At 31.6% G+C, this 57,671-nt stretch carries 49 protein-coding genes, 2 pseudogenes and 1 riboswitch (1 of these 52 cut by a window edge); of the genes and pseudogenes, 30 read left to right on the forward strand and 21 right to left on the reverse strand.

What is annotated here, in order from left to right; translation table 11 throughout:
• Together KA856_RS01150 and KA856_RS01155 are read left to right on the forward strand one after the other, a co-directional pair.
• The coding region (locus KA856_RS01150; RefSeq protein ID WP_210138394.1) for an LPXTG cell wall anchor domain-containing protein at window positions 1–237 on the forward strand (237 nt) is incomplete at its 5' end.
• A gap of 161 nt (window positions 238–398) precedes the next feature.
• Window positions 399–2,021, forward strand: coding sequence for a poly(glycerol-phosphate) alpha-glucosyltransferase (locus KA856_RS01155; RefSeq protein ID WP_210138395.1), 1,623 nt, complete (start codon window positions 399–401; stop codon window positions 2,019–2,021).
• Between the two features lie 90 nt (window positions 2,022–2,111).
• On the opposite strand, the gene panC is transcribed toward KA856_RS01155, so the two are convergent.
• Window positions 2,112–2,960 (reverse strand): pantoate--beta-alanine ligase, encoded by an 849-nt coding sequence (gene panC, locus KA856_RS01160; protein ID WP_210138396.1) that lies wholly within the window; start codon window positions 2,958–2,960, stop codon window positions 2,112–2,114.
• Window positions 2,957–3,763, reverse strand: coding sequence for a 3-methyl-2-oxobutanoate hydroxymethyltransferase (panB, locus tag KA856_RS01165; RefSeq protein WP_210138397.1), 807 nt, complete (start codon window positions 3,761–3,763; stop codon window positions 2,957–2,959). Before panB ends, panC begins: the two co-directional genes overlap by 4 nt.
• Before the next feature lie 300 nt (window positions 3,764–4,063).
• Here panB and KA856_RS01170 point away from each other — a divergent pair, with 300 nt between their 5' ends.
• From KA856_RS01170 to KA856_RS01185, 4 genes are all read left to right on the forward strand, one after another.
• Window positions 4,064–5,560: a glycosyltransferase gene (locus KA856_RS01170; protein WP_210138398.1), complete on the forward strand. Its 1,497-nt coding sequence runs from the start codon at window positions 4,064–4,066 to the stop codon at window positions 5,558–5,560.
• Between the two features lie 306 nt (window positions 5,561–5,866).
• The gene (locus KA856_RS01175) at window positions 5,867–6,547 is read left to right on the forward strand and encodes a M15 family metallopeptidase (protein ID WP_210138399.1); all 681 of its coding nucleotides are present in this window, start codon (window positions 5,867–5,869) and stop codon (window positions 6,545–6,547) included.
• 60 nt (window positions 6,548–6,607) lie between these two features.
• Window positions 6,608–7,813, forward strand: coding sequence for a penicillin-binding protein PBP4 (gene pbp4 / locus KA856_RS01180; protein ID WP_210138400.1), 1,206 nt, complete (start codon window positions 6,608–6,610; stop codon window positions 7,811–7,813).
• Between the two features lie 187 nt (window positions 7,814–8,000).
• Window positions 8,001–9,281, forward strand: a complete 1,281-nt coding sequence (locus tag KA856_RS01185) for an amidohydrolase family protein (protein WP_210138401.1) — start codon at window positions 8,001–8,003, stop codon at window positions 9,279–9,281.
• A gap of 95 nt (window positions 9,282–9,376) precedes the next feature.
• Here the strand turns inward: KA856_RS01185 and KA856_RS01190 are convergent, their stop codons facing one another.
• The 7 genes and pseudogenes from KA856_RS01190 to KA856_RS01220 all read right to left on the reverse strand — a co-directional run bounded on the left by KA856_RS01190 (window position 9,377) and on the right by KA856_RS01220 (window position 19,309).
• Window positions 9,377–10,825, reverse strand: coding sequence for a glycoside hydrolase family 1 protein (locus tag KA856_RS01190; RefSeq protein ID WP_210138513.1), 1,449 nt, complete (start codon window positions 10,823–10,825; stop codon window positions 9,377–9,379).
• A gap of 42 nt (window positions 10,826–10,867) precedes the next feature.
• A pseudogene (locus tag KA856_RS01195) lies at window positions 10,868–12,282 on the reverse strand (6-phospho-beta-glucosidase); the annotation flags it as partial.
• Window positions 12,283–12,300: 18 nt separating this feature from the next.
• A complete protein-coding gene (locus tag KA856_RS01200; protein WP_210138402.1) occupies window positions 12,301–14,259 on the reverse strand; it encodes a beta-glucoside-specific PTS transporter subunit IIABC in 1,959 nt (652 codons plus the stop codon).
• A gap of 296 nt (window positions 14,260–14,555) precedes the next feature.
• A complete protein-coding gene (gene licT / locus KA856_RS01205) occupies window positions 14,556–15,380 on the reverse strand; it encodes a BglG family transcription antiterminator LicT (protein WP_119537791.1) in 825 nt (274 codons plus the stop codon).
• A gap of 163 nt (window positions 15,381–15,543) precedes the next feature.
• A complete protein-coding gene (locus KA856_RS01210) occupies window positions 15,544–17,961 on the reverse strand; it encodes a heavy metal translocating P-type ATPase (RefSeq protein WP_210138403.1) in 2,418 nt (805 codons plus the stop codon).
• The gene (locus KA856_RS01215) at window positions 17,954–18,298 is read right to left on the reverse strand and encodes an ArsR/SmtB family transcription factor (protein ID WP_040030586.1); all 345 of its coding nucleotides are present in this window, start codon (window positions 18,296–18,298) and stop codon (window positions 17,954–17,956) included. The genes KA856_RS01210 and KA856_RS01215 overlap by 8 nt, the downstream gene beginning before the upstream one ends.
• Before the next feature lie 393 nt (window positions 18,299–18,691).
• Window positions 18,692–19,309: a TetR/AcrR family transcriptional regulator gene (locus tag KA856_RS01220; protein ID WP_107385881.1), complete on the reverse strand. Its 618-nt coding sequence runs from the start codon at window positions 19,307–19,309 to the stop codon at window positions 18,692–18,694.
• 160 nt (window positions 19,310–19,469) lie between these two features.
• Between KA856_RS01220 and KA856_RS01225 the strand changes: the two genes are divergently transcribed.
• Window positions 19,470–20,759, forward strand: a complete 1,290-nt coding sequence (locus KA856_RS01225) for a YhgE/Pip domain-containing protein (RefSeq protein WP_210138404.1) — start codon at window positions 19,470–19,472, stop codon at window positions 20,757–20,759.
• Between the two features lie 244 nt (window positions 20,760–21,003).
• The gene (locus KA856_RS01230; RefSeq protein ID WP_210138405.1) at window positions 21,004–22,713 is read left to right on the forward strand and encodes an ABC-ATPase domain-containing protein; all 1,710 of its coding nucleotides are present in this window, start codon (window positions 21,004–21,006) and stop codon (window positions 22,711–22,713) included.
• Between the two features lie 178 nt (window positions 22,714–22,891).
• Here the strand turns inward: KA856_RS01230 and KA856_RS01235 are convergent, their stop codons facing one another.
• The 4 genes from KA856_RS01235 to lqo form a co-directional block, all read right to left on the reverse strand.
• Window positions 22,892–23,101, reverse strand: coding sequence for a helix-turn-helix domain-containing protein (locus KA856_RS01235; RefSeq protein WP_019469249.1), 210 nt, complete (start codon window positions 23,099–23,101; stop codon window positions 22,892–22,894).
• Window positions 23,102–23,113: 12 nt separating this feature from the next.
• On the reverse strand, window positions 23,114–23,758 hold the full coding sequence (locus KA856_RS01240; protein ID WP_107383487.1) for a DUF2975 domain-containing protein: 645 nt from the start codon (window positions 23,756–23,758) through the stop codon (window positions 23,114–23,116).
• 289 nt (window positions 23,759–24,047) lie between these two features.
• Window positions 24,048–24,149: an SE2200 family small protein gene (locus tag KA856_RS01245; protein WP_019469251.1), complete on the reverse strand. Its 102-nt coding sequence runs from the start codon at window positions 24,147–24,149 to the stop codon at window positions 24,048–24,050.
• Window positions 24,150–24,377: 228 nt separating this feature from the next.
• Window positions 24,378–25,868, reverse strand: coding sequence for an L-lactate dehydrogenase (quinone) (gene lqo / locus KA856_RS01250; protein ID WP_107383486.1), 1,491 nt, complete (start codon window positions 25,866–25,868; stop codon window positions 24,378–24,380).
• 504 nt (window positions 25,869–26,372) lie between these two features.
• Between lqo and fadH the strand changes: the two genes are divergently transcribed.
• Window positions 26,373–27,137 (forward strand): 2,4-dienoyl-CoA reductase, encoded by a 765-nt coding sequence (gene fadH / locus KA856_RS01255; RefSeq protein ID WP_107383485.1) that lies wholly within the window; start codon window positions 26,373–26,375, stop codon window positions 27,135–27,137.
• Window positions 27,138–27,288: 151 nt separating this feature from the next.
• Here fadH and KA856_RS01260 read toward each other — a convergent pair whose 3' ends face one another.
• Window positions 27,289–28,815 (reverse strand): SLC13 family permease, encoded by a 1,527-nt coding sequence (locus KA856_RS01260; protein ID WP_210138406.1) that lies wholly within the window; start codon window positions 28,813–28,815, stop codon window positions 27,289–27,291.
• 300 nt (window positions 28,816–29,115) lie between these two features.
• On the opposite strand from KA856_RS01260, the gene KA856_RS01265 reads away from it, so the two are divergent.
• Both KA856_RS01265 and KA856_RS01270 read left to right on the forward strand, forming a co-directional pair.
• A complete protein-coding gene (locus KA856_RS01265) occupies window positions 29,116–29,622 on the forward strand; it encodes a YfiT family bacillithiol transferase (RefSeq protein WP_210138407.1) in 507 nt (168 codons plus the stop codon).
• A 390-nt stretch (window positions 29,623–30,012) separates the two neighbouring features.
• Window positions 30,013–30,681, forward strand: a complete 669-nt coding sequence (locus KA856_RS01270) for a transglycosylase family protein (protein WP_107523688.1) — start codon at window positions 30,013–30,015, stop codon at window positions 30,679–30,681.
• A gap of 136 nt (window positions 30,682–30,817) precedes the next feature.
• Here the strand turns inward: KA856_RS01270 and KA856_RS01275 are convergent, their stop codons facing one another.
• Window positions 30,818–31,486, reverse strand: coding sequence for an RluA family pseudouridine synthase (locus KA856_RS01275; protein WP_107383481.1), 669 nt, complete (start codon window positions 31,484–31,486; stop codon window positions 30,818–30,820).
• Window positions 31,487–31,924: 438 nt separating this feature from the next.
• On the opposite strand from KA856_RS01275, the gene KA856_RS01280 reads away from it, so the two are divergent.
• The 3 genes and pseudogenes from KA856_RS01280 to KA856_RS01290 all read left to right on the forward strand — a co-directional run bounded on the left by KA856_RS01280 (window position 31,925) and on the right by KA856_RS01290 (window position 35,158).
• Entirely contained in the window at window positions 31,925–32,662 is a 738-nt protein-coding gene (locus KA856_RS01280) for a transglycosylase family protein (RefSeq protein ID WP_210138408.1), read from the forward strand.
• 572 nt (window positions 32,663–33,234) lie between these two features.
• Window positions 33,235–33,951 carry a transglycosylase family protein gene (locus KA856_RS01285; RefSeq protein WP_210138409.1) on the forward strand — a complete coding sequence of 239 codons (717 nt, stop codon included), beginning with the start codon at window positions 33,235–33,237 and terminating at the stop codon, window positions 33,949–33,951.
• 366 nt (window positions 33,952–34,317) lie between these two features.
• Window positions 34,318–35,158: pseudogene (locus tag KA856_RS01290) on the forward strand (YitT family protein).
• 350 nt (window positions 35,159–35,508) lie between these two features.
• Here KA856_RS01290 and trhO read toward each other — a convergent pair.
• Together trhO and KA856_RS01300 are read right to left on the reverse strand one after the other, a co-directional pair.
• A complete protein-coding gene (trhO, locus tag KA856_RS01295; protein ID WP_107383478.1) occupies window positions 35,509–36,456 on the reverse strand; it encodes an oxygen-dependent tRNA uridine(34) hydroxylase TrhO in 948 nt (315 codons plus the stop codon).
• A gap of 300 nt (window positions 36,457–36,756) precedes the next feature.
• Window positions 36,757–36,972: a hypothetical protein gene (locus tag KA856_RS01300; protein WP_210138410.1), complete on the reverse strand. Its 216-nt coding sequence runs from the start codon at window positions 36,970–36,972 to the stop codon at window positions 36,757–36,759.
• Between the two features lie 135 nt (window positions 36,973–37,107).
• On the opposite strand from KA856_RS01300, the gene KA856_RS01305 reads away from it, so the two are divergent.
• The gene (locus KA856_RS01305) at window positions 37,108–37,578 is read left to right on the forward strand and encodes a peptide-methionine (S)-S-oxide reductase (protein WP_019469172.1); all 471 of its coding nucleotides are present in this window, start codon (window positions 37,108–37,110) and stop codon (window positions 37,576–37,578) included.
• Between the two features lie 100 nt (window positions 37,579–37,678).
• On the opposite strand, the gene KA856_RS01310 is transcribed toward KA856_RS01305, so the two are convergent.
• On the reverse strand, window positions 37,679–38,896 hold the full coding sequence (locus tag KA856_RS01310; RefSeq protein ID WP_019469171.1) for a metal-dependent hydrolase family protein: 1,218 nt from the start codon (window positions 38,894–38,896) through the stop codon (window positions 37,679–37,681).
• Between the two features lie 12 nt (window positions 38,897–38,908).
• A complete protein-coding gene (locus tag KA856_RS01315; protein ID WP_210138411.1) occupies window positions 38,909–40,087 on the reverse strand; it encodes a hypothetical protein in 1,179 nt (392 codons plus the stop codon).
• Window positions 40,088–40,395: 308 nt separating this feature from the next.
• On the opposite strand from KA856_RS01315, the gene KA856_RS01320 reads away from it, so the two are divergent.
• The 3 genes from KA856_RS01320 (at window position 40,396) to KA856_RS01330 (ending at window position 42,992) form a co-directional block, all read left to right on the forward strand.
• Window positions 40,396–41,829, forward strand: a complete 1,434-nt coding sequence (locus tag KA856_RS01320) for a YhgE/Pip domain-containing protein (RefSeq protein ID WP_210138412.1) — start codon at window positions 40,396–40,398, stop codon at window positions 41,827–41,829.
• 21 nt (window positions 41,830–41,850) lie between these two features.
• The gene (locus tag KA856_RS01325) at window positions 41,851–42,303 is read left to right on the forward strand and encodes a MarR family winged helix-turn-helix transcriptional regulator (RefSeq protein ID WP_107383473.1); all 453 of its coding nucleotides are present in this window, start codon (window positions 41,851–41,853) and stop codon (window positions 42,301–42,303) included.
• 122 nt (window positions 42,304–42,425) lie between these two features.
• Complete coding sequence (locus KA856_RS01330) at window positions 42,426–42,992, forward strand: DUF4064 domain-containing protein (RefSeq protein WP_210138413.1); 567 nt, start codon at window positions 42,426–42,428, stop codon at window positions 42,990–42,992.
• A gap of 49 nt (window positions 42,993–43,041) precedes the next feature.
• Here KA856_RS01330 and KA856_RS01335 read toward each other — a convergent pair whose 3' ends face one another.
• Window positions 43,042–43,863 carry an AraC family transcriptional regulator gene (locus KA856_RS01335; RefSeq protein WP_210138414.1) on the reverse strand — a complete coding sequence of 274 codons (822 nt, stop codon included), beginning with the start codon at window positions 43,861–43,863 and terminating at the stop codon, window positions 43,042–43,044.
• A 642-nt stretch (window positions 43,864–44,505) separates the two neighbouring features.
• Here KA856_RS01335 and KA856_RS01340 point away from each other — a divergent pair.
• The 12 genes from KA856_RS01340 (at window position 44,506) to KA856_RS01395 (ending at window position 57,138) form a co-directional block, all read left to right on the forward strand.
• Complete coding sequence (locus tag KA856_RS01340) at window positions 44,506–44,676, forward strand: hypothetical protein (protein WP_157947983.1); 171 nt, start codon at window positions 44,506–44,508, stop codon at window positions 44,674–44,676.
• Between the two features lie 287 nt (window positions 44,677–44,963).
• On the forward strand, window positions 44,964–45,887 hold the full coding sequence (locus KA856_RS01345) for an AEC family transporter (protein ID WP_210138415.1): 924 nt from the start codon (window positions 44,964–44,966) through the stop codon (window positions 45,885–45,887).
• A 333-nt stretch (window positions 45,888–46,220) separates the two neighbouring features.
• Complete coding sequence (xylB, locus tag KA856_RS01350) at window positions 46,221–47,708, forward strand: xylulokinase (RefSeq protein ID WP_210138416.1); 1,488 nt, start codon at window positions 46,221–46,223, stop codon at window positions 47,706–47,708.
• Window positions 47,709–47,859: 151 nt separating this feature from the next.
• Window positions 47,860–47,973, forward strand: a riboswitch (TPP riboswitch).
• 74 nt (window positions 47,974–48,047) lie between these two features.
• Complete coding sequence (locus KA856_RS01355; RefSeq protein WP_210138417.1) at window positions 48,048–48,635, forward strand: thiamine phosphate synthase; 588 nt, start codon at window positions 48,048–48,050, stop codon at window positions 48,633–48,635.
• 45 nt (window positions 48,636–48,680) lie between these two features.
• The gene (gene thiS / locus KA856_RS01360) at window positions 48,681–48,881 is read left to right on the forward strand and encodes a sulfur carrier protein ThiS (protein ID WP_019469161.1); all 201 of its coding nucleotides are present in this window, start codon (window positions 48,681–48,683) and stop codon (window positions 48,879–48,881) included.
• Between the two features lies 1 nt (window position 48,882).
• A complete protein-coding gene (locus KA856_RS01365; protein WP_210138418.1) occupies window positions 48,883–49,650 on the forward strand; it encodes a thiazole synthase in 768 nt (255 codons plus the stop codon).
• Entirely contained in the window at window positions 49,650–50,648 is a 999-nt protein-coding gene (locus KA856_RS01370; RefSeq protein ID WP_210138419.1) for a ThiF family adenylyltransferase, read from the forward strand. Before KA856_RS01365 ends, KA856_RS01370 begins: the two co-directional genes overlap by 1 nt.
• A gap of 165 nt (window positions 50,649–50,813) precedes the next feature.
• A complete protein-coding gene (gene nrdD / locus KA856_RS01375) occupies window positions 50,814–52,664 on the forward strand; it encodes an anaerobic ribonucleoside-triphosphate reductase (protein ID WP_210138420.1) in 1,851 nt (616 codons plus the stop codon).
• The gene (gene nrdG, locus KA856_RS01380; protein ID WP_210138421.1) at window positions 52,661–53,194 is read left to right on the forward strand and encodes an anaerobic ribonucleoside-triphosphate reductase activating protein; all 534 of its coding nucleotides are present in this window, start codon (window positions 52,661–52,663) and stop codon (window positions 53,192–53,194) included. Before nrdD ends, nrdG begins: the two co-directional genes overlap by 4 nt.
• A gap of 127 nt (window positions 53,195–53,321) precedes the next feature.
• Window positions 53,322–54,308 carry a choloylglycine hydrolase family protein gene (locus tag KA856_RS01385; protein WP_210138422.1) on the forward strand — a complete coding sequence of 329 codons (987 nt, stop codon included), beginning with the start codon at window positions 53,322–53,324 and terminating at the stop codon, window positions 54,306–54,308.
• A gap of 290 nt (window positions 54,309–54,598) precedes the next feature.
• Window positions 54,599–56,104 (forward strand): YSIRK-type signal peptide-containing protein, encoded by a 1,506-nt coding sequence (locus KA856_RS01390; protein ID WP_210138423.1) that lies wholly within the window; start codon window positions 54,599–54,601, stop codon window positions 56,102–56,104.
• Between the two features lie 50 nt (window positions 56,105–56,154).
• Window positions 56,155–57,138: a GA-like domain-containing protein gene (locus KA856_RS01395; protein WP_210138424.1), complete on the forward strand. Its 984-nt coding sequence runs from the start codon at window positions 56,155–56,157 to the stop codon at window positions 57,136–57,138.
• 113 nt (window positions 57,139–57,251) lie between these two features.
• On the opposite strand, the gene KA856_RS01400 is transcribed toward KA856_RS01395, so the two are convergent.
• Window positions 57,252–57,671 carry the 3' portion of an NADPH-dependent FMN reductase gene (locus tag KA856_RS01400; protein WP_040030339.1) on the reverse strand. 147 nt of this gene lie beyond the right edge of the window, so 420 of the gene's 567 nt are visible here — the last part of the coding sequence; its start codon lies off the right edge, out of view; its stop codon occupies window positions 57,252–57,254.

The following is a 57,671-nucleotide window of genomic DNA, read 5'->3' on the forward strand; positions in this document are numbered from 1 at the left end:
GATGCGGACAGTGATGCGGACGTCGAAAGTGGTGTTGATACAGAAAATGATAAGAATCCTACCTCTACATCGACAAGAAATCAAAGTAAAAATCACTCTAAAACTAATAGTGAAAAAACATTACCTGAAACAGGTAAAGATGAAAAATCGAATTTATCTTTGACGGGTGGTTTGTTTGCTTTAGCAGGATCAATTCTTTTATTTAGACGTCGCAAAAATCAAAGTGAAAATCAATAATTTGTTGAGAAAGAGAGGGCTAGGAGGATAATTATACTAGTCCTCTTTCTATATTTATTAAAAATGCTTAGACATACAATATATAAATTTGCAGATTATAATTATAAGCTTTATTGAAATAGATGATATAAAAATTACGGTACAATTTTGGAGGAAGTCTAATGAATATCTCAGAGAAAATTAATAAATTAGTTTCTCAGAAAGAAGCACAAATGTCATTAGGAAAATTTGCATTTATTAGTCTGGGAAAGAGTAATATGAAAGCAACAGTAAAATTATTAAAAAATTCTCGATATTTGGAAAGAGACATCTTAAAACAATGTGAAAAATTCAGAAAAAAAGCTGGCGTATATCCTATTTGGATTAAATTAGATATAGTGACAGATACTGAAAATGTCTGTTTTGATGATCTGGTTAAAGAATTAGTAGACACAAGAAGAAATTATATAGATTTTGGTATTGCTTTAGATAAGTTTTGGAATACTGTTTTTTTAGCAGAAGAAATTAATGCAAATGCTTTTGTAAGGCCTGATAAAAAGGATAAGTCCACTTTTATATTATCTGAAGAAAATATCAATAACTATTTAAGAAAATATACCGCACACAATAAACGATATAGTCACAAATTTTATCAAGGAAAACAAGTCATTAAATTTTATACTAAAAGTTTTATTTGCGACGAAAACCATATTTATTCATTAGGTGAGCGAGGACTGACTAAAAATTTGAGGACAGTGGAAGACTTAGATAAAGAGTTTTATCGGTTGATAGAAAAAGGAACAGAATACTTAAAGAATATGTTGCACCCGTCTGGTAAGTATGATTATGGTTATTTTCCACACTTTGATAAAAAAATCAATTTTTACAATATTTTACGTCATGCCTCTTCAACTTATGCATTGATTGAGGGATTGAATTACTTGGAAAAAGATCTTACACCTGTTGAAAAGGCATTAGAGTATTTAATAAATAACTATATTTATGAAAGGCAAAATATTGGTTATGTTTTTGATGACACAAATAACATAAATGAAATTAAACTTGGTCAGAATGCGGCATTTGTGTTTGCGATATGTGAGTATTTGAAACATAACCCAGGAAATAAACAATACTTAAAAAAAGCACAAGATGTGGCAAGTGGAATATTAAAAATGATTAATTTGAATACTGGAGAAACGATACATGTGCTGAATTATCCTGATTTAACAGTGAAGGATAAACAGCGTATTGTTTATTATGATGGGGAAGCTGCGTTAGCCTTACTACGTTTATATCAAATTGATCATAATGAAACATGGTTAGAAGCAGTTAAAACGATGTTTGAACATTTTATTACTCACAATTATTGGCAATACCATGATCATTGGTTAGGTTATTGTACAAATGAATTAGTTCAAATTGACCCTCAAGAAAAATATTATCGATTTGGAATTCAGAATGTAAGTAACTATTTAGATTATATAAAATATAGAGATACAACATACCCAACATTTTTAGAAATGCTTATGGCCACACATAAAACGATAGAAAATGCTAAAGCTAATGGGCATGAAAAACTCGTTAAGGAATTAATTGATGAAGATAAACTTTTAAACACAATTGATATAAGAGCTAATTATGAACGTACAGGTTTCTTTTATCCAGAAATTGCTATGTATTTTAAAAATCCAGAAAGAATATTAGGATCGTTTTTTATTAAACATCATGGCTATCGTGTAAGAATTGATGATATTGAGCACTATTTGTCAGGTTATGTACAATATCAAAAGGTTTTTAATAGTTAGTTTAATTTTATATTTGTATATTAAAATAATGGTTGATTTCATTTGAAGAAGGTGAAATCAACCATTACTGATTTTGAATTATCCAGTTAATTAATCTCCGATAATCATATTATCTATTAAACGTGCTTTGTTGAATTTTACTGCAAGTGAAATGAAAATTTTTCCATTAATGTGAGTGATTGCTTCTAATTCTGGATAACTATATATAGCTACTGTTTCTATATTACCGGATGTATGCTGTTTAATATAAGTTTTGGCTGTGTCTATTAATTTGGCACAATTACGTTCTCCTTGAAGATATTGTTCATTGGCTAACTGTAAACTTTTATATAGTGCTGGCGCTTCTTGTCGTTCTGTAGGCGTCAAATAAACATTGCGTGAACTTTTAGCGAGACCGTCTGATTCTCGTACTGTATTAACACCAATGATGTCTATTGGGTGATTAAAATCTACGACTATTTTTTCAACGATAGCTAGTTGCTGCGCATCTTTTTTGCCGAAATACGCACGATGTGGTCGAATAATATTAAATAATTTGTTAACAACTGTGATGACACCATTGAAATGGCCAGGGCGTTGTGCACCTTCTAAAACAGTGGCGAGTCTACCAGCATTTAACGTTATTGTGGGTTTTTCTGGGTACATCTCTTCTACTGTAGGATAAAAGATATAGTCTACACCAACAGACGCTGCCTTAATTTTATCTTGGTCTATATTTCTAGGGTATGCATCAAAATCTTCATTTGGTCCAAATTGTAATGGATTTACAAAAATACTGATGATTGTAATGTCATTTTCCTTTACTGATTGTGACATCATTTCCAAATGACCTTCGTGTAAAGCCCCCATCGTTGGAACAAAGCCGAGGGACTGATTGTTTTTTATTAAATTTGTACTTATTTTACTCATTTCTTTGATAGATGTAATTAATGTTGTCATTCTGATACCTCATCCATGATTTGTTTTTTATAAGTGTGTGAAACATCAGGAAATATTTCGTTTTTGACTTCTTTATGATATTGCATTAAAGCGTTTATGCCACTGGAAAAATCTCCATATTGTTTTACGAATTTGGCTTGATGTGGAACTTCATAATTGAGTACATCATGATAGACCAATACTTGTCCATCAGTATCTTTACCTGCACCTATACCAATCACTGGGATGTCTAAATTTTTGGTGATTTGTGCAGCTAAATCACTCGGAACAGCTTCTAAAACGAGCATGATAGCGCCAGCTTGTTGTACAGCGTAAGCATCGTTTATGAGTTGTTGTGCGGTTTCTTTTGTATTGGCTTGCATCTTATATCCAGTGATACCAACACTTTGTGGGGTAAGTCCTAAATGTGAAACGACTGGTATACCAATGTTCTGGCAATTGTTTATAAAATCAATTAAATGTGCGCCTTCGACTTTAATTGCATTTGTTTGCTTGTATAAATTTATAGCATTTTCTAAATCAGAGTGTTCACTAATACCAACAGCACCAAAAGGAACATCAACAATCATAAAGGTATTAGGGGCACCGCGACGCACTGCTTTCGCATGATGGATCATATCTGACATCGTTACTTGAACCGTACTTTCATAACCTAACACCGTCATACCCAAAGAATCTCCAACTAAAAGAGTATCGATTTGTGCAGTTTCTGCTTGTTTTGCACTAGGGTAATCATAAGCTGTAACCATTGAAATTTTATTAGCATGCTGTTTCATATCTATTAAATGCTTTAATGTTAACAATTATACTCAACTCCGTTGTCTAAATATTTTTATATTTAATCATATAGTAACGAATGTATTCGAAAAATAAAATTAATTTAGTAATTTAATACATCTTTTTATACTAGATAAATAAATTAAAAAGTTTCATACGAGAAAAAAGAGGTTACAATTACAAATAATATTAGGTGTGTAATACATATTAGTTTATAATAACTAGTAAATAATAAATGAAATGTACAATATAAATGATTAGTTTTTAAATTTATTAAGGCAAACGATATAAATACTACACTATAGGTATGAAAATGAGGGGAAATCATGATATATACAATAACAAGCACATTACCACCAGTACATGGAGGTAGAACTAAGGCATTGCTAAGTCGAATAAAATTAATAGATAGTGAATTAGGGATCAAAAGTAAAATTGTAACAACGAATTATAATGCCAATTACCCATCTGTTTATGAAAAGTTTATAAACGAGGAAAAAGTGACAGAGCATACAGAATTTGAAAATATATACGATTGGTTAAGTGGCTTCAAACTATTAGAAATACCGAAGACTAAATTTAAAAAACAACCTAAATATCAAACGATGAACCGTGAACTCAAAGGATTGGAAAGTAAAAGTTTTAATGGTGGCAATGTCATGAGATATTATAAAAATGGTGATTACGTATTGTACAGAAAATATTATAACAATAGTAATATAGTTCAATTTGAAGATTTTATGTCATCTATTAGTAAAAAACGATTAGAACGTTGGGAATACAATAAATTTGGTCAATTGCATAGAAAGATTTTTTACACACATAACCCTTTTTCAAAATTATGTGAGCTCTACTTTGATACACAAGGCGATATATATTGTAAAAAGTTTTTTAATACAGAACAAGAAAGTTTAGATTATATACAACTTTATAAAAATGATAGACCTTATTTATCCTTCAGTAGTGAAAAAGCCTTATTTAAATATTATTTTGACCATCGCTTCAGTGATGGTGATGTGGTATTTAATGATGCCAGACTTTTAGATGAACCATTATTAAATCAAACACATGCAACTAAAAATATTTTGGTTTTTCATAATAGTCATTTGAATGGACAACAAATGAAAGGTTCATATAAATTTGCATTAAATCATTCTGAAAAAGTAGAAAAATATTTAATATTAACTGAAAAGCAAAAAGAAGATATTATTAGCCAAGTTACATTAGATGAAAGACAATTATCAGTAATTCCACATTCGATTAAAACATATAAATCACATGCAAACGAAAATAAATTAGACCGATTTATTTTTATAGGTAGATTAGGTCTTCAAAAACAAGTGGACCATTTAATTAAAGCGTATAAACAATTTTTAGATTATGGGTATGATACGAAATTATCCATATTTGGTATGGATGAAGATGGACAAAAAAAGGTGTTGTTGGATTTAATTGATCAATTTGGTATTCAAGATAAAGTAGACATCAATGATTTTACGAATAATCCTTTGAAAGAATTTCAACAATCAAAAGCTTCACTTTTAACAAGTAAATTTGAAGGATTTGGCTTAACAGTAATGGAGAGTATCGAAGTCGGTTGTCCAGTTATTGCTTATGATGTTAGGTATGGTCCGTCAGAGATTATAAATCACGGTACGAATGGATATCTCGTTGAGCCGGATAATATTAAAGCATTTGCTGATTGTATGGCTAAAATAATAGATGAACCCTTTAATTGCGTACAGACGAGATCAGAGCTTAGACATGATAAAGCTGTAGAAAATTATAAAAAGTTATTTCAAGACATCGGGTATACTAAATAATATAATTTTTATCAGTCTCTCTCTAGCATATTTAGTAATCAGTGTGTACCTGCTTGCATATTTTATAAAATACAAAATGTACGATAAAACAGTTGTCATTGCTTAACCACAGCAGGGTAACTGTTTTTATAATGTTGTTTTTCATTTTGAAGGTTGATAGTTGTGTTTTGAAATATTAATAAATTCAATAAAATACTTGTCTCTTATATACAGCGTGTTATATTAATGTTAATTGCAATTGTTTTTAAAACTATTTTATTGTCCGTCAATATTTGTTTTGATTATACTTTTTAAAAAGGAGTAACAATGAATAAATTTAAATTATTGATTATCATGTTGTGTTTAGTCTTAGTTGGATGTTCTACTCAAGACAATGAATCTGAGCATAAAGACAGTAAAAATCATGAAAAACAGCAAAGTAACAATAGTGAAAATAAGCATCATAAAGAAGTGAAGCATGGTGTAACGTATATTGATGATATATTAATTGTGAACAAAGATATTTCGTTACCAGAACATTTTGATCCTGGAGAAAATAAAGAAGCGCGTGATGCATTACAGAAACTTTTAAATGATGGTAATAATCGAGGATTTCAATTATCAAATGCCAGTGGTTTCAGAAGTTATCAAAGCCAAGAACAGTTATTTGATCAATATGTTCAAAGAGATGGAGAAGAAGCAGCCAATAAATACAGTGCGAAGCCAGGCCATTCAGAACATCAAACTGGACTGACATACGATATCGTTTCTGAGAACACAGATACCAACTTTAAAACTTCTTTTGGTAAGACTAAGGAAGGGCAGTGGCTCAAAGATAATGCTTACAAGTACGGTTTTATCATCAGATATCCGAAGAATAAAACGCATATTACAGGTTACCAATATGAACCGTGGCATATCAGATATGTTGGGAAAGATACAGCTAAAAAATTATATAAAAGTAATGAAACATTAGAAGAGTACTTAAACCTATATCCAAAAAAATAAGATTAAACTTGAAGTGTGCTTGATTATTTAATATAAATTTTTAGAGAGGAATGGTCATCATTGTTTAAGAAATTAAGTGTGGTGATGCTAAGTTGGTTGCTTACGTTAACTGCTATTGCACCAATAGCTACAATAACTGCTGAAACAGAAAAATCAGCGAGTCCTAAGCAAAGTGTTAAATACAAACCAGAAAGTGTTAGCGTGATAGCTCAAACAGGTCAAATTTTATATCAAGATAAAGCGGAAAAAGTAACTGATCCAGCTTCTTTGACTAAAATGATGACGATGTATTTGACATTAGATGCGATAGAAAACGGTGATATAAAAGGTACAGACAAAATAAAAATCACTTCAGATTATGCAAATATGTCTGTATTACCTGATTTAGCTAGTGTACCTTTAGAGAGAGGAAAGTCTTACTCTATTAATCAATTTCTTAGACAAATCACTTTAGAATCAAGCAATGCAGCTACACTTATTTTGGGTGAGAAGGTGAGTGGTTCAACATCAAAATTCACAGATGAAATGAACCATAAAGCGAAAAAACTCGGTATGGACCATACGCATTTTGTGAATCCTACAGGTGCAGATAATCATCTTTTACAGCAATATGCTCCAAAGCAATATCAAAAAGAGCGCCAAACACAAACTACTGCAGATGATATGACCATTCTAATGCAAAATATATTAAAAGAGCATCCTAAGATTTTAAAATATAGTTCTAAAACAACAGATAAACAATTTGGAACAGAATTAAAAACAAAAAATATTTCTTTAAAGGGACAACGATTTGAATTAAAAGGTGCAGATGGATTGAAAACAGGAACAAGCGATGAAGGTTATAGTTTAGCGTTAACAAGTAAACGTAATGGTTTACGTCTCAATGAAGCGATACTCAATGTGAAACCATTTCCTAGTATGAAAGCTAAAAATGCACGCCATAAAATTGCTAATGCCATTATGAATAAACAATTTAACAAATATGAATATCGAAAAGTGTTAAGTGAAGGAGAACACGAAATTAACGGAAAAACGTACCAAGTTAAGCAAGATTTATATGATGTAGTTCCTAAAAAAATGGATCAGTTAAAGTTTAATGTGAATAAAGAAGGCAAAGTATATGTAGCCTATAAGCGTCAATTTATTAAAGGTACACATGCGCCTCAAGTAGATGCCACAGTTAAAAAAGACGACAATAAATTTACTGCATTTTTCAAAAATTTGTTCAGTAAAGATGCGCATAAAATTTCCCAATATAATCTATGAATTATAAACAAATCATTCAATTTATCTGCTGATACCACGACTTAATTGTGGCATGTGTCAGCAGATTTTTTGTCATAAAGTCCGCTAAATCTAATAAATTGGTGTTCATTTCAACCATATTCACTGGGTAATAATTGCTTAAAAACGTATTAAGACTTATGGTAGAAGGGTATAGGAGGTTTTATGAATGCGTAAAAAATTCATTAATGCATCAATTTATAAGTATGATGAAGCTTCAGAAATTTTAGTTGAAAACGGTAAGTTTAAAGCATTTGGCAAGAATCTTGATGAAGCGGATGAAGTGATTGATTTAGAAGGTGCTTTAGTTTTGCCACCATATGTTGATGCTCATCTTCATCTAGATTATTATTTTACAGGACAAAATCCTCAAATCAAAAATACATCTGGAACATTGTTTGAGGCTATTGATTTATGGAATGATTATAAAAAAGGCACTACAAAAGAAGAAATGAAATCGCGTATGCGTCAAGCAGTCAACGACGTAGCGAGCTACGGCACACAATATATTCGTGCTCAAACGGATTGTACAGATCCTGATTTAACAGGTATCAAAGCAGTACTTGAAGTAAGGGATGAATTGAAAGATAATATTACGATTCAGGTTGTGGCATTTCCTCAAAATGGTATGTATGCTTTTGAAGAGAAAGGTAAAACAGGCCGTGATTTAATTGAAGAATCCTTAAAATTAGGTGCAGATTGTGTCGGTGGTATTCCACACAATGAATGGAGTCCAGAAGCAGGAGCGAAATCAATTAAAGAAATCGTTAGACTCGCTATCCAATATGATAAATTAATTGATGTACACTGTGATGAAACAGATGACGTACAAGCGCGTTTCTTAGAAATATTAAATGCAGAAGTGATGAAACAAGGTTATGGGAATGCTACGACAGCTTCACATACTTGTTCATTTGGTTCAGCTGATGATGCTTATGCATTTCGAATGATGGGGCTATTTCGCCAATCAGGTTTAAATTTTGTCTCTTGTCCAACTGAAAATTTATATTTACAAGGCAGACAAGATAGTTATCCAAAAAGAAGAGGATTAACACGTGTCAAAGAGTTTGTAGATAATGCTATTAATGTGGCTTTTGGTCAAGATTCAATTGTTGATTTATGGTACCCAGCAGGATCAGGTAATTTAATGAATATTTTAGACAATGGCTTGCATGCCACACAATTAATGCGAGAAGAAGATTTTCCACGTAATTTCGATTTAATTACTTATAACGGTGCAAAATTAATGCATTTAGATGAAGTTTACGGTTTATCAGAAGGCAAGCCAGCAAACTTTATCGTGTTGGATGCACCAAATGTATTTGAAGCGCAACGTCGACGTGTTGACTGTCTTGCTTCGATACGTAATGGTGAATATCTATTTAGAAAAGAAAAGCCGAAATATACAACTGCATTAGATATTGATCGCCAAACAAAACAATACTTGTAATTGCATCATATACGATAAAATGCTGAGACGATAGAAAGTCTCAGCATTTTTATCTGTATTCATATTGATTGCATTGAAATGCGTATTTTATGAAACTATAATGATGCTCCATTCGTTGAGATAATATTTTTGTACCATTCAAAAGAATCTTTTTTCATACGTTTCATACTTCCGTTACCATAGTTATCTTGATCAACATAAATGTAGCCATAACGTTTTGACATCTCGCTTGTAGACATTGAAATCAGATCGATAGGCGCCCAAGAGAGATAGCCTATTAAGTCCACACCATCTTCGACAGCTTTTTTTGCTTCAGCCATATGTTTACTTAGATAGTCTATGCGATAGTCATCGTGAATTTTTCCATCAACAACTTCATCAACTGCACCTAAGCCGTTTTCAACTATAAATAATGGCACTCTATAGCGATCCCACAATTCATTTAAAACAATTCTTAAGCCGATTGGATCAATTTGCCAACCCCAATCAGAAGCTTCTAAGTAAGGGTTTTTTAAACTGTTCATCAAGTTGCCCTGAGTTGTTTGTCCTTCTGGAGCTACAGATGACAACGACATATAATAGCTAAATGATAGATAGTCAACTGTATGTTGTTTAATGATATCTAAATCATTATCTTGAATATCTAATTCAATGCCGTTATCTGTTAAAAATTGTTTGTAAAAATTAGGATATTCCCCTCTAACCTGTACGTCAGTATACATTAAATTCATTTGGTCTTCTTGTTGTGCTTTTAATACATCTTGTGGATTACAAGTATATGGATAATGTTTCATCCTTGCGATCATACAACCCATTTGTGCACTTGGGTCAATCTCTTTTAATTTTTGAGTAGCTAACGCTGATGCTACAAACTGATGATGAAGGGCTTGATACGAAGCTGCAATAGGATGATCTAATTTATCTGAAATGATACCGGCTCCTGTAAAAGGTGAGATATTAATCACATTGATTTCGTTAAATGTTATCCAATATTTTACATCATTTTTATAACGATTGAAGACCGTTTCGGCATAGTGAACAAAATGATCAATGACCTTACGATTAATCCAACCATTATATTTTTCAGTTAAACCAAAAGGTGTCTCATAATGGCTTAAAGTTACAACAGGTTCAATATTATATGATTTTAATGTTTTAAACACATCATCATAAAATGCAAGCCCCGCTTCGTTTGGCTCATTTTCGTATCCCTTTGGAAAAATACGTGACCAATTGATAGACATTCTAAATGCTTTAAATCCCATTTCAGCAAACAACTTAATATCTTCTTTATAGTTATGATAAAAATCTATACCAACACGTTTAGGGAAGTAGCCTTGGTACTGACCTGATTTAACTTTATCAATGAAATCTGATGTTACTTCCATATGATTATCACCTGTGCGTTGACTTTTAGGAACATATTCTGAAAAGTCAGCACTCGACAAACCTTTACCATCAATGTTAAATGCGCCTTCTATTTGGTTAGCTGCGGTTGCGCCACCCCATAAAAAATTCTTTTTAAAACCTTTAATATTTTCCATGTTAAATACCTCACTCACTTTTTTTGAATTAGTATGATAAATTTTCGCATTACTTTGAATAACCTTTTGATACCAATAGAATGAATCTTTACGGTATCTATTTAATGAACCATTTCCTTGATTGTCTCTATCAACATAAATAAAACCATAACGTTTTTTCATTTCTCCACTACCTGCTGAAACTAAATCTATACAACCCCATGAAGTATATCCAAGGAGTGGGACGCCATCTTTTACCGCTTCGATCATTTGATTTAAGTGGTCACTTAAATATTTAATTCTATAAGTATCATGAATACTGCCATCATCTTCAAGTCTATCAATTTCACCTAAGCCATTTTCTACGATGAATAAAGGTTTTTGATAGCGGTCATATATTTGATTCATTGTCACGCGTAATCCTACGGGATCAATTTGCCAGCCCCAATTTGATGCTTCTAAGTATGGATTTTTAAGAGAAGCAAAAGCATTACCAGCTTCTTTGTTTTGGTTGATTTCATCATCACCGCTTTCAAGTCGGCTTGAATAATAAGAAAATGAAATATAGTCCACTGTGTATTGTTTTAAAATTTCATCATCCCCAGTTTGTTTATCGATGGAAACATCTAAATCTTCAAACATACGTTTACTATAGTTAGGGTATTCACCACGAGTTTGAACATCTATAAAGATATATTGTTCTCGATTTTTAGAAAGTGCAGCCATCACATCATTTGGATGAGACGTATTTGGATATACATCACCAGCAGCCAACATACAACCTATTTGATTTGTATCGTCAATTTCTTTAGCGATTTTCGTGGCTAAGCTTGATGCGATAAGTTGATGATGTGCGGCTTGGTACATAACCTGATTTTTATTTTCATTATCTGGAATAATTAAGCCACCACCAATATAAGGAATGTGTAAAATCATGTTAATTTCATTATGCGTAATCCAATACTTAACTTGGTTACTATATCGCTTAAATAGGACAGTTGCATAATTTAAAAAGAAATCTACGGTTTTACGGTTATACCATCCACCATAATTTTTAGCTAAATAATATGGCGTATCAAAATGATTGATTGTAACAATGGGCTCAATACCATATTTTTCTAAAGTTTCGAAGATTTTATCATAAAAAGCCAAGCTTTTTGGTTTGGTTCTGTTTCATCACCATTTGGAAAAATTCTTGGCCAAGAGATTGAAAAGCGTAATGCTTTAAAACCCATTTCGGCGAATAATTTGATATCTTCTTCATAATGGTGATAAAAGTCGATCGATTGATGACTAGGATAAAAATCAAAAGTGTTATTCAGTTCTTTAGCTGGGTTGAATAGTGGTTCTTTACGCGCTTCTCCTGCTGGTAGTAGGTCTACCAAACTAAGCCCTTTACCATTTTTATCGTACGCACCTTCAACTTGGTTCGCGGCGATAGCGCCACCCCATAAAAAATCTTTGCCTAATACTGACATGATATTGCCTCCTTATATTTAATAAATGACAGAAATTAATGAATCTCTTTCTTTAACTGTTTGTTGTTCTTCTATCACAACGTCTTTGGTTGCGTTTGTGTTTGTTACTACTATCATTACAGTGTCATCATATGCATTTTCTTGTATTTTTTGTGAGTCAAACTGTATAAGTGGCTGGTTGACTGTAACTGTATCTCCTTGGCTTACGAGTGGCTTAAAACCTAAGCCGTCTAGTTTCACGGTATCGATGCCGATATGGATAAGCAATTCTGTACCATTTTTGGATTTTAAGCCGATTGCATGACCAGTAGGGAATAAACTTTCTACTGTTGCCTCAAATGGTGCAATAATCGTATCAGATGATGGTTTAATAGCAATCCCTTTGCCCATTGCAAGAGATGAGAATACAGGGTCATCTACAAGTTCAAGGTTTTTCATTTCACCAGAGACAGGAGATACAATAAAATCATCTTTTGGTTCAGTAATAGCTTCATCAACTGAAGCGCTTGATGCATTATTTTTGGCATCATCCTTTTGTTGTTCTGATTCTGGTGCAGTAGCTTGGACTTCTTGTTCATTTTTATCAGAGTGCACAAGATACCCAACGATACTACCCACTAATACGGCTAACAATGAAGCGATAATAGTTGCCCAGAATGCAAAGTTCAATCCACTTTCTCCGATAAACGTAGTATAACCAAAGATACCAAGGCCTCCCATAAAATACATTTTGGTACCTGCGAAACCTATGAAACCACTAAACAATCCACTAATGATACAGCTATAAATAAAGAGTTTTTTTCTTGGTAAAGTAACACCGTAAATTGCAGGCTCTGTTACACCAAAAATGCCAGATATAGCTGCTGGTAAAGATATCGATTTTAGTTTAGTATTTTTAGTTTTTAAGAAAAGCCCAATAACGATTCCAGTTTGAGCAAATGAAGCGGCGAATATTAAGGGGTTAATGATATCGTAACCAGACGTAGAAACATTATTGATCATAATTGCAACTAGATCCCAATGAATACCAAATATGACAAAGACTTGCCAAAATGCACCTAATAGCAAACCGGCTAATATAGGACTTAAGCCATAGATGTTTATTGCTCCTGAACCAATCCAATTAGCAACCCATGAAGATATTGGTCCGATTACGATAAATGTTATCGGAACAATGATTAGCAAGGTGAAAAATGGGACAAAGAATGTTTTGACAACATCAGGAATAATACGTTTTAATTTTCTTTCCAAAATACTCGCAAAATAGATAGCTACTATAATAGGAATAACACTAGATGTATAATTCATAGAAATTACTGGAATTCCTAAAAAAGATAAATTTGATTCGACTTCAAAAATTGTACCACCGAAAAGTGTATGCGCGCCTTTTGCTCCAAACTCCATTGCAGAAACTAAAGTTGGATACACAATTGCTGCCCCGATAGCCATGCCAATAAAATGATTGGAACCAAACTTTTTGGCAGCAGTAAAACCTAAAAATACTGGGAAGAAATAGAATAACGCGTCACCTAATGCAAATAATATTTGATATGTTCCAGATGATTCTGTTAACCAGCCAAGTGCTAAGAATAATGCAGCAAAACCTTTAATCATCCCAGCAGCTGCAAGAATACCAAGAATCGGTTGGAAGATACCTGAAATTAAATCAATAAATCGATTTAATATGTTACCTGATCCTTTCTCTTGTGATTGATCATCACTAGCTGAATCAAGATGAGTCACTTTAGTAATTGCATCGTAAACATCAGGAACATGGTTACCAATCACAACCTGGTATTGTCCACTAGATTGCATAACTGTTACAATTTCATCATGATTTTTTAAAAATTCTGTATCGGCTTTGCTCTCATCTTTTAGTTTGAAGCGTAAGCGTGTAATACAATGTGTAAGCGAGTTGATGTTTTCTTCACCACCAACTTTTTCAACAATTTCCTGTGCTAAATTTTCATATTTCATTGGTTCATTCACCTCAATTTTTAATTAGTTTCCTAGCTACATCATGTTTTTGAATGTTATTTTGAGTGGCCACTCAATGAAATTAAAGCAGTTTGAAAACAAGTAATAAGCTAAAAAATAAAAAAACCCAGAATAATACACATACGTCCCTACACAAAAGGTTCGTAATGCATTACTCTGGGTTTTGCCTACTTAAAGTTACAACCCCAAACGTTGATAGCAACGTCAAAAGTAACAATATATAAGTTTAAACACAGTATAGTCTCTATAAAAATAAATGTCAACGCTTACATTTACTATTTTAACAGTCTTGCGATATGCAAGATTAAATAAACACGTTCATCGTTAGATATTTTGTGGTTATAATGTTTGAATAAAAAATCTGCTATTTTATCGACACAAACATCGGATTTAGCATACTTTTGTCTTAAAACATCAAGTAAGTTTTCATCTGTAACTTCACTTAAAGATTGTTGATTAATTAGCCTTTGGCTAAAAAACTTAAGGTGTGTCATAAATCTAGAATAATTGAGTTCATCTTCGTTGATAGAGAGATTGAAATGATAACGAACAATATCAACAATACTTTTAGTGATTTTAGTAATTTCATAAATATTTGCAATATTTTCATCTAAACTAGCATTCACAATATGCATAGCAATAAATCCAATTTCATCTTTTGGCAACGTTACATTGAAATATTGATTGATTTTGTGTAATCCATCACGAGCTACGTCATATTCTTTGGGGTAAAGCGTGCGTATTTCATAAAGTAATGGATTTTTGATATCAAAACCTTCATGTGTGCGTTCGATGGCATAATTTATATGGTCAGTTAATGCGATATATATCGATTCTGAAATAGGTGAATCATAAAGTTTATTAGCTTCTTTAATGATTTGTTCGCTGACTAAAAGGACATCTTGATTGATTTCATCTAATAAAGTTAACATGCGTTCTTGATCTTGACTTGTTAAGCGAAACACTTTTTCAATTTTATCACGTTCTAATTGTTGGCCGTTTTTCTTACCAAATGCTAAGCCGTTTCCCATGACGATGCGCTCATTCCCATTAATTTTAGATAGCACAACGTTATTATTTAATATTTTAGTAATTTTCATAATAAAACATTCCCTTAGTTATATGATTTCGAATGCTTACATATTAAATATAGTTGAGAAGGTGTTCAATAGTCAAAATTTATTCTTTAATCTTATTATGAAATTTTATTTTAGTAGGAAAAAAGTTTGTATTAATATAAAAATTATAAAAAGCGAGCACAGTTTAAGTGCTCGCTTTTTGCTTATCTTTTTTAAATTTTAATAATCTCAATGAATTTAAAATAACTAGGATAGCAGCTCCAGTGTCACTTAGAACAGCTAACCATAAAGTTAATAACCCAGGAAATACCAATATAAAAGCAATCAATTTGATAATTACTGAAAAGTAAATATTTTGCTTAATAATTGTTTTAGCTTTTTTACTAATTGAGATAGATTTTGGAAGTTGTTGTAAGTTATCTGACATTAAAACAATATTTGCTGTTTGCATTGCGGTATCAGAACCAACGCCTCCCATAGCAATTCCTACATCACTTTGAGCAAGTGCAGGTGCATCATTGATACCATCGCCAACCATACCAACTCGATAACCACGTTTTTGTAAATCTTCAATTGCTGATAATTTATCTTTAGGCATTAATTTTGCATAAGTTTCGCGAATGCCTGCAAGAGCTGCAATTTTGTTTGCGGTCTCTTGATTATCACCAGTTAACATAACGGTATTTTTAATGTTGTATTTTTGCAACTGATGAATAGTTGCTTTTATGTTTTCTCTTAATGGATCTTCTATAGTGATCAAACCATAAAAGGTCGTCGTAGAGGATATGATAATGATGGTGTAACCTTGTTTTTCATAATCACTAAACATTGATGCATGCGTTTTGATTTTAGGATTGATAGTCTCAATTAAGCTTTGATTTCCGGCGTAAACGGTTTGATTATCTATTTTACCTTTTATACCTTTGCCAGTTATATTTTCAAAATCACTAACATGTTTTGGTGTAATATTTAATTTAGAGGTGTAGTCAACAATAGCTTTACTGATAGGATGTGTTGAATAAGCTTCCAAGCTAAGTGCAAGCTGTAATAATGTTTGTACATCACTTTCCATATGTTTAACAGCTGTTACCTTAGGTTTTCCTTCAGTGAGTGTTCCTGTTTTATCAAATGCTATTGCATTTAAAGAACCTAATGCTTCTAAATAATTACCACCTTTAATAAGTACACCGTTTTTTGCCGCGTTACCGATTGCCGTCACAATAGCAACAGGCGTTGAAATAACTAACGCACATGGACAAGCGATGACAAGTAACTCTAGACCTTTATAGAACCATTCACCCCAGGAGCCTAATGTAAGTATAGGTGGTATGAGCATTACTAATAGTGCTAATACAAAAGCAACAGGTGTGTAAATTTCTGAAAACTTGTCTATAAAGGCTTGGGCAGGTGCTTTATTTTCTTGTGCTGCTTCTACCATCTCAATGATTTTTGAAAGTGTTGTATCTTCTACTAATGTAGTAACTTTAATTTTTAATGTACCATTTTCATTAATAGAACCAGCATAAACATCATCATTCGTCGTTTTATCAACAGGTATAGATTCTCCGGTAATAGGTGATTGATTTAAGCTAGACGTTCCTTCAGTAATGGTGCCGTCTAATGGTATGCGTTCTCCAGGTTTCACAAGAATAATATCGCCAACGTGAATCTCATGTAAGTCTTTAGAGATAATACCTTTTTGGGTATATAAGTTGGCAGTATTAGGTGTTAATTCCATGAGTGATTGAATGGAGTTTCTTGTTTTATCTATCGAAATTGTTTGTAATAAAGTACCAATTGTGAATAGGAAAATAACAATAGCACCTTCGAAAAATTCACCTATCAGCATAGCACCAATAACTGCGACAGTCATTAAAACGTTCATATCCAAACTTTTAGATTTTAGTGAATAAAATGCACTTTTAAATGGTTTAAGTCCGCTAACCAATATGGCAACTGTATATAAAATATTAGAAATTTCAATTGGTAGTGATGTTATTGACATTAATAGTCCAAGTAAAATGAATGCGGCAGAAATGATGGGTTTGATAAATAATCTTAACTTCTGATCATTATCTTTTTTATTATTTTGTAAAATTGCAGTATAACCAATTTTCGCTACTTCTTTTATTATATTTTTTTCATTTTGTCCATCCATACTGGCTTGTAGTTTTCCTGTAGAAAAGTTAACTTGTGCATCTTTAACATACGGGAGGTTCAACACATGCTTTTCAACGGTTTTAGCACAGTTCCCACAGTCCATGCCTTTGATAATAAAAGTGGTTTGTGTTGATTGTGATTGAGTGTTTTGAATCCCATAACCTAGTTTTTCGACTGTTTTTACAATTTGGTTAGTCGTATCTGTAGTACTCACTTCTGCTGTTAATTTGCCAGTAGAGAAGTTAACTTTTGGATTATAAACATCATCTAATGGTAAGAGTGCTTTTTCTATCGTTGTGGCACAAGAACTACAATCGATACCATTAACTTGAAAAGTAAATTTCTGTAATGTATCGGATTCGTTTGTTATATTTTCCGACACTTTTTCATTGTTCGTATTTTGACAAGTGTTAGTGCAACAAACATCAGACGATTTATTCATTAGCATCATCCATTCTTAAGTTATTATGGTATTTGCAAGTGATAATATCATCTTTTGTTTCTTCTACGATATGATCTACCAGGCTCAATAATTCTAAAATATATGGATTTTTAATTTGGTAATAAATATATTTACCATCTTGTCTAGCGGTTACTAAACCACATTCTTTTAAACAAGCTAAGTGTTGAGAAATGCTAGATTGGCTCATTTTTGAGCTTGAAACAATTTCATTAACAGTCATTTCGGATACCTTTAATAATTCTAAAATAGTTAATCTCACTTTATTAGAAAGTCCATGTAAAAAACGTGCCTGTAATGTAAAATCATTACTATTCATTTTGAACACCTCATATTAGTAAAACTTAATATATAACATATTAGCATTACCTAATATGTTATGGAAGAGACTATCGTTAAAAATAAAAAAATGATATAAATTTGTTGGATTTTAGAGGGGGGGCAAGTGAAAGGTATAAATAATTGTAGGTGTTAGATAAAAATGAATTAAATTACAGCTATGTTTTGAAGAGGGTTCAATATTCATGTGCTAATATACTATGACCAAAAAAGAAATATGTAAAAAAAGAGTTGAATCGAATATATTTCTTATTTTTAAGCGGCTGCGTTTTGTTTGATATTATGAAATATAGGCATTCAACTCATTTTGAAGTAGTGGACATTAAACCATTTGATAAATGTTATTCTTATCCACGCTGCAAGATTATATCTATTATTGTTCACTTATATTGTATTGTTCTTTTGCTATTAATCGTAACGGGCCATAAAAAACAATTTTAAATAGGCTATCTACTAAAGTTTGTGGATCAATTTTCCGATTATCTTTCACCCAATATTTAATGAAAGAAATAGATGCACCTGCTACATAACTATGAAAATAGTCTAATGGAATGCCATCAACTGTATCTTTTGTGACTAAATGTTTTTTCATATTTTCATACATTACCTGGCTTATTTTTGTTTCTAACTGACTTCTTCTTTCTAACATAAATATAGTTTTATAGAATTCAAAATTTGTATTGATATGAAGGATAATTCTTTTTAACTTTTCTTCAGTAAAAATACGTGCAAACGCTTCTGCATCCATACCTACATAAAATTTATCTTTCGTGTTTAATGTTTTAGACAATTCTTCAATGTAATCATTCTCCATTTTATTTAATAACATATATTTATCTTCGTAATGGAGATAAAAAGTGCCGCGATTAATATCAGCTTTGTGTGTAATATCACTAATCGTTATTTTATCTAAATCTTTTTCATTTAATAATTGTATAAAAGCATGTTTAATAGCATTTTGTGTTTTTCTAACACGTCTGTCTTCCGCCATATGTTGAATCTCCTTTGTATTTAATAGACATTTATATCAAAAGTGTTCATTAAAGAACGTATTGAACATCATTGCATATTGTATATCATTTAGTAATTATTATAATGGACAATGTGATAAATATTCAACACTTTGTTTATTAAATAGGAGGGAATCATAAATGAATATTTTTAAAAATAAGTTATTATGGCTTGCACCGATTGCAGCTATTCTAATATTTGTAATATTTTCAGTCGCTTTTTATCCAGCATTTAACCCTAAACCCAAAGATATTCCAATTGCAATTGTTAACAACGATAAAGGTGTTGATATGCAAGGTAACAAGATTAATATAGGTAAAAATTTAGAAGATAATTTGCTAGATAGTAATTCCAATACGATTAAATGGATTCAAGTTGATAATGAAAAAGATTTAAAACAAGGTATGAAAGAACAAAAATATTATGGAGCAGCTGTTATAGAAAATGATTTTTCAAAAAATGCGCTAAGCAAAACACAAAAAGTCGTGATGGATGCTAAAAAAGAAGAAATGAAAGATAAAGTTCAATCTGGAGAAATACCAGCAGCACAAGCCAAAAAGATGCAAGAAAAGATGTCACAATCTGGCGAGAATCAACAAATAAAGACTCAAAAAGCAAGTTTTAAAACATTTATCAATGATGGTGCAGGAACACAAGTTTCACAAATGTCTTCTCAAGTTTTAAAAGGCATGGGTGATAACATGAACCAACAAATTACCAAACAAAGCTTGGATATTTTAGAAAAGCAAAACATTGATTTGAAACCATCAGATATTCAAAGTTTAACGCACCCAGTTAAAGTAGATAATGAAAAAGTAAATAAAGTAAATAGTCATCAAGCAGGTGGAAATGGTCCGTTCTTAATGTTTATGCCTGTTTGGATGGGATCAATTATAATTTCAGTATTACTATTCTTTGCATTTAGAACAAGTAATAACATAGCGATACAACACCGCATTATTGCATCACTAGGGCAAATTGCTATGACCATTGTTACGGCATTTGTAGGAGCTTTCACATATGTGTACTTTATGAAAATAGTATTAGATTTTAATTTCAATGCGCCTAATACAACAGCTACATTTATTGCATTAGCAATCATGGGATTTGTCGGATTAATTCTAGGTACGATGACTTGGTTAGGTTTGAAATCTGTACCAATCTTTTTCTTATTAATGTTTTTCAGTATGCAATTAGTAACATTGCCAAAACAAATGTTGCCTGATTTTTATCAAAAATATATTGTCGATTGGAATCCATTTGCACATTATGCAAACTCATTAAGAGAAATTTTATATTTACATGGAAGTATTCAATTAGATACAACGATGTGGATGTTTATAGGATTTATGATTTTCGGTGCTGTTTCTGCACTGATTGCAGCTATTATTAGAAAGCACAGTACAAAACGTACAGAAATTCCTTCCTAAATTTTAAAATGCCCACAAAAAGTAGTGATTAAAAGCTAACTTTTTGTGGGCAATTTTCATGAAATTTAATATTAATGACGATATACAAGATGGTGAAAAGGAAAAAACGAGAGTCTTTAATTTAAAAAGTATTCACTTTATTAAAAAAAGAAAACTAACATTTATTACTAGTGTTAGTTTCACTGCTTCGGTAGTCTGGGTATGATATAAAAGAGTATTAACCTATGTTGAAGGAGTGTTCCTTTTGAAAAATACATTGGAATTCGGAAAGTTATTAAAATCATTAGACGGACAAAAATATGGTGCATATAAACGACTTAAAGGTGAATATGCTTTTAATAAATTTCATTTAATTATAGATCATATACAAGCAGATCCTTATGCACCGCCATCTAAAGTGCGTGCCAAAATGCAGCGTCATATTGCCAATATCCCCGATGAATTATTAGATTCAAAAAATAAAAAAATTGCTGTATCTGATTTTTTAACAAGGGCGTTTAGCAAAAGTATTAGCAAAGTGCTTAAATCTGATCAAGTCTCTAAAAAGAGACCGGATATTTTTATAGATCACTGTGGCCAAGAAATATTACAACGTACTTCTGTAGTCATTACTCATAGCGAAATTGAAGTTCGTTTTGAAGTAGGGTTACCAGCAGCAGGAAGAAAAATTTTAGGAAAAGTTGCCCATCATATTTTCATAGATTTACTACCTGAAATAGTAGAAAAAGCATTATTGTATAAACATATCAATCGTGCTGCATTAAATGATCAAGTGACTACGATGATAGATCAAGTATTTATACGCGATGCACTGTCACGACAGAATTTAGTTGCATTTGTAGCGAATGATTCTATATTACCCAGGAAAAGTGGCGTGTCTGACACACCTTTACCCGGTGCTGTAAAATTCCAAAGTCCACAAGAATTTGAAATTCAATTGAATTTACCTAGTGGAAAGACAGTTAGCGGTATGGGCATACCTAAAGGCATTACACTCATTGTTGGTGGTGGATTTCATGGTAAATCAACACTACTAGAAGCTTTAGAGCGTGGTGTATATCACCATATTCCAGGTGATGGACGTGAACTCATTATTACGTGTAACGATGCGATGAAAATCCGTGCTGAAGATGGAAGAAGTATCGAAAAAGTAAATATTGAGCCTTTTATAAATAATTTACCAGGTAAAAAAGATACTACTCAATTTTCTACTGAAAATGCGAGCGGTAGTACATCACAAGCAGCAAATGTTATAGAAGCCTTAGAATCTCAAACTTCGTTATTATTAATAGATGAAGATACGTCTGCAACAAATTTTATGATTAGAGATAGCAGAATGCAAAAATTAATCGCACCTGAAAAAGAGCCCATCACGCCTTTCGCTATGAAAGTAAAATCTCTATACCATGATTATAATGTTTCAACAATTCTAATTGTAGGAGGTTCTGGCGATTACTTCGATGTGGCTGATCAAGTATTAATGATGGATGAATATGTATTAAAAGACGTTACTCGTAAAGCTAAAGCAATTGCTAGCGAAGATAGTCACTCAAAAGATGAAGCGTCACTATGCCAATTCGGACAAACTTCGCAAAGAATACCACTGAAATCTAGTTTTTCAAATAAAGGTAAAGATCGACGTTTTAAAGTAAAAGGTATGCATACGATTTTATATGGTAAAGAACGAATTAATATTTCAGGATTAGAACAACTTATCGATGCTAGCCAAACGAATTGCATAGCAACCATGATAGATTATTATCAAAGTAATTTGTTGAATGAACAAGATACGATATCTCAAGCAGCTGATAAAATTTTTGATTTGATTAGTGAAAAAGGGTTAGATATCATTTCACCGCATCAAGGACATCCTGGTAATTTAGCATTGCCGAGAAAACAAGAATTCTGTGGTGCACTCAATCGCTATAGAGGATTAAATATTAAAACACATTAAAAAACAGGGGTGGAACAAGTAATAAGTATGTTCCACTCCTGTTTTCTGTTTCAATATAATCTTAGACACCCGGTTAGTCTGAACTAATACAAGCGGGAGCCTAACTGCTATGTGGATTAAGCCAAAGGTTTAACTGTGATAAATATAAGATGACTTGTGAATTTAAATAAATTTTGGTTTACTCCTCAGACTCTGTGTATTCTATAATGTCTGCAGGCTGGCAATCGAGCGCTTTACATATGGCATCTAATGTTGAAAAACGTATTGCTTTTGCTTTGCCTGTTTTCAAATTCGATAAATTTGCTACAGTAATATCAATTTCATTTGCTAATTCACTGAGTTTCTTTTTTCTATCAGCTAATATTCGATCTAATCTAACTACAATCATTTATCTTATCTCCTAAACGGTATAATCAAACTCATCTTGTAAGAATGCACCATATTTAAAAACATTTCCTATAATCCAAATAACGATACCCGCTAAAATAAGTGTGAAATTAAAATTAAAAAAGAAATCTGCAAAGGTTTCGATATCTTTATCTATCAGTGCATACAATTTAGCATTTTGCCCTAAAAAATTATAAACCATAAAATTACTTGCCAATTCAATAAATGCCTCAAATACACCTAATACAATAAAACAATAAGAAATTAAAATAATGATGTTTGCATTTTTATCTGTAAAAATTTGTCCTCTGCTAACATTTTTAAGCCATTTTCTGACATATGTAATCACCAGAATATAGATTGCAATTAATACAATTATTAATAATAGCATTAATATAACAGATGGTTTGGGAAAAGTAATACTATTTAGGTCATGTTTTGTAATTTCATGTGAATTTAGTCCTAATGAATCTACCCAAAAAGGTTTATTTGCTTTATCTAATTGTGAGTTAATAAACGAGGAAGGAATGATTAATAGCGCTATAATTGCGATAATAATTGGTAACATACTAAGAGATGTTAAGACCAAAGCGATAGTTGCTAAAATAGTTAACGTTTTGACTAAAATACTAAAATGTTTGCTTTTAATTGTAGACATATTGGCGCTCCTTTTAATTTGTTAACTTCATTATAACTAAAATATATCGAAAATCAATACTTTTTTATCGATTAACGATAAAACTAATAGGTGGAAATCGAATTGGATCGTTAGATATTACAAAAGGGAAATATAGTAATGTGATTGTGAAAATGTGTAGAAGTGGGTTTAACAAGGGGAATATATAACGCGGAAAATAATCAAAAACATTTATAACCGTATTTTTTATATAACAATAACAAAAAAGCCATCATAGGTGACTTTTACCTATGATGGCTTACATGATTTATTAATATTCAATATTTGGTGCTTTGTTTACATGTTGTTGGTAACGTTTAAGACCTGCAAATGCTAATGCGCCTACAGCCACAACAATTAATAATTTTTTCATACATTTCGCTCCTTTAAGTGAATCAATGATAACAAAGTATTTCTAAAAAATACCAATGAACAACAAAGATTAAAGAACCAATAAACATTTAGTAACGATAAAATTTTTCAAAACACATCTTGAAAGATGTGTTTTGAAAATAAACTGTTATTGTAGGTTCATAAATAGGTGTTTAACACTATCTTAATCTCAGTTCATTTTAGTTTTTACACTTAAGCAATCAAAAGTTTATTCGTAATAATTTAATTCAAGATCTTTTGAAGTTTGTTGACGTGTTTTTCTCATTAAATCAACATCTTCAATTAATGATTTACCATAAGAAGGAATCATTTTTTTGATCTTAGGTTCCCAATCATTTTTATATTCAGAGAAGTTTTTCTCTAATACTTCTAATGCAACAGATACAGAAGTTGATGCTCCTGGTGATTCACCAAGTAATGCAATTACGGAATGATCTTCAGAGTTTACAACTTCTGTTCCGAATTGGATGAAGCCTTTACCATATTCTTCAGTATCTTTAATCACTTGAACACGTTTACCAGCAGTATATAATTGCCAATCTTCATCGCGTGCTTCTGGATAGAAAGTACGTAAGTGGTTCATGCAACCTTCTTTTGTCATTAAAATTTGGTCAAATGAATATTTAAGTAGCGGTAAGTTTTTCGCTGCCGCTGCTAATAATGTTGTGATGTTACTTGGTTTAACAGATTTAAATAAATCTAAGTTTGAACCATATTTTAAGAATTTAGGACCAATACTTGCGAACGGTCCAAATAATAATGTTTTTTGGCCATTAATGAAACGTGTGTCTAAATGTGGCACAGTCATTGGTGGTGTGCCTGGTGGTTCTTTACCATACACTTTGGCACCATGTTCTTCAATCACATTTGGATTTGTACATGTTAAGAATTGACCTGTGATAGGGAATCCGCCTAAGTTTTTACTTTCAGGGATACCTGTTTTTTGTAGTAATGGGATAGCAGCACCACCAGCACCGATAAATACATAATCAGCTAACTGTGTTTGTGTTTCGCCAGTATTTGCGTTACGGATTTGAACTTCCCATTTACCATCGTTACGTCTATTGAAATCAAGTACTTCATGATGGTATTGAACTTCTACTTTTGGATTTTTTTCAAGGTTTCTCGCCATTTTACGAGTTAATTCACCAAAGTTTACGTCAGTACCTTCATTAATTTTGCTGGCAGCCATAATATCGCTTGCGCTATGACCTTGCATCATTAATGGAATCCATTTTCTCATTTCTTCAATGTCTTCGGTATATTCGATATCATCAAACATAGGGAAGTTTTTCATTGCTTCATAACGGTCTTTTAAAAATTTAACGTTATTTTTACCTCTTACAAAACTAATGTGTGGTAATGGATGAATGAATTCTCTAGGGTTTTCGATATAGTTATTTTTAACTAAATAGCCCCAGAATTGTTTAGAGATTTCAAATTGTTCATTAATCTCTTTTGCTTTTTCAATATCAATTGAACCATCAGGTTGCTGAACTGTATAGTTCAATTCGCAAAGTGCAGCATGTCCTGTACCTGCGTTATGACGTTCGTTTGAACTTTCGTCACCAGGACGATCTAAACGTTCGTACAGTTTAATGTTCCAATTTGGTTCAAGCTCATTAAGCATAGAACCAAAAGTAGTACTTAATACACCGGCGCCAATAAGAATGACGTCTTTTGACTCAGTTTTAGCCATAGTTCCTCACCTTTCATTCTTAATAACATCAGTAACAATTTGTCATACATTGTCACTCATCTTATGTCGTTATTTACTATTATATTACGCGACTCTCACATGTAAAAATACATATTAATCATATAACACATTCCTATTTGGAATATGTGAGCATACTTTTACTAATTTACCCTATATTTCAAGTATAAATCATTAAAAGTAAGTGATAATAATTGTTACATAGTAATATTACATTATAATTTCTATAAATTTCAATCAAATATGCCTTAATAAAATATAAATAGATTAGAAATAAAAATTAGAGGTCTTAATTTGTGTTTTTGCACTTACTTTTAACATTTCAATTATTTAATCAGTAAAATGTTTCATATGAAACATAGATATAAAATTATGTTTATCAATCATAGGTCTTTATCATTTTATAAGAAAAATCAGTGAAACTTTGTTATACTTATCAATAAAATGTAAGCGCTTACTAATTTGTTTGATAAAGGAGACTCTATAATGAAAGATAAAGTAATAATGGTGACAGGTGGAAGTAGTGGTATGGGGAAAGCAATGGCGAAACGTTTTGCTGAAGAAGGTGCGAACGTTATTATAACAGGTAGATCGTTAGAACGTTTAGAAGCAACTAAAAAAGAAATCGAACACCGAGAAGGACAGATTTTATGTATTGATATGGATGTTCGTGATGTTGAACGCGTGCAGTATACAGTGGATGAAGCCATTAATACTTTTGGAAAGATAGATGGTTTGGTGAATAACGCAGCTGGCAACTTTATATGTGCTGCGGAAGAACTATCGACGAATGGTTGGAATTCTGTCGTAGATATTGTGTTAAATGGAACTTGGCATTGCACACAGGCTGTTGGAAAAAAATGGATTGAACAAGGGTATCATGGACGTATTATCAATATGGTGGCAACATATGCATGGCGTTCAGGGCCGGGTGTTGTACATTCTGCTAGTGCAAAAGCGGGTGTGTTAGCTATGACAAGAACGCTCGCTGTAGAGTGGGGTTCAAAGTATGGCATTACCGTAAATGCTATTGCTCCAGGTCCTATAGATAATACAGGAGGCTCTGGAAAACTTAGTTTATCAGAAGACGCACGCCAACAAACATTGGATAGTGTACCATTAGGCCGCATGGGTCAGCCAGAAGAAATTGCAGGATTAGCTAAGTTTTTATTTTCGGAAGAAGCGAATTACATTAATGGTGCTTGTATGACAATGGACGGCGGTCAATGGCTTAATCAAAACGCGTTTTAACATAATAGAGTGTTTGTAACATTTTATATAGCTTTCATTAATATTACCAGGCTGTGACAATTAATCGTCCCAGCCTGTTATTCATTATAATGGTTCAATCACTCGCTAATGTTAGCAATGTCGAGTTTATTATAGAGAATAATTTTTTACATTAAATTAATCCGAGCCAATGCCAATAAGTGGCACTAAATAAAATAATAAGTAAATAGCCAATAACGGTTATAGGTATCCCTGTTTTTAAAAAATCTTTAACAGTAAATGTTTCTGTACCATAGGCCAACATTGATTGTGGTGAGCTTACGGGTAATAAGAAACCAAAGCTGATAACGAATTGCTGTATGAGTACAAATCCAATAGACTGATTTCCTAAATCTAACGTAGTAGTTAGTGAAATAAATACAGGTATTAGCGCTGATGCTAAGCTTGTTGCACTTGCAAAACCTAAATGTATTAAAATATTGAATAGTGCAATTAATGCAATTGTTACTAAAAGGGGATAGTGATTTAAACCCATGACACCAAAGGTTTGATCACTCAACCATTGGGCGGCTGTAGTTTTTAATAGTACATTTCCTAAAGATATGCCGACGCCAAATACAATAATTGTTCCCCAAGGTATACGACTTTCAGCTTCTTTCCAGGACATGACACCAATTTTAGGAGTTAACATAATAGCCAATGCTAATAAAATGATTGAAGATGAATCAATAGGATGTAATATCTTTTCGGTAGACCAAAGTATTAATAAAATGATGGATATGCTAATTAAACGCCATTCTTTAGAAGTTATAGGTCCCATAGCTTTTAACTGTTGCTGAATTAATGATTTGCCTCCCGAAAGTTCTTTTTCTTCTGGGGGCATGACTTTAAGCATGATAAAATAAAGCGCAATTGACATTAACATGGACCATGGCCCAGCATATAAGAACCACTGTCCCCACGATATATCAGCATTTAACTGATCATTGATAAAGTTAATTGCGACAATGTTTTGTGCAGCTGCAGTTTTAATACCAATATTCCATATAGAAACTGCTTGTACAGCTGTGATAACTAAAAGTCCAGCTAATTTACTTTGTTTAGCAACGCCGAATGCTGTTATCATTCCTAATAATACAGGAATAACAGCACCTGCTCGTGCAGTAGCAGAGGGAACGAAAAATGCTAAAAATATTGCCACTAATATCGTTCCAATAACGATACGATTTGTCTTATTGCCTGCTACGGAAAGTACAATTAGTGCAAGTCTTTTATGAAGTTGTGTAATTTGCATAGCTGTTGCTAAAAAAAGAGCAGCTGCAACTAAAGCTAATGCACTGGTAGAAAACCCACTAAAAGCAAGTTTTAAAGCATTACCTGTTCCGAAAAGTGAATCTCCCTTCAATATTTCACCATTTGACTGAGGATAGCCTAGCGATTCAGATAAATTTTGTACCGGACTGAAACCTATTAATAGAATAATGAGTCCAACAATCATGACCGCAGAAACTGGATAAGTCACTGCTTCAGTTACCCATAATATGACTGCAAATAGCAATATTGCTAATGCGCTTTTAGCCATAAGTGGTAAACTTTCTGGTGTAGGTAATAACAAAATCGTGATTAAGATAATCATACTTGTGATTAACCAAAATGGCTTGAAATTAGATGTAGACTTGGTAGATGAATCTTTACTCATAAATTTCCACTCCCTTGTTAAATCCTTCACAATAATATTACAAATTTTATTAAGTTGTATCATTATAATTTAGGAAAGTTCATAAAAATTTACTAATTATGTATTTGTCATATCATTAATTTTATAAATTTTATGGTAATAACTAGGGAGAATACTTTTGTTATGAATATGAGTAGATGCATTCCTAAATTCTACAATAAATAGTATGAAAGTTTAAATAGTCATAAATAGGCAATAGCATTACTAATGGAAAAATTAAAGATGCTATTAAACATTTAATAAATAAAAAAGGTGATTAATATGGATGTTAGATTTCCAATTGGTGAATTAGAAGTGCCAAATAAAGTAACATTAGAAGATATCCAAAAATGGCTTAGTGAAATTGAGTCGTATGCATATAGACTGAGGCAAACTGTAGCTCATTTAAATGATGAAGCATTAAACAAGCAATATCGAGACAAAAGTTGGACTGTGCGACAACTCGTTCATCATATAGCAGATTCCCAATTAAATATGTTTCAACGCTTAAAATTAGCGCTAACAGATACGAATCCAGTTGTTGATCCTTTTATTCAAGATGAGTGGGCAAAACTTGCTGATAGTCAACTGCCTATAGAATGTTCCCTTAAAATGTTAGAGGGTATAAATGAACGTATTATAGCTATTGGCAATCATTTAACAGAAAGTGATTTGAATCGTACATTTACATTAAGAGGAAGCGGAGAAATATCTGTTGCAACTAAAGTTGCTAAATTAGCTTGGCACGAAGAACATCATTTAGCGCATATTAAAATAGCATTATCGTAATGAATATAATGGCGAGGCCGTTCAATTTTAATCATTGAACGGTTTTTTAAATATATAAAATAGCAAATTGACTAACTAGAATAATTGTCACACTAATTACAATTATGTTACAGAAAAAATAAGTTTAAAAAGCACTTTATTCACTTTAGCAATAGGTTTTTTTACAAAATATCTTTTAATTTTCATTCGATTTTATGTAATTATTATGTAAAATGCACGGGGGTTTTTTAATTTCGCTGTAACCTACAAGGTTTTTATGGATGTTATAGTATTTACTGGAAATTGGTTGAAACAGCATTGAATTTTACAAAAAATAGTTGGTTTCAATATCACAGTAAAAATAAATCTTAAAAATATAAAAAACAAACTTGTAGGAGGATTTAATCAAAAATGAAAAAAACAGTATTAGCTTCAACATTAGCAGTAGGATTAGGTGTAACAGGATTCGCAGCAGGTAACTCAGCTGACGCAGCAGAACAAGGTGTAGATAAAGCAGAATTAGCAAATTTAGCACAATCTAACCCAGAACAATTAAATGCAGCACCAGTACAAGAAGGTTCATATAGTTATAACTTTAATTATAATGGTTTAAACTATAACTTTGAATCAAATGGACAAACTTGGTCTTGGAGTTATGGTGAAGGTTCAAGCGCTAACGCTTCAACAGTTGAACAACCACAACAAGCACAAACTCAAACTGAGCAACCAGCTCAACAAACTGCACCACAAACTGAACAAACACAACAACCACAACAAGAAGCAACTACAAAAGCTTCAACTCAATCATCAAGCTCAAATGAAGCTTCAAGTGGTTCTTCAGTAAATGTTAATTCACATTTACAAGCAATCGCTCAACGTGAATCAGGCGGCGACTTAAAAGCTGTTAACCCATCATCAGGTGCAGCAGGTAAATATCAATTCTTACAAAGTACTTGGGACTCAGTAGCACCAGCTGAATATAAAGGTGTATCTCCAACAGAAGCACCAGAATCAGTACAAGATGCTGCAGCTGTAAAACTTTATAACGAAGTTGGCGCTTCACAATGGGTTACTGCATAATCTGAAGTATAATTTTAATTAAAAATATAAGTATAAAACACTAATAAAAGCTATGAAGGAATCTCTTAGTAGAGATTCTTTCATAGCTTTTTTATATTAATATATTGGATGAATTTACGGTTATTTAAGAAGTATGTTATATAAAGTCATTCCAAATACCTTTATTTGGAGTAGAAGTTACAGAAATGATTTCATCTTTAGTGGGGTGTTTGACGCTGAGTTTTGATGCCCAAAGTGCAATTTGTTGTCCGGGATTATTAAATTTCTGGCCATATTTTTGATCACCATATAATGGTAAGTTTTGATTTGCGAATTGTACTCTAATTTGATGTGAACGACCTGTTTTCAATTGGATTTGAACCAAGGTTTTATTGTTAATTGTTTTGATAACTTTATAATTCAAAATTGCCTCTTTAGCATCTTTTTTCTTGGAATCAACTGCATAAACAATATTTTTATTTCTATCTTTCCATAAATAGTCGCGAAGTTCACCTTCTTTTTTTGAAGGTATACCATGGATAATTGCTAGATATGTTCTATATAATTTTTGTTTTCTAAGTTCATTAGATAACCTAGAGGCTGCTTTGGATGTTTTAGCGAAAACAATTGTGCCTCCAACGGGCCGATCAAGACGATGTACGAGTCCAAGGTATACATTACCCGGTTTATTGTATTGGACTTTTATGTAATTTTTTAAAATGGACAATAAATCTTGATCTCTTGAGTTATCTTCTTGTACAGGAACATTAATTGGTTTCTCTACCATTAATAAATGGTTATCTTCATAAAGAATATTGTCGAACATTTAATTCCTCCAACATTTTATATATTGATAGGTTTTCATAAATTTTAAAATAAAATTATTAAAATTAAACCAAATTAAGATATTATCAGCAGTTAGATATAAATTCAATCTTTCTTATATTTAAAAGTCATAAAATGTAACCAGTTATAATGATATAAGTGAATATTATTTTCACACTAATTACATAATTATTACATATTTGTAAAAGCAATATTATATTTCATGATTGATGTGATGGTTTTTTGAATGGAATTGAAGTAAGTATTTAATGTAATTAGGGCGTAAAAATTCTAGATATTTTTTAACTTCACTGTAACCCACAAGCTTTTTTAAGATGTTACAGTAGGGATTAGCAAATTTGATAAAAGTAATTTTGCAAAACAGAAAACACAAATTTAAATATTTAAAAGTATAATCTCTTAGGAGGATTTATTAATAATGAAAAAAACAGTATTAGCTTCAACATTAGCAGTAGGACTTGGCGTAACAGGAATCGCAGCAGGAAATTCAGCAGATGCGTCTGAACAAGGTATCGATCAAGCACAATTAGCTCAACAAGCACAAAACAATCCGCAACAATTGAATGCTGAGCCAATACATGAAGGTGCTTATAACTATAACTTTAATCAAGATAATTTAAATTATAACTTTGAATCTGATGGCACATATTGGTCATGGAGTTATGGTGAAGGTTCAAACGGATCTAATGATGCATCAGCACAATCAACAAGTGATGCAGGACAACAAGAACAAGCACCACAAACTCAAGAACAAGCACCACAAACTCAAGAACAAACACAACCACAACAAGCTTCATCAGAACAACCAGCACAAGAACAAGCACCACAAACTGAGCAAACACAACAACCACAACAAGAATCAGCTTCATCACAACAATCAACAGATAGCTCAAGTGAAGCATCAAGTGGTTCATCAGTAGAAGTAAACGATCACTTGAAACAAATTGCACAACGTGAATCTGGTGGCGACCTTAACGCTGTTAACCCATCATCAGGTGCAGCAGGTAAATATCAATTCTTACAAAGCACTTGGGATTCAGTAGCACCAGATGAGTATAAAGGTCAATCACCAACAGAAGCACCAGAATCAGTACAAGACCAAGCAGCAATGGATTTATATGAATCTGAAGGTGCTTCACAGTGGGTTACTGCTTAATTTATTAAAAGTTTAATTTTAAAACATTAATATATACGCATAGAAAGTGTGAGATTTAAAGCTCATTCTTTAATTAAAGGACTAATCCGTGAAGAACATGGGTTAGTCCTTTTTATATTGAGAAAAAGCATATACTTTCAAAAGCAATAGAGATAATTTTAGAAAAAATGAATAGAAGGAATTGAATTGATAGTGAAAAACTATTTAAATAAGCAATTAAAAATATAACTTTTACAAAAATTATCAATTTATTAAATGATGAATCAAATATTACAATACTTGAATAAAAAGTGTTTATATTACAACATCATTACAATAAAATATAAAAAATAATGAGCCTTAAGACGATGGTGATAGCATTCTAATGTTTTTTGAACAGTGTAATAATAAACTTTTATGTCATGAGGACGTAAAAAACCTGGCTGCTTTTTTAACTTCACTGTAACCCACAAGCACTTTTTGGATGTTACAGTGGGAACTAGCAAATTTGATAAAGGTAATTTTGCAAAAAACGAAAACACAAATTAAAACATAAATTTAAAAGTATAATCTCTTGGGAGGATTTATTAATAATGAAAAAAACAGTATTAGCTTCAACATTAGCAGTAGGACTTGGCGTAACAGGAATCGCAGCAGGAAATTCAGCAGATGCGTCTGAACAAGGTATCGATCAAGCACAATTAGCTCAACAAGCACAAAACAATCCGCAACAATTGAATGCACAAGCATTACATGACGGTTCATATAATTATAATTTCAGCCAAAATGGCACAAATTATAATTTTGAATCTGATGGCACAAATTGGTCATGGAGCTATGGTGAAGGTTCAAACGGATCAAGTGAAGCATCAGCACAATCAACAAGTGATGCAGGACAACAAGAACAAGCACCACAAACTCAAGAACAAACACAACCACAACAAGCTTCATCAGAACAACCAGCACAAGAACAAGCACCACAAACTGAGCAAACACAACAACCACAACAAGAATCAGCTTCATCACAACAATCAACAGATAGTTCAAGTGAAGCATCAAGTGGTTCATCTGTAGATGTAAATGATCACTTGAAACAAATCGCGCAACGTGAATCAGGTGGTGACCTTAACGCTGTTAACCCATCATCAGGTGCAGCAGGTAAATACCAATTCCTACAAAGCACTTGGGATTCAGTAGCACCAGCTGAATATAAAGGTGTATCTCCAACAGAAGCACCAGAATCAGTACAAGACCAAGCAGCAATGGATTTATATGAATCTGAAGGTGCTTCACAATGGGTTACTGCGTAATAAGATAATATTCAATTTTAAAATATTGAATCATCAATCCCTAGGTTCTTTTATAGAATCTAGGGATTTTAATTTTTTAAAAAATATGTGTAATGATTAAATAAGGACATAATATAAAATAACTTTTGATAAATTGAAGTAAATATTATATATCAATAAATAATCATAACCCGCCTACGTTGAAAAACTTAAGTATTTTTATTATTATGTCTTCTGTATTAAAAAAATTATAGTTTAAAATTGTAATTCTGAAACTTTTTAGCATTGCTAAGAAGTTTCTTTTTGTGTTGAAAGAAAATGAACGAAGTATAGTTAAGAAAATGGTGTTCAAAAATTTAAATCATTTATAGAGAGGGTGTGAGTTTAATGGAATATAAAATTCATCTAAAAAATATTTGTTTTTGTCTTATAGGTACTTTTTTAATTGCAATAGGTGTTAATTCATTCGTTTTAGCTTCAAATTTAGGAGAAGGCGGCACAGTCGGTGTCTCCTTAAATCTGAAATATACTTTAGGCCTTTCTCCAGCATTGACGACGCTTATTATTAATATCATATTAATTGGTGTAGGATGGAAATATTTAAGTAAAACAACTGCACTTTATACGTTGATTACTGTGGTTGCGAGTTCATTTTTCTTAGGGATTACTGAATCTTTTAATTTGAATTTAGAGTCAGATTTTATCAATACTATTTTTTCAGGAGTGTTAATTGGTATTGGTACAGGCTTTGTTATATCTGCCCGTAGTACGTTGGGTGGGTACTTCAGTTATTGCAAAAATCATAAACAAATATAGTGAAATTAAAACGTCACAAGCATTATTTATTCTTGATTCATTGATTGTTTTATCTTTCTTGCTTGTCTTACCTATTCAAAATGTACTTTATACAATTGTTATGTTATTTATCGTTGAAAAAAGTATGTCTTTTGTAATAGAAGGATTTAATCCTAAAAAAGCAATTACTATTATTTCAGATTTTAACGCGAACATTAGTAAACAAATTAATGAAGAAACGGGGCGTGGTTCTACACTGTTAAATGGTGTAGGAGGATATCAACAAAAAGAAACTAATGTACTTTACGTCGTCGTCCCTCAAAATCAGTTAGCTAGGATTAAAAAGATTGTAAACCGTCATGATGAAAATGCCTTTTTAGTTATCCATGATGTGCGAGATGTCCTGGGAAATGGATTTATGAAATTACAATAAGCATAAATAAGAAAATAAATGCAAATTAACTACAAAAGTTTGGTAATAATAGTCATTCATTTACAAATAAGAGGCTGGTATTTTTTTATTCTAGTTTGTTATAGGGAAAATGTGTTTCTATTATCAAATTTTAAAATAAGATGCGGGATAAAAAGATGACAATGGCCACTGTGAAAACACTGAACAATGTAGAAAATAACACAATTTTTGCGCGTAATTCTGGTAAGTTGTGCACCTAATAAAAGAAAAATGGCAATTTCTAATTTTATTTAGAAATTGCCATTTTTTAGTTAGCTTGATACATATTAAAATTATAAAATATTTACACATAATTTCAACGCATATTTGTATTATACAAGTTGTTTAAAATTTTCAAGGCGTTTTGCCTTTTCTTCATCACTAATGTCATGTTTTTTAACATAACGATTACTTTCATGTTCAGCACATTCATGACAACAAGCACCTAAATAACGTGCTTCATTTTCTTCAGATACTAAAATTTGACGGTTACATTCAGGGTTTGAACAGTTGATGTAACGTTCACAAGGCGTACCGTCAAACCATTCTTTACCTACAACTGTTTTTTCAACTTGATTGACGTCTACACTGATACGTTCGTCAAATACATACATTTTACCGTCCCAATACTGACCTTTTGTTTCTGGATCTTTTCCATAAGTGGCGATACCACCTTCAAGCTGGCTTACGTCTTCAAAACCTTCTCTTAATAGATAACCGGAGAATTTCTCACAGCGAATACCACCAGTACAATAAGTAACGATTTTTTTGTCCATAAATTGATCTTTATTTTCTTTAATCCAGTCTGGTAAATCTCTAAAGCGAGTAATATTAGGTCGTATAGCACCACGGAAATGTCCTAAATCATATTCATAATCATTACGCGCATCGATAACAATTGTGTCGTCGTCAAATAATGCTTCTTTAAACTCTTTAGGTGATAAATAATTACCAGTAAGTTCTTTAGGATTAACATCTTGTTCTAAATCTAATGCCACAATTTCTTTTCTAGGACGAACGTGCATTTTTTTAAATGCGTGACCATCTGCTTCATCAATTTTGAAAGTAATTCCTTTGAACCTTTCATCTGATTGTAATGCATTCATATATTTGTCTGTTGCTTCAACTGTTCCGGAAACAGTACCATTAATACCTTCAGTTGATACTAAGATACGTCCTTTAAGCTCTAGATCTTTACAAAAATCTAAGTGTTCTGTAGCAAATGTTTCGGGGTCTTCAATATTTGTATATTTATAATACAATAGTACTCTGTAATCCATAATTCAATTCTCCTCTAAATTTTTTTCTGTTTATAATAGTTATATATAAAATTAATAGTTTGATAGTATCGTGCGGCTACAATCCATAATGATATGATGAATGTATATTTGTTATATGCTTTTATAAAAGGACGAAATTCTCCTCACTATATTGTAACAAAAAAGGTACAATATTCAATTTAAAAATTTTGTAAAACTAAATATTGTCAAAATTTTTTTGAAGAATATTAGGTTATTAATAAAAAACATGCTCTTTTCAAGTTTGTTATTATCAATGAAAAGAGCATGTATATAAATTTATTAATTTTTATTTGTAAAGATAAGTGCAACTACTAAACTAATTGTACTGATTGCAAAGACAATATTCATGATCGAAAGTGTTTCTATAATCACTACATCTTTGCCTAATCGTTCAAAAGCATTTTGCTGCATTTCTTTCTCAGAATTAAAATCACTGTCGGTTCTTGAAGACTTTTCTTCAATATCTTCTAATAATCTTTCTTTAACTTTAGGCATATAATACCTCCTTATTCTCTAATATAAATTTTCCCTATTAACAAAAAATAAATCATAAATATATGAGCATTTGCATCATATGGTTGTGGTGTCTATACTTTTATTAAATAATGTGTTAAATCAGGAGGGGATAGAATGGAAACTGTATATTTAGCAGGAGGTTGTCTCTGGGGTGTTCAGGCATTCGTTAAGACATTACCAGGTGTCATTCAAACAGAAGGTGGTAGGGCAAATGGTATTACGCATACCCTTGATGGAGAATACGACGGCTATGTAGAAGTAATTAAAACAACTTTTGATCCTGAAAAAGTGTCTGTTACTGATTTAATGGGGTATCTTTTTGAAATTATTGACCCTTATAGTGTAAACCAACAGGGCCAAGATATTGGTTTGAAATATAGAACGGGATTATATAGTGAAGACGTAAAACATTTAAAAGAAGCACAAGCATACATAGATGCAATTGAAGACCATCACCTTATTGCCACAGAGGTATTACCATTGACTAATTATGTTAAAAGTGCAGAAACACATCAAGACAGATTATCAAGATTTCCAAATGATTACTGTCATTTACCTAAAGCACTGGTTAATAAATATAAATAATGATAAAGCAAAGTGAATTCAAAATTAAAACCTCGTTGTATATCTTCAATCATTCTGTAGATATACAATGAGGCTTTGTTTTTATAAATAGTAGATAGCATTATCTTTTCACAATTTCACCATCAATACCTACAATTTTAATATTATCAGGGTTTTTTAATATCCCAATACGATCTAATGGATTATCATCTACGATAATAAAGTCAGCTTTTTTGTCTGTTTCAATTGTGCCTATTTCATTGTCATAACCTAGACATTCTGCTGCAGTTTTAGTGGATGCTACTATAGCTTGCATTGGTGTCATACCATGTTCAACCATTAACTCTAATTCACGTAAGTTGGTACCGTGTTTAAAGACACCAGCATCTGTACCCATGGCGATTTTTACACCTGCGTTTACAGCTTTAGTAAAACTTGTTGTATGTGCCTCTAAAACTTCTTTTGACTTTTCAACAGAACCTTCAGACATACCAAGTTCATCTGCAAATTCAATAACTGAAACAGGTGCTAGTAAAGTCGGTACGAGAAAGGTACCTTGTGCCTTCATTTTTTCTATTGCTTCATCATCTAGGTAAATGCCATGCTCTATAGAATGAATGCCTGCTGCGATACAATTTTTAACGCCTTGTAGGCCTTGGGCATGTGCCATAACTTTTCTATTACCTCTGAATTGTGCTTCTTCAACCATAACTTTAAGTTCTTCAATAGAAAATTGTGTGAAGTCTGGATGATCTGTTGGACTTGTTACACCACCAGTTGCATGAACTTTGATTACATCCGCACCAGCACGTAACATCTCTCTTACTTTTTTACGTACTTCTTCAACGCCATCACAAATTCCTGTAGGCAAACCTGGATAATCTTCAATAAAACTTGGCATAGTTATACCAGATTTCGTTAATTTATCACCATGGCCACCAGTAATCGTTAATGCATTGACACTAATTTGCATGCGGGGTCCGAGTATCAAACCATTTTGTACAGCTTCTTTAATCCCTTGGTCAGCACCAAGTGCATCACGCACGGTAGTGATACCGCAATTTACTGTACGTTTAAGATGATCTATAGCGCGATAGAATGTATAAGAAAATGGCGTAGCTAATTTATCTGTCAATGGTCTCATTTCTTCCATGATATGAACATGGCTATCTATCATGCCCGGTAATAAATATTTATCGGTACCATCGATGATTTCATGATTTTCATGGTTTAAATTCTGTCCAATAGTCTTAAAGCGATGATCTTGAATAATCACATCAACGTTTTGTTGTATAGCGCTACCAGTACCATCTATAAGGTTTATATTTTTTATAAGCATTTAAAATTCCTCCTAATTAATAAAATTCATAATAATACCTGTTAAAATCACGGAAGCTACCGTAACGGAAGTAAATCCACCTATCAACATAGGACTAAGTAATTCTTTGAAAAGTGCATCATGTTCTTTTTTGTTTTTGGTTAAACTACGACTCACTTCTTCACATAGCATGTAATCTCCAGGGAAACCATACAATGCAGTTAACGCAACTGGAAGTGCCTTTGTATAACGCCAACCAATCAATTTTGCAGCAACTGCTCCTCCGATTAAAATACCTATCGTACCTATTAATAAAATAAGTAAGATAGCTGGTAGGTGATGCCATAAATCTTGTGGTGTGATATCTCCCATAGAACCGATGACAATCAGCATGATAATAACAAGAATTAAAGTGAACGACTTGTTTTTTTCTAATTCTGCTTGTTCAAATAATCCTAGTTTTAACCCGACAATCCCAAAGAATAAACTGATAAGTGTAAAATGAATTGGGGTCACTTCTCCAATTAAAAAAGCTAAACTAGCTAATACAAACATAATAAATAGTCTTAAAGTATTATTTTGTAAAATAGGATATTTATCATGTAAAGTATGTGTTGTTGATGTTCGAGTCGTTGACGCTTCTTCACGGGTATCAGTTTGTAAATTTTTAGCTTCTTGTTGCAAAAAGTGTTTACCGTAACGTTTCATGATTACTGAACTTAATGGTAACCCGATAACACCTTGTATACCTTGCACAAGTGCTGGTAAAACAATTAAATAACTTAAATCTAATTCCTTTAACTTATCAATTGTAATTAGTAATGCAACAATACCACCTGAGATAGGACCAACACCAGAAGCGGCGATACGGAAATCATAAACAAAAGATACGATGATTAAAATCATAGTCGTTGAACCTATAATGCCGAAAAGTGAAATAATCACTGCCTTCCACTGTGTTTTTAACGTTGATAAAGGCATCATCGTTCCCATATGCATAATGGCAGGTGCTATAGCTAGTGCACCTAGTGAAGGTAAAATAGCTGAATCAAGAATATTTTCAGGAAATATACCTGCCCATTTAAGTAATAAAAAACTGACCATTGCAGTCAAAAGCATTGGTACTCGTGCTTTTGTCAATGTTGAAATAACTTCCCCCAAAGCAATTAAAGCAAATAAAGCAGTTGCTGAAATAATAGGTTCACTCCACATGATAATTTCCCTCCCTAATTTAAAGTGATAGTAAGTATCATAGCATTAATAAAGGATAAAATTAACAGTAAATACAGAATTTTCAGAATATATTTTTGTTCAAAATCACCATGAAATTTTTTGGAAAATAGGTTTGACATTTAAATTTAAGAAGCGTAATATATAAAAAGTACACGGGGTGTACTGAAGTGATTTCCCCCTTATAAATAGCTGGTCATGCGTGTTAAGCTAAGGCAAATATTTTTGTTTTAGTCTTTTTTTAACTTATAGTACATGGGATGTACAATTAAAGGAAGGTAGTTGGAAAAATGTTGAATGAATTTAAATTTATATTTAAAAATAAAATGTTAGTAGTATCTTTAATTGCAATATCACTTATTTCGTTGCTATACGTAGCTTTGTTCGTTGGTTCAATGTGGGATCCATACGATAAGACAGAAAATCTAAAAATATCTGTTGTAAACCACGATGAAAAAGCAACGCTTAATAATAAAGATATTACTATTGGCGATGATTTAGTAGATAAATTAAAAGATAATGATAAGTTTGATTTTCAAGTCGTTTCTGAAAAAGAAGCGAATAAACAATTGAATAGAGGTGAAAGTGTAGGAACTATTATTGTTCCCAAAAATGCCTCATCAAATGCAACGACAATTTTAGATGAAAACCCTAAAAAAATAAATCTAGAAACTAAGGTAAATCCTGGTTCTAGTTATACAGGAAGTCAATCTGCAAATTTAGCTATTAATACAGTGACTGAATCTATAAAAGATAATATAAGATCTAACTATTTGAGTGAATTATTCGCTAGTGCTAAAAAATCACAATCAGGTTATCAAGATACATCAGAAGCATTAGGACAAATGTCTGATGCAGAAACAGAACTCATTGATGGTAATCAACAAGTAACAGATGGTATTCAACAAATGGCACCAATGGTAGGTCAACCAGCTCAAAAATTATTATCGGGAAATCAACAGGTAACAGATGGGCTGAAAGAACTTGAAGCAAATAATGACGAATTAAAATCAAAAATTGATGATGCAGTTAGTCAACAAAATAATGTTTCATTTGAATCCGAAAATGAAAAAGCACTCAATGATGTTACAAAAGTAAAAGAAAATAATCCAACGAATGCTGATGAATACGGTGCAACGATTGTTCCTTATATGGCAAGTGTTAGTTTATTTGTTGGTGCGCTATCGTTTAGTGCTATTTATCCATTGAGAAAAACTATTGATAAATCTACAACTTCAGTGAGACAAGCTTTAGGAAAATTTGCATTATATATTGTTCAAGGTGCGTTGTCTGCGTTATTTATGAGTAGTTGGGTATTATTTGTGTTTAACATGTCAGTTGGTAATGTATGGAAATTTATATTAGTAGGTTTATTATGGGCTATTGCAGCAATTACAATTACATCGTTCCTAACATTATTCTTAGACAGAATAGGACTATTTATATCAATGATTCTTTTAATCTTACAATTAAGTGCAAGTGAAGGTATGTTCCCAATAGAACTTTCTGCAACGTTCTATAGATGGATACATCCATTTTCACCAATGTCTTACGCTATTCAAGGATACAGAGAAGCGATATTTACTAATGCAGGTCACTTTGACTTTGGATTTGTTGTAGCGTTACTTATCGGTATCATAGTCGTAATGATGATTTTACAATATTTAGTTCTACTATGGTTCAATAAGCGCGATAAGTTACCACTTTCTATCGAATTTAAGTAATTTATAAAGGGGGATAAGATTATGAATGATGTAGATGCATCGATTGAAAAAGCGATAACCAAATTTCAAATAGTGATGTTGTATTTAAACAAAGAAATTATTGAAATGGTGAACGAATCGTCTCTCACAAACTTACTTTCAAGAGAACAAATTGAAGCGATGAGAATTATTCAAACAAAAGGTCAAGTTACGATTAATGAGTTGGCTGGGCTGCAAAATATATTTAAAACAGCTGCTTCAAAAAGAATAGGTAAACTTGAAGAAATGGGCTATGTGCAAAGAGCATACTCAAATAATAAAAGAATAAAATTAGTTCAATTAAGCTTAGAAGGTGAAACATTTTTAAAGCAAGCGACTTCTGCAATGACAGAATCAGTAAAAAATCGCTTAGGTGACCAATTTTCACTTGAAGAAATAGAAGATTTTGTAAATCAATTGGAACGAATAGATGAAGCTTTTAGAAAAAGTAAATAATTACCTAGGAAATTAAATGTGTTATACATGGACTTGTAGCAACAGGATGCGTATACTAAATGATATAATTCTAAACAGATATTAACTAAAAAACATAAATTTTTGATTAGGGGTGAAACATAATGAAAAGAACAGCTGAACGTATACTTGCCTGGATTGGTATTGGTATACAACTACTAGGTGTAATTGTACTTGCGATATTCTTACCATTAGTTGGAAATGATGACAATAAAAATGCAATGATACAAGCAATGATGGAAGACGATAGTTCGATCACATATGAAAATGGAGAAGCGGTTATTAATATGTTAAGTGGATTGGTAACTGCAGGTCTTATATTGTCTATTGTGCTACTTATAGTAGCAATCATCGGTGCAGTGTTAATTGGTAAAAAAGCAAAAGCTGCTGGTATTCTATTAATCATTGTTGGTGTTATTTCATTAATTGGTAATTGGATTACCGCAATATTGTGGTTAGTAGCAGGTATTATGTTACTTGTGAGAAAGCCACAAAAAGCAATTTATAGTAGAGATGAAGAAGATGATGCAAATCCCTATATCAAAGATGGATCACAAGTAAATGAACATAATAACTCATTTGTATTATCCGAAGATCAAAAAGAGAACGAACAACAAAAAATCAAAGAAAATTATTCCGATGATGATGAGGATAATAAATATAAATATTAAGTCGTAATCCAAGTTTGCCTTTGATAGGTAAACTTGGATTTTTTGTATTTTATTCAGATTTAATCGTATCCAAAATTAATTGGAGCTGGTTATATAATTGATGTGGTTCTATCTTTGTATTTGTACTTTTAGAATAATGTTGTTTTATAAAATCTTTAGGTGTCATTTGCATCACATTTTTGAAATCTCTCAAATAAGTATTGTATGAACGGAACCCATAGTCTACCCAAATTGATTCACTATTGCCATTTGTTAATAACTCTCTAGATAAACTATAGATTTTAACTTTTTTAATGTATTTGATTAATGAAATATTCATTTTTTTTGAAAATTCTCTAGACAAATAGCTACTGTTTACGTAAAAATTTTTGGCAATTAAATTCAGCGTTAATGGTTGTTTGTAATGTTGGTTAATATATTCTACAACATTTTTAATTAATTTATTTGAGTAAGTCAACTGTCCATATATATTTGCTTGAGATAAATTGAGGTAATTGATTAATTTAATAACTCCGATATCTCCATTAAATGAATTGTTTTCTAAAATATTTTTTAAAGTTGTAATATAGGTTTCAGTAATCAATTTACTTAATTTATATTTTTCTAGAAGGTTTTCCTGATTTATTAAGGTGAACCGATGATAACTTAAATTATTTACTGAAATACAAGCAAGCATACCTTCTCGATGAATAATGAGGTTTTCTTCAAAATCATATACTACAAATACATCTCCTCGATGAAATATAAAATTTGATTTTACTTTTTGGAAATGAATCATACCTGAAATGACTAAATATATATTGGAAAAGTTAGGTGTATTTAAATGTTCTAATTTATCGCCTTCATCATAAATGATTTGGTTATAATTCATTAAACCCCTCCTTTCCTTAAATGTTAGCTAGTAAAATTGGCAATGATTTATAGTAAAATGAGAATCAGATTAAGTATTAAGGTTTTGAGAGCATACACAATAAATTCGTTCAGGAAATGTAGATATACTTAAATTTAATTTCATTTATTTAAATAGTACTCTTTTTAAATTTAATAAGTCAATTAATGTTGCGTAATTATAATAAAATAAAATTCTAAAACTAAAAAAATGGATAATTTTTGCATCTGTTTATAATATATTCTATTATGGTGCACTAAAATAGTAATAAATCCGAACAATTCGTGAATAATATTGAAGTGTTAAATAATTGAAAATATGTTCAGCTTTTCATTATGACAATTATTTTGGTAATTATCGTTATGATTTAGCAATATATCTAAGACTATTAGCTTTTATAAAAGATGCAATGTGAGCAACTAAAGTAACATTTCTGACAGATAAGCGAACAAAAAGTAGAATGTCGAACACGAATTGGTGTAATATCAAGTGAAAATGAATAGAGATAATTATTAAAATATAATAAAATAGGTTGTTCTATTGAGGAAGGTAACAAAAACATGTAAATTGATAGTAAAGGTTAATTTAGACATTAAATTGAAATGAACGAATGAGGTGAGCTAAATGATGATGATGATTGGTATACTTACACCGTTATTAGTTGTTGGTTTTATAGTTATGTCAATTTTGGAAGAAAAAAAACGAAACAAAAGAAAGCAAGAAAATAATAGCGATGAACAAAAGCAGATTAATAATACTACTAATAGCGATGAAGACAACCGAAAAGACGAATGATATATTATCTTATTGTTATAAATCCCTTTTAAATAATAAAGCAAATCCATTAAATGATGTACAAATTAAAATAGTGTAATCTTAGTAAAGTTTAGAATTTTTATTGATACGATATAGGAGTTGAAATATGAAATTGATTTCTAATTTATCAATTTTTATTTCACTCCTAATTTTTATATTTTTAAAGTATACAAACAACATAGTTTTAAAAATCAGATATCTAAATTTAGCTTAAATACAAATGAATATGTCTAGTGTTATAGTTTTTTACGAGGGAGTGTTCTAGGATGAGTGAAATGGCTTATATATTACAGAGTGTGTTATTACCTATTTTTATAATGATAGCATTGGGATTTATCTTACAGAAAAAGTTCACTCTAGATTTAAAGACTTTAGCTAAATTAAATATCTATGTGTTTGTTCCAGGATTTATTTTTGTAAAATTTTATAAAACAAATTTTGAACTGCGTTTATTATTGTATATTGTAGTGTTTTTCATAATATACATCATTTTTTTATATATAGTGGGGAAAGTTTTAACTATAATAAACAAGAGGGATACGGGCGAGGCTACAACGCTAACCAATAGTGTATTATTTTTTAATTCTGGAAACTATGGTGTGCCAGTCAATGACCTAGTGTTCAAGGGTGATCCACTAGCAATGTCAGTACAAGTCATCGTTTTATCATTACAAAATATTTTCACTTTTTCATATGGTATTTTCGCAATACAGTCTGCACAAATTGGAAAATTGAAAGCGATGTTAGGGTATTTTAAAATGCCAGTATTATACGCTTTGCTGTTTGCAATTATTTTAAATTATGCTGATATCCCTATACCAGAATTTATTTGGACGCCAGCTAACTATGTAGCGGATGCGATGATTGCAATTGCTTTAATTATGTTAGGCGCACAAATTGCCAATATAAACTTTACTTTTAAGTGGTCATTATCATATATTTTTATATTTGTACGCTTAGTGATTGGACCAGTCATCGCATTAATAATTATAAAAATCATGGGTATTGAAGGCGTGATTGCGCAAACATTGTTTATCGCTTCAGCAATGCCGACGTCAGTAAATAGTTCTGTGATTGCTCAGGAGTATGACAATCACCCAGAACTTGCAGCAGAGCTTGTCTTTTTATCTACTTTATTAAGTTCAATTACTGTGGTGGTTGTTATTTACGCTTCTAAATTACTATTTTAGATACTTAAAAAGTTACATGCTTTATCATTACTTATACTTTTATGCACTGAGAAAAAATATCTCAGTGCTTTTTTGTTTTAGTTTTAATAAATTTGAATGAACTTAAAAATAGCTAATGTATTTTAAAACATTGAAAACAGTATCATTACATTTCTTAACATAAAATGTTATATCATTCACTGTTGTTACTTGTTTGATGTATAAAGATTGAATTGAAAATATTTTCTTTATAAAAACAATTTTTATTTTCAAATATATTGTGCTATAAATATAACGTGAATGACATTGAAAATAAATAGTTTAAAAATAACTATAAATCAAAGGATGGTATATGTGAAAGAGATTGTATTAGGCATAGATATCGGTACAAGTTCTGTTAAAGCCATTGCTATTAATAAAAAAGGTGACGTTTTAGATGTTACTAGTGAACCAATTCATGTTATTAATCAACAAACAGGTTTTAGTGAACAAAATCCAGAAGATTGGTACGAAGCCTCTAAAGATTGTATAAAGTACTTATTGAATTCGGAAAAGTTAGCAGGTATGAAGGTTAAAGGTATATCATTTTCTGGTCAAATGCATAGTTTAGTGTTACTTGACCATCAATTTCAACCACTTAGAAATGCCATTTTATGGAATGATACAAGATCCACTTTTCAGTGTGAACAAATAAAACAGCAATTTGGTGAATATGTAATGGATAATCCTGTTTTAGAAGGTTTTACATTAACGAAGTTGTTATGGGTTAAAGAAAATGAACCGTTGATTTGGTCCAAAGCAAATGTCTTTTTACTGCCTAAAGATTATGTGAGATTTAAATTCACAGATACGATAAATATGGAATATTCTGATGGATCAAGCACATTGTTAATGGATATAGCAAATAAGTGCTGGAATAAAAATATTTGTGACTATTATGGTGTATACCAACTTTGTCCAAATTTAATTGAATCCCAAGATTTTGTAGGGTACCTTAATACTTCAATTGCAGAGGAATTAGGTTTAGATAAAGATGTCGCAGTATATGCTGGGGGCGGAGACAATGCCTGTGGCGCATTAGGAGCAGGCGTTATTAGTGAGGGCGACACACTATGTAGTATTGGTACTTCGGGTGTCATATTAGCGTGTGATTCTGAGAATACAGCGACTTATGGTCACAATATACATCACTTTAATCATGTGCTCCCTCAAAATTCTTATGCAATGGGTGTCATATTAGCTGCAGGTGATAGTTTAAAATGGTTTCAAAAAAACATTACGCCAAGCTTAACTTATAGCCAAATTTTGGATGAAGCAAAACAATCTTCTATAGGGAGTAATGGTTTAATATATGCACCATATTTATCAGGAGAACGTACACCCCACGGTGATAGTCAAATTAGAGGAAGTTTTATTGGCTTAAGTCATATGCATAATAATAAAGATATGGCTCGTGCTGTGATTGAAGGCATCACTTTTGCATTATATGAATCTATCTATTATTTACGTAAAAATGAAAAAAAAATTAAAGAAATGATTTCTATCGGTGGTGGGGCTAAAAGTGATTTTTGGCTTCAGTTACAAGCAGATATCTTTAACGCTAAAGTATATAAATTAAAGCATGAAGAAGGACCAAGTATGGGTGCAGCGATGATAGCAGCAAAAGGTGTAGGGTGGTTTAATGATGTCGCTGAGATGGTTCAACAATTTATTCAATATGATAAAGTATTTGAACCCAGTGTAGAACGTCATATGCAATATATGAAATATTTTGCAATATACCAAAAAATTTACGATGAGACTAAAGAAATAACAAAGGAATTATTAAAAATCTCTCACTAAAATTATTTTATAGCAACAATCATGCATGATTGGTCATGATATTTCCTAGAAAATAATAAGCTGAAAATATATAAGGTTGAAAAAATACAGTTTTTACGTTAAATTAAACATGAATTAATTGTAAAATTCACATTAATTAAATAGAGCTAAGTTTAACCACTGGAAGTGCCTTTATGATAAAAAGGCTGAGACTAGCGTGATACGCTAGAATTCCTTGAACCTGATCCAGTTTGTACTGGCGTAGGAAAAGTGGCGTTATAAACCATATTTGTCCGTTCACATTAACGTTATTTTTCCTATTTGGAAAAATAACGTTTTTTTATTTTAGGAGTGATTATAGTGATTATTGCGATTACCAGTTATCATAAATTAACTAAGCAAGATAGCATTAATTATTGCGAAATTGAACCTTATATAGATTACCTAATCGTCAGATCACCGATGTGTACTTCTGAGACGATAGAATGGATAAACCAACTAAAGCAACGGCATTTTCCGAAAGATAAAATTATTATTCATAGTGATTATCATGTACTCCAATCTTGCGACTTGTCACGTATACATTTTAGAGAAAATGATGAGCAAATTCGTGCTTTAAAACAACATTGTTCAAACATAAAAATAAGTATGTCTACACACAATCGCCAGGCGATCCAATGTGCAGAGGATTTAAATTTGGATTTTGTACTTTATGGGCACGTATTTGAAACAAAGTCTAAAAAAGGATTAGCACCTAAATCATTAACTGAGGTTAATGATGCATTGAAAAGTGATATTCCTGTAGTCGCATTAGGTGGTATTAATTTAAAAACGGTGTCTCATTTACCTAAAGGATTTCAAGGTATCGCAGGTATATCAATATTTAATCACTCGATAAAAACAGTACAAGCCTTACACAGAGCATGGTTAAATTATGAAGCAACCTAAGATTAATTATTTACTTATCAATAAGTGAGAAAGGAATGAATCGTGATGCATTGTGTTATTAATGGTGATAATTTCACATTTGAAAACCCTTTGAATATACAAGAAATATTGCAAACACTCGGGTTAGACGAAAAGAGAGTGATTGTTGAACATAATAAAAAATTAATTAAACAAAACCAATTTCAAGATTATATCGTTAATGATAAAGATTGTTTAGAATTACTAGAATTTGTAGGAGGCGGATAGGATGTTTAAAATAGGTAAATTTGAATTTAATTCAAGATTGTTATTAGGTACTGGTAAATTTGAAACAGAAGCCATTCAAAAGGAAGCTATAAACGCGTCTGAAACAGAGGTTTTAACTTTTGCAGTGCGTCGAATGAACTTATATGATGAGAAATTACCTAATCCTTTAGCAAAAGTTGACTTATCAAACTTTGTTACTTTTCCTAATACTGCTGGTGCAACATCAGCTGAGGAAGCGATAAGAATTGCAGAAATTGCTAACCACGCCAATCTTTGTGACATGATTAAAGTAGAAGTGATAGGTGATCAGGAAACCTTACTACCCGATCCTTTAGAAACATATGAGGCATGCAAAGTTTTGCTAGAAAAAGGTTATACAGTGTGTCCTTACATTTCAAATGATGTTGTACTTGCCAAACGTCTAGAAGAATTAGGTGTGCATGCAATTATGCCACTAGCTTCACCTATTGGTACTGGAAGAGGAATAAATAATCCTTTATATCTACGTTATATTATTGAACGCGCCAATGTACCTGTAATAGTCGATGCAGGTGTAGGATCACCAAAAGATGCATGCCATGCTATGGAATTAGGTGCAGATGCCATTCTATTAAACACAGCAATTTCAAGTGCGAAAGATCCAGGGAAGATGGCAGAAGCTATGAAGTTGGGCATTCAAGCAGGAAGAATGAGTTATCAGGCAGGAAGAATACCAGTTAAGTATACAGCTCAAGCTTCAAGTCCAACAGAAGGAATCGGATTTTTATGATGGAAAGGTATTCTCGTCAAATACGTTATAAAAATTTTGGAAAAAATGGTCAGCGTAAACTAGAACAAACACACGTGATGATCGTAGGAGCCGGAGCATTAGGAAGTCATTGTGCAGAAATATTATCACGTATGGGAGTTGGCGAACTTACAATAATTGATATGGATATTGTAGAAATATCAAATTTACATAGGCAAGCCACTTATACTGAAAATGATGCACAAATGATGGTACCTAAAGTAGAAGCATTAAAAAAGCATTTATTAGATATAAATTCTAATATTAAAATCAACGCATTATACCAAGAAATAACTTGCACCAACATTGAACACATTTTAAGAAACTCTAATCCTGCTATCGTCATGGATGGAATGGATCATTTTAAAATTAGGTACTTGATTAACGAAGCATGCCACAAATTTTCGATACCTTGGATTTATGGGGCTGCAATTGGAAGTCAAGGCACCATTTATGGCATTGATTATAAAGGACCATGTTTAAAATGTGTGCTCTATAAAATACCTGAATCTGCAGAAAGTTGTTCTATTAATGGTGTGTTGCCTACAGTCATATACCAAGTAGCTAGCATGGAAGTCTCAGAATTATTGCGTTGGCTAACATTAGCTGGATTCTCTCAAAAATTAATAACGATAGATACTTTTTCAATTCAGTATCATACAGTGAATATCAACCAACTTAAAAATAGCAATTGTAGTATTTGTGTACATCAGCAATATGATTTACTTAATCAACCTCAGCGTACAAACGTAGAGTCTCAATGTGGCGATACATTTTTGCTTCGTTTCGATGAAAAAATGTTTGAATATGCGCATTATCTACCTGCAAAAATTAAAAAAGCAAATAGTTTTGCTAAATTACTTTCTTATAACGACACCGATATTACTTTATTTAAAGATGGCCGTATGAATGTTTATGGATTAGAAGATGAAGCACAAGCGCATGCATTATATACGCATTTTGCTAAAAGCATAAAATAGGACGTTTACATTTCTCAAAAGCAAAAATTTTAGAATAAAAATTAATGTTTCTTAAATCGTAACAAGTTTATGACATATTTGTTAACAGCCCTTCTTAACATTGAAACACTATATATTGTGGTATAAATTATGTTTATATACAATATATAGAAAAGAAGGGGTAAAATGAATAAATTAGAACAAGATTTGACGAAACTTATTACAAAAGATCCTACAGTTATTAACGAAAATGCGAATAAAGATAGTGCCACTTTTTCTACGATGAGAGATTTAACAGCAGGTGTTGTATCTAAATCATATGCTTTAGATTACTTATTGCCTAAACATATAGCAGAGGCACATAAAAGTGGTGATATACATTTCCATGATTTAGATTATCACCCTTTCCAACCACTCACTAACTGTTGTTTGATCGATGCTAAAAATATGTTGAAACATGGCTTTCGAATTGGCAATGCATCTGTAACATCTCCAAAATCAATTCAAACAGCTTCAGCTCAGCTAGTTCAAATTATCGCTAACGTTTCTAGTAGTCAGTATGGGGGTTGTACCATTGATAGAGTAGATGAATTATTAAGTGACTACGTAAAATATAATGAAGCAAAACATCGAAAATTAGCGCAACAATTTGTTGAAGATACACATATTGATGCTTATGTTGATCATCAAATTACACAAGACATTAATGACGCAATTGAAAGTCTAGAATATGAAATAAATACACTTTATACTTCAAATGGACAAACGCCATTTGTCACTCTTGGTTTTGGCCTAGGTATAGATGAATATAGTAGAAAAATTCAACAAGCTATATTGAAAACACGAATAAAAGGACTCGGAAAAGATCGTATTACAGCCATCTTTCCTAAACTCGTTTTTTCCATTAAAAAAGGGGTGAATTTTAGTCAAGATGACCCTAATTATGATATTAAAAAATTAGCGTTAGAGTGTTCTACAAAAAGAATGTACCCAGATATATTAAATTATGATAAAACAGTAGAAATTTTAGGTGATTTTAAAGCGCCAATGGGTTGTCGTTCTTTTTTACCAGAATGGAAAAATAAGCAAGGTGAAGCAGAAAATAATGGAAGATGTAATTTAGGGGTAGTTACGCTTAATGTACCTAGGATAGCTATAGAATCAAATGGTGATATGGAAAAGTTCTGGGAAATATTTCATGAGAGAATGCAAATTATGCACGATGCATTAGTTTATCGCATTAAACGTATGGAACAAGCTACGCCTGATAACGCCCCTATTTTATATAAAAATGGTGCTTTTAAACATTATTTAAGTGATGAAGATAGTGTAATGTCACTATTTAAAAATAAACGTGCCACGCTGTCGATCGGTTATATAGGTTTGTATGAGGCAGCTACAGTGTTTTATGGCCCTGAATGGGAAAAAACAGCAAGAGGTAAAGCATTTACGCTTCAAATATTAAAAGCTATGAAAGTTTATCAATTGGAATGGACAGAACGCTACGATATTTGGTTTAGTATCTATAGTACACCAAGTGAGTCTTTAACAGATCGTTTTTGCAGATTAGATAAAGAAAAGTTCGGAGATATATTAGATATTACGAGCAAGGGATATTATCAAAATTCGTTCCACTACGATGTGCGAAAAGATATTACACCGTTTGAAAAGATAGATTTTGAAAAAGATTATCCATTTTATGCTAGCGGTGGTTACATACATTATTGTGAATATCCAAAATTAGATCATAATATTAAAGCATTAGAAACGGTTTGGGATTATTCATATGACAAAATCAGTTATCTAGGAACAAATATCCCTATAGATCATTGTCGTTTATGTGATTTTAAAGGTGATTTTAAAACAACCCCAACAGGATATCAGTGTCCGGAATGTGGAAATAGTGATCCTAAAACCGTAGATGTAGTAAAACGCACATGTGGTTATTTAGGAAATCCAGTGCAACGTCCTACAATCGAAGGTAGACATAAAGAAATTTGTGCAAGAGTAAAACATATGAAAGATCAATCGATATGACAATATTAAATATCATAAATGGACAAGGTTATATTGCCAAAATAGAGTCACAAAGTTTCGTAGATGGCGAAGGTGTGAGATGTAGTTTATATGTTTCAGGATGTCCATTTGCATGTTTAAATTGCTATAATAAAGCAGCACAAAATTTTAAATATGGTGAAAAATTTAATGATGAAATTTTGAAAGAAATAATAGAAAATTGTGATCCGGATTATATAGAAGGTTTAAGCATTTTAGGTGGGGAGCCATTTTGCAACTTAGACATAACACTCAAATGTGCTCATGCATTTAGACAACGTTTTGGTCATGAAAAAACTTTATGGGTATGGACAGGATTTTTATTTGAATACTTAAGGAATGATCAATATCAAAGAAATGAATTATTAAAAAATATAGATGTACTCGTGGACGGTCCTTTCATTCATCACTTATACAAACCCAATTTACCTTATAAAGGTTCATTAAATCAGCGTGTCATCGATGTGCAAAAATCACTAGCTAGCGGTAGAATTCATGAATATATAATTTAATGTTGTGATTCCATAACTATTTCCTGAAATTTAAGCGAATTGCTATTATTATGATATAAAGTTAATTACAATCATAATGAAGACAAAAATAGATTTAGTAAAGTGCTATTAAAGGAGCGTATAAGCAATGTGTACAGGTTTTTCATTTATGTCTGAGAATCATCAAGCTATATTAGGTCGAACAATGGATTTTGTTTATCAATTAAAAGGCAACCCAGCAGTTCAACCACGTCACTATTACTGGGAATCACGTGTAGAGTATAAAGGTGAAACATTATATGGTTTCGTAGGTTCAGGCAGTGATATGGAAGGTTTTTTATTTGGGGACGGTGTTAATGAGCATGGCATTGGCGTTTCAGTACAATATTTCAGAGGCTACGCTTCTTACGCAAATGAAACTAAAGCAGGCTATATGAATATTGCTCAAAATGAAGTGATAAATTGGATACTAGGTTATAACAAAAACATAGCTGATTTAATAAAAAATGCCCAATCTGTCAATGTTGAGGCGCATACTCTGAATGACCTCTCTGAAGTTCCACCGTTACATTATCATATTTCTGATGATACGGGTAGAACAGTAGAGCTTACTTTTAATAAAGGTCAAATAGTGGTTAATGACAATCCAGTTGCCGTTTTGACTAACAACCCTGATTTAAATTGGCATTATGAAAATTTAAAGAATTACATAAACATTACACCCCAAAAGCCAAAAGAAAAAAAGTTTGCTAATATTAATTTGAAATCGTTGGGAAATGAAGGCGGCACGTATGGCTTACCAGGTGGATATACTTCAGCAGAGAGATTTATTCGCATTGCTTACTTGAAAAATTATTTAGAAGAAGCAACAAATAGTCCAGAACAAGACATACTTAATGCATTTAAATTATTGGAAATCATGAGTATACCTAAAGGTGCAGTTAGAGATGAAGAAAATGAGTTACATTATACGTTGTATCAAACCGTATTAAATTTAACGACACGCACATTTTATATTAAATGGTATAATTCTAATAAAATTACTGAATTACATTTATCAGAAGACTTACTAAATAAAAAAGAAATGACGATTTTTGAGCCAACTGAAGGATTAGCAATAACTCGTTTGAATTAAAATTCAAACCGAGTACATGTATCGAATGAACTTTAAATAATAAATAACTAATAAAAGACACATAAAAACTGCTGTTTTTATGTGTCTTTTTTATGTTTATTAACAATCATTTTTGATGGTAAAACGTATTAATCTCACTATTTTACTTAAAAATTCAAATTTTTTACTGACGCATTATAAGTAGTGTTGGGTATTAAATTTAAAATTATAATGATTAAAGAAGGATAAATTGCATTAAATTTAATAATATCAAAAATGATTTTACTATCGAAAAGGAGAGTTAGATAACAATGAGGATATTTAAAGAGTATATGGCTAGGAAAAACAATCGATATTCCATACGTAAATTTACGGTTGGAACTGCTTCAGTGCTTTTAGGTAGTTTTTTAGTTTTTAACCACAGCGAAGAAGCCCAAGCTGATACTTTACAAAAAGAACAACAAGAAGTAAAAGAAATACCTCCTAAAGTAGATATAGAGAATACAAAAAATGATTCAAATTTTGATAATATACTAGAAAAAGAAAAAAATAATGACACGATACAGCAACCAACTCAAGCTGAAATTGAAAATAAAGAAATAGAAAAAGAAAGTATTTCGAAAGATACAAAATTAATTCAGGATAGCACTAATATAACTCAGCAACAATCAGAATCCAATGCCAATGCTATTGTTGAAAATAAAGAACAACCAAAGCATTCAGATGTAAAAGAATCAGATAAACAAAAAGATAAACAAAAAGATAAACAAGAAAAAACACCTGAAACTATTAAAAATGATGAAGAAATAAAATCATTAGATACTGAAAAAACAGATACAGATATAATACCAACGGGTACCGAAAAGCTCAGAAAAACGGATACTGCAATAAAAAGTGAATCAAAATTAAACGAAAACGAAAGACAAATCAATCAAAATTTGACTTCTATGGAAAATAGAGTTACTGAAGTGAAAGTTGAAGAGTTAAACAATAATATAGAGAAAAACGAAGCAGAAAAAAGTTTGAGTACGAATGAAAAAAATCTCAAAAATGACAGACAACCAGAAAAGCAATATATTCCAAAAACTAGAGTAGTCAGAAGTATCGATAGAAATCGATACTATAATGGAACACACAATAATTATCATTATTTTGGGCCTAGATTATCTTATAATTCTCTAAGAGCGGGAGATAATATTACAACAGCATTTAATGAAGTAGAAAAAAATAGAACAGAATTAACCGAAGAAGAAAGAAAACTATTTCTGAGAAATATTATTAGACAAACTTCATTAAAAAATAATAAATCTGCTTATGACAGAATTTTTAATAGAGATTATTCTGTAGCTGGAAATAGAAAACTTACAGCGAACCAAGCTAAAAATATAAACGAACTACTATATAAAATGAAAAACTTAACTGTTAATCGTGATAATCCGAATTATCAAGGTATTTATACGTTTACAAATCAAAATGATGTAACTAAAAATGATTTTGGTATCGTAAAAGACGAAGTGTTACATGATGGCGACGCGTTAATTGCAACAATGGAATTGTCAAAAGAAAAAGGTAGAGGGACATACAGATTTGAAAATTATGCAATAAGACCTAATGATAGTCTCAATAAAAAAATAAAAAAAGTTATAGCAGTTTATGAAGGCAGACAAAGAATTATTCTGCAACAAGATCATTTAGGTTATTATTCATATACACGCGTCCAGACAGTGGTAGAAATGGAGATCCAGATAGAGGTGGCGGTTCAGGAGGCACAGTTAAATTTTACATTTCATTTGATGCCAACCAATATATTGATGTAAATAAAGACAAATTATTTGGTTATATTCTAAGTGATACTTTAGATCCAAATGTGTTAAGGGGCGTAAATATTACTAACAAAGCTGTTAATATTCAAGAAGTAGCAGATACAATAAATGAAGCTTTAAAAAAAGCAAAAATAAGAAAAGTAGAAGATGCTATAGAAGCAGCAACACAATTAAAACAACAAGCTGAAACAAAACTAGTCGAGGTAACACGAGATCAATTAGTGACACCAACTGAAAAAGCTGAGATTGATAAAATGAATGTAGATATTGAAAAAGCCAAATCATCAGCAATGCAAATGTTAAACGCTCTACCGGACGGAATCACAAATAAAGATGTATTACGGAAAAGAATAAATGATATTACACCAGTAACATCACCAGAAGTGAACGATGCAGATAGTAATGGTGTCTTAGATACAAAACAAGTTTCAGAGGCCAAAAAAGCAATTGCAGACGCTAAAGCAGCACAAACAAAAATCATTAATAAGATAAAAGAGATTAGAAAAGATGGTCTGATTACTCCTAGTGAGCAAGCTGATTTAGACAAACTCATAGAAAAATTGGATTCAATAAGACGAATTGCAAAAGAAAAAATAAGTAACTTACCAAGCGGTACAGCAAATATTGATGGATTACAGACTAAATTAGATAACATCACATCAGTAACAAAAGTAAATGATAAAGATAATAATAGTATATTAGGTAAGAAACAGGCATTGGACACGGAGCAAGTAAAAGATAAGCATAATACAAGTCATTTTGATAATGACGAACAAGCGACTATAAATAGCAAATCGCTAGGCATAAATTTAAGTCAATTTAATGTTCAAAATAATCGTCACAACCTTGAAGTATTAAATAAAAAATCATTTGAAAATCCAAATAAAGAAAATAACTTCAATATGAATTTACCGTATACTGGATTAGACAAAAAGAACCCTTATGCATTCGAAATTCTATTTGGAATTTTAGGATTAATGATCGTTTATAGAAGATATTTAACAAGTGATAAAAACACAGAACATTAAGTTTGAAACTTAAAAAGTTTCATTGAATTTATAAGCACTTTGGAATGATTAGATTAAAAGTCTAATATCCAAAGTGCTTTTTTAATGAAATTTAATATATTGATAGTAACGATTTAGAAGTCATATTGATTTTCTTCTTCCTTCAAAACTTGTGTATATGCTTTTGAAGTGCGTAATGTAGATAAAACTAAGTCATCTAATCTAAATAAAATGTCATCATTTACAATCTCACCATTTGAAAAGTCACGTTCTTCTATAAATACATAAGTTTGCATAATATGTGCCTTCATATAACCTAATATCGGTTTTAGTTGTGTTTCAGGGATGAGATAATGTTTTGGTGATCCAGCAGTTGCAACTATACTTACGATTTTATCTTTAAATGCATTAACTGGTAGTAAGTCAAATACATTTTTCAATGTACCTGGAATGGAAGCTTGGAAGATAGGAAATCCGATGAAAATGACATCAGCATTCATCAAAGTTTGAGTAAGATATAACGTATCGCCACTGTAATCTAAATAATTTCTTCC

This window comes from Staphylococcus sp. GDB9P120P (genome assembly GCF_017893435.1).
GTDB lineage: Bacteria > Bacillota > Bacilli > Staphylococcales > Staphylococcaceae > Staphylococcus > Staphylococcus cohnii.

Coding starts and splice junctions, on each gene's coding strand:
- KA856_RS01155 (WP_210138395.1), top strand. CDS start 399: ATGAATATCTCAGAGAAAATTAATAAATTAGTTTCTCAGAAAGAAGCA.
- panC (WP_210138396.1), bottom strand. CDS start 2,960: ATGACAACATTAATTACATCTATCAAAGAAATGAGTAAAATAAGTACA.
- KA856_RS01170 (WP_210138398.1), top strand. CDS start 4,064: ATGATATATACAATAACAAGCACATTACCACCAGTACATGGAGGTAGA.
- KA856_RS01175 (WP_210138399.1), top strand. CDS start 5,867: ATGAATAAATTTAAATTATTGATTATCATGTTGTGTTTAGTCTTAGTT.
- KA856_RS01185 (WP_210138401.1), top strand. CDS start 8,001: ATGCGTAAAAAATTCATTAATGCATCAATTTATAAGTATGATGAAGCT.
- KA856_RS01190 (WP_210138513.1), bottom strand. CDS start 10,825: ATGGAAAATATTAAAGGTTTTAAAAAGAATTTTTTATGGGGTGGCGCA.
- KA856_RS01200 (WP_210138402.1), bottom strand. CDS start 14,259: ATGAAATATGAAAATTTAGCACAGGAAATTGTTGAAAAAGTTGGTGGT.
- licT (WP_119537791.1), bottom strand. CDS start 15,380: ATGAAAATTACTAAAATATTAAATAATAACGTTGTGCTATCTAAAATT.
- KA856_RS01210 (WP_210138403.1), bottom strand. CDS start 17,961: ATGAATAAATCGTCTGATGTTTGTTGCACTAACACTTGTCAAAATACG.
- KA856_RS01215 (WP_040030586.1), bottom strand. CDS start 18,298: ATGAATAGTAATGATTTTACATTACAGGCACGTTTTTTACATGGACTT.
- KA856_RS01220 (WP_107385881.1), bottom strand. CDS start 19,309: ATGGCGGAAGACAGACGTGTTAGAAAAACACAAAATGCTATTAAACAT.
- KA856_RS01225 (WP_210138404.1), top strand. CDS start 19,470: ATGAATATTTTTAAAAATAAGTTATTATGGCTTGCACCGATTGCAGCT.
- KA856_RS01235 (WP_019469249.1), bottom strand. CDS start 23,101: ATGATTGTAGTTAGATTAGATCGAATATTAGCTGATAGAAAAAAGAAA.
- KA856_RS01240 (WP_107383487.1), bottom strand. CDS start 23,758: ATGTCTACAATTAAAAGCAAACATTTTAGTATTTTAGTCAAAACGTTA.
- KA856_RS01245 (WP_019469251.1), bottom strand. CDS start 24,149: ATGAAAAAATTATTAATTGTTGTGGCTGTAGGCGCATTAGCATTTGCA.
- lqo (WP_107383486.1), bottom strand. CDS start 25,868: ATGGCTAAAACTGAGTCAAAAGACGTCATTCTTATTGGCGCCGGTGTA.
- fadH (WP_107383485.1), top strand. CDS start 26,373: ATGAAAGATAAAGTAATAATGGTGACAGGTGGAAGTAGTGGTATGGGG.
- KA856_RS01260 (WP_210138406.1), bottom strand. CDS start 28,815: ATGAGTAAAGATTCATCTACCAAGTCTACATCTAATTTCAAGCCATTT.
- KA856_RS01265 (WP_210138407.1), top strand. CDS start 29,116: ATGGATGTTAGATTTCCAATTGGTGAATTAGAAGTGCCAAATAAAGTA.
- KA856_RS01270 (WP_107523688.1), top strand. CDS start 30,013: ATGAAAAAAACAGTATTAGCTTCAACATTAGCAGTAGGATTAGGTGTA.
- KA856_RS01275 (WP_107383481.1), bottom strand. CDS start 31,486: ATGTTCGACAATATTCTTTATGAAGATAACCATTTATTAATGGTAGAG.
- KA856_RS01280 (WP_210138408.1), top strand. CDS start 31,925: ATGAAAAAAACAGTATTAGCTTCAACATTAGCAGTAGGACTTGGCGTA.
- KA856_RS01285 (WP_210138409.1), top strand. CDS start 33,235: ATGAAAAAAACAGTATTAGCTTCAACATTAGCAGTAGGACTTGGCGTA.
- trhO (WP_107383478.1), bottom strand. CDS start 36,456: ATGGATTACAGAGTACTATTGTATTATAAATATACAAATATTGAAGAC.
- KA856_RS01300 (WP_210138410.1), bottom strand. CDS start 36,972: ATGCCTAAAGTTAAAGAAAGATTATTAGAAGATATTGAAGAAAAGTCT.
- KA856_RS01305 (WP_019469172.1), top strand. CDS start 37,108: ATGGAAACTGTATATTTAGCAGGAGGTTGTCTCTGGGGTGTTCAGGCA.
- KA856_RS01310 (WP_019469171.1), bottom strand. CDS start 38,896: ATGCTTATAAAAAATATAAACCTTATAGATGGTACTGGTAGCGCTATA.
- KA856_RS01315 (WP_210138411.1), bottom strand. CDS start 40,087: ATGTGGAGTGAACCTATTATTTCAGCAACTGCTTTATTTGCTTTAATT.
- KA856_RS01320 (WP_210138412.1), top strand. CDS start 40,396: ATGTTGAATGAATTTAAATTTATATTTAAAAATAAAATGTTAGTAGTA.
- KA856_RS01325 (WP_107383473.1), top strand. CDS start 41,851: ATGAATGATGTAGATGCATCGATTGAAAAAGCGATAACCAAATTTCAA.
- KA856_RS01330 (WP_210138413.1), top strand. CDS start 42,426: ATGAAAAGAACAGCTGAACGTATACTTGCCTGGATTGGTATTGGTATA.
- KA856_RS01335 (WP_210138414.1), bottom strand. CDS start 43,863: ATGAATTATAACCAAATCATTTATGATGAAGGCGATAAATTAGAACAT.
- KA856_RS01340 (WP_157947983.1), top strand. CDS start 44,506: ATGATGATGATGATTGGTATACTTACACCGTTATTAGTTGTTGGTTTT.
- KA856_RS01345 (WP_210138415.1), top strand. CDS start 44,964: ATGAGTGAAATGGCTTATATATTACAGAGTGTGTTATTACCTATTTTT.
- thiS (WP_019469161.1), top strand. CDS start 48,681: ATGCATTGTGTTATTAATGGTGATAATTTCACATTTGAAAACCCTTTG.
- KA856_RS01365 (WP_210138418.1), top strand. CDS start 48,883: ATGTTTAAAATAGGTAAATTTGAATTTAATTCAAGATTGTTATTAGGT.
- KA856_RS01370 (WP_210138419.1), top strand. CDS start 49,650: ATGGAAAGGTATTCTCGTCAAATACGTTATAAAAATTTTGGAAAAAAT.
- nrdD (WP_210138420.1), top strand. CDS start 50,814: ATGAATAAATTAGAACAAGATTTGACGAAACTTATTACAAAAGATCCT.
- nrdG (WP_210138421.1), top strand. CDS start 52,661: ATGACAATATTAAATATCATAAATGGACAAGGTTATATTGCCAAAATA.
- KA856_RS01385 (WP_210138422.1), top strand. CDS start 53,322: ATGTGTACAGGTTTTTCATTTATGTCTGAGAATCATCAAGCTATATTA.
- KA856_RS01390 (WP_210138423.1), top strand. CDS start 54,599: ATGAGGATATTTAAAGAGTATATGGCTAGGAAAAACAATCGATATTCC.